Annotated in this window: 49 protein-coding genes and 1 tRNA gene (2 of these 50 running past the window's edge); 21 read left to right on the top strand and 29 right to left on the bottom strand. The window is 65.6% G+C overall.

What is annotated here, in order from left to right; genetic code table 11:
- From ACT4ML_RS09865 to ACT4ML_RS09850, 4 genes are all read left to right on the top strand, one after another.
- On the top strand, positions 1-323 hold the final stretch of the coding sequence (locus tag ACT4ML_RS09865) for a cation diffusion facilitator family transporter (protein WP_444720711.1). It extends 598 nt beyond the left edge of the window; only the last 323 of its 921 coding nucleotides appear in the window; the start codon falls outside the window, past its left edge; the stop codon is at positions 321-323.
- 85 nt (positions 324-408) lie between these two features.
- A complete protein-coding gene (locus tag ACT4ML_RS09860; protein ID WP_444720710.1) occupies positions 409-1,329 on the top strand; it encodes an MBL fold metallo-hydrolase in 921 nt (306 codons plus the stop codon).
- A 219-nt stretch (positions 1,330-1,548) separates the two neighbouring features.
- Positions 1,549-3,495, top strand: coding sequence for an AMP-dependent synthetase/ligase (locus tag ACT4ML_RS09855; RefSeq protein WP_444720709.1), 1,947 nt, complete (start codon positions 1,549-1,551; stop codon positions 3,493-3,495).
- Between the two features lie 189 nt (positions 3,496-3,684).
- Entirely contained in the window at positions 3,685-5,574 is a 1,890-nt protein-coding gene (locus ACT4ML_RS09850) for a cation:proton antiporter domain-containing protein (protein ID WP_444720708.1), read from the top strand.
- A gap of 27 nt (positions 5,575-5,601) precedes the next feature.
- Here the strand turns inward: ACT4ML_RS09850 and ACT4ML_RS09845 are convergent, their stop codons facing one another.
- Entirely contained in the window at positions 5,602-6,204 is a 603-nt protein-coding gene (locus tag ACT4ML_RS09845) for a magnesium transporter (RefSeq protein ID WP_444720707.1), read from the bottom strand.
- On the bottom strand, positions 6,201-6,773 hold the full coding sequence (locus tag ACT4ML_RS09840) for a magnesium transporter (protein WP_444720706.1): 573 nt from the start codon (positions 6,771-6,773) through the stop codon (positions 6,201-6,203). The genes ACT4ML_RS09845 and ACT4ML_RS09840 overlap by 4 nt, the downstream gene beginning before the upstream one ends.
- 96 nt (positions 6,774-6,869) lie before the next feature.
- Here ACT4ML_RS09840 and ACT4ML_RS09835 point away from each other — a divergent pair, with 96 nt between their 5' ends.
- Positions 6,870-8,069 (top strand): potassium channel family protein, encoded by a 1,200-nt coding sequence (locus ACT4ML_RS09835; RefSeq protein ID WP_444720705.1) that lies wholly within the window; start codon positions 6,870-6,872, stop codon positions 8,067-8,069.
- Positions 8,070-8,096: 27 nt separating this feature from the next.
- Here ACT4ML_RS09835 and ACT4ML_RS09830 read toward each other — a convergent pair whose 3' ends face one another.
- Positions 8,097-8,510, bottom strand: coding sequence for an EamA family transporter (locus ACT4ML_RS09830; RefSeq protein ID WP_444720704.1), 414 nt, complete (start codon positions 8,508-8,510; stop codon positions 8,097-8,099).
- 235 nt (positions 8,511-8,745) lie between these two features.
- Between ACT4ML_RS09830 and ACT4ML_RS09825 the strand changes: the two genes are divergently transcribed.
- Positions 8,746-10,431, top strand: coding sequence for an aldehyde ferredoxin oxidoreductase family protein (locus ACT4ML_RS09825; protein ID WP_444720703.1), 1,686 nt, complete (start codon positions 8,746-8,748; stop codon positions 10,429-10,431).
- Between the two features lie 69 nt (positions 10,432-10,500).
- Here ACT4ML_RS09825 and ACT4ML_RS09820 read toward each other — a convergent pair whose 3' ends face one another.
- Both ACT4ML_RS09820 and ACT4ML_RS09815 read right to left on the bottom strand, forming a co-directional pair.
- A complete protein-coding gene (locus ACT4ML_RS09820; protein WP_444720702.1) occupies positions 10,501-11,676 on the bottom strand; it encodes an MFS transporter in 1,176 nt (391 codons plus the stop codon).
- 187 nt (positions 11,677-11,863) lie between these two features.
- Positions 11,864-12,181, bottom strand: coding sequence for a hypothetical protein (locus ACT4ML_RS09815; protein WP_138246442.1), 318 nt, complete (start codon positions 12,179-12,181; stop codon positions 11,864-11,866).
- Between the two features lie 381 nt (positions 12,182-12,562).
- Between ACT4ML_RS09815 and ACT4ML_RS09810 the strand changes: the two genes are divergently transcribed.
- Complete coding sequence (locus ACT4ML_RS09810) at positions 12,563-12,979, top strand: hypothetical protein (RefSeq protein ID WP_444720701.1); 417 nt, start codon at positions 12,563-12,565, stop codon at positions 12,977-12,979.
- A 137-nt stretch (positions 12,980-13,116) separates the two neighbouring features.
- Here ACT4ML_RS09810 and ACT4ML_RS09805 read toward each other — a convergent pair whose 3' ends face one another.
- Positions 13,117-14,253, bottom strand: coding sequence for a thiolase family protein (locus ACT4ML_RS09805; RefSeq protein WP_444720700.1), 1,137 nt, complete (start codon positions 14,251-14,253; stop codon positions 13,117-13,119).
- Between the two features lie 172 nt (positions 14,254-14,425).
- Between ACT4ML_RS09805 and ACT4ML_RS09800 the strand changes: the two genes are divergently transcribed.
- Both ACT4ML_RS09800 and ACT4ML_RS09795 read left to right on the top strand, forming a co-directional pair.
- Positions 14,426-15,160: a DUF5806 family protein gene (locus ACT4ML_RS09800; protein ID WP_444720699.1), complete on the top strand. Its 735-nt coding sequence runs from the start codon at positions 14,426-14,428 to the stop codon at positions 15,158-15,160.
- 115 nt (positions 15,161-15,275) lie between these two features.
- Positions 15,276-15,710 (top strand): hypothetical protein, encoded by a 435-nt coding sequence (locus tag ACT4ML_RS09795; protein WP_444720698.1) that lies wholly within the window; start codon positions 15,276-15,278, stop codon positions 15,708-15,710.
- A gap of 22 nt (positions 15,711-15,732) precedes the next feature.
- On the opposite strand, the gene ACT4ML_RS09790 is transcribed toward ACT4ML_RS09795, so the two are convergent.
- From ACT4ML_RS09790 to ACT4ML_RS09760, 7 genes are all read right to left on the bottom strand, one after another.
- Positions 15,733-15,987, bottom strand: coding sequence for a hypothetical protein (locus tag ACT4ML_RS09790; RefSeq protein ID WP_444720697.1), 255 nt, complete (start codon positions 15,985-15,987; stop codon positions 15,733-15,735).
- 390 nt (positions 15,988-16,377) lie between these two features.
- Positions 16,378-16,461: transfer RNA gene (locus ACT4ML_RS09785), tRNA-Leu, on the bottom strand.
- Between the two features lie 303 nt (positions 16,462-16,764).
- Positions 16,765-17,106 carry a ferredoxin gene (locus ACT4ML_RS09780; RefSeq protein ID WP_444720696.1) on the bottom strand — a complete coding sequence of 114 codons (342 nt, stop codon included), beginning with the start codon at positions 17,104-17,106 and terminating at the stop codon, positions 16,765-16,767.
- Positions 17,107-17,180: 74 nt separating this feature from the next.
- Positions 17,181-18,131, bottom strand: a complete 951-nt coding sequence (locus ACT4ML_RS09775; RefSeq protein ID WP_444720695.1) for an oxidoreductase — start codon at positions 18,129-18,131, stop codon at positions 17,181-17,183.
- An 84-nt stretch (positions 18,132-18,215) separates the two neighbouring features.
- Positions 18,216-21,830 (bottom strand): PAS domain S-box protein, encoded by a 3,615-nt coding sequence (locus ACT4ML_RS09770; protein ID WP_444720694.1) that lies wholly within the window; start codon positions 21,828-21,830, stop codon positions 18,216-18,218.
- Between the two features lie 117 nt (positions 21,831-21,947).
- Positions 21,948-22,556: a peptidylprolyl isomerase gene (locus tag ACT4ML_RS09765; RefSeq protein ID WP_444720693.1), complete on the bottom strand. Its 609-nt coding sequence runs from the start codon at positions 22,554-22,556 to the stop codon at positions 21,948-21,950.
- 184 nt (positions 22,557-22,740) lie between these two features.
- Entirely contained in the window at positions 22,741-23,259 is a 519-nt protein-coding gene (locus tag ACT4ML_RS09760; RefSeq protein WP_444720692.1) for a peptidylprolyl isomerase, read from the bottom strand.
- Between the two features lie 124 nt (positions 23,260-23,383).
- Between ACT4ML_RS09760 and ACT4ML_RS09755 the strand changes: the two genes are divergently transcribed.
- Together ACT4ML_RS09755 and ACT4ML_RS09750 are read left to right on the top strand one after the other, a co-directional pair.
- Complete coding sequence (locus ACT4ML_RS09755) at positions 23,384-23,728, top strand: MarR family transcriptional regulator (RefSeq protein ID WP_444720691.1); 345 nt, start codon at positions 23,384-23,386, stop codon at positions 23,726-23,728.
- 431 nt (positions 23,729-24,159) lie between these two features.
- The gene (locus tag ACT4ML_RS09750; protein ID WP_444720690.1) at positions 24,160-25,131 is read left to right on the top strand and encodes a succinylglutamate desuccinylase/aspartoacylase family protein; all 972 of its coding nucleotides are present in this window, start codon (positions 24,160-24,162) and stop codon (positions 25,129-25,131) included.
- Positions 25,132-25,165: 34 nt separating this feature from the next.
- On the opposite strand, the gene ACT4ML_RS09745 is transcribed toward ACT4ML_RS09750, so the two are convergent.
- Positions 25,166-25,924 (bottom strand): SDR family NAD(P)-dependent oxidoreductase, encoded by a 759-nt coding sequence (locus tag ACT4ML_RS09745; protein ID WP_444720689.1) that lies wholly within the window; start codon positions 25,922-25,924, stop codon positions 25,166-25,168.
- Between the two features lie 227 nt (positions 25,925-26,151).
- Here ACT4ML_RS09745 and ACT4ML_RS09740 point away from each other — a divergent pair, with 227 nt between their 5' ends.
- The gene (locus ACT4ML_RS09740; protein ID WP_444720688.1) at positions 26,152-27,534 is read left to right on the top strand and encodes an MATE family efflux transporter; all 1,383 of its coding nucleotides are present in this window, start codon (positions 26,152-26,154) and stop codon (positions 27,532-27,534) included.
- A gap of 532 nt (positions 27,535-28,066) precedes the next feature.
- Here the strand turns inward: ACT4ML_RS09740 and ACT4ML_RS09735 are convergent.
- The 4 genes from ACT4ML_RS09735 to ACT4ML_RS09720 form a co-directional block, all read right to left on the bottom strand.
- Positions 28,067-29,080 carry an FAS1-like dehydratase domain-containing protein gene (locus ACT4ML_RS09735; RefSeq protein ID WP_444720687.1) on the bottom strand — a complete coding sequence of 338 codons (1,014 nt, stop codon included), beginning with the start codon at positions 29,078-29,080 and terminating at the stop codon, positions 28,067-28,069.
- Positions 29,070-29,243 carry a hypothetical protein gene (locus tag ACT4ML_RS09730; protein ID WP_444720686.1) on the bottom strand — a complete coding sequence of 58 codons (174 nt, stop codon included), beginning with the start codon at positions 29,241-29,243 and terminating at the stop codon, positions 29,070-29,072. Before ACT4ML_RS09730 ends, ACT4ML_RS09735 begins: the two co-directional genes overlap by 11 nt.
- Positions 29,236-30,486 (bottom strand): acyl-CoA dehydrogenase family protein, encoded by a 1,251-nt coding sequence (locus ACT4ML_RS09725; protein ID WP_444720685.1) that lies wholly within the window; start codon positions 30,484-30,486, stop codon positions 29,236-29,238. The genes ACT4ML_RS09730 and ACT4ML_RS09725 overlap by 8 nt, the downstream gene beginning before the upstream one ends.
- Before the next feature lie 99 nt (positions 30,487-30,585).
- A complete protein-coding gene (locus ACT4ML_RS09720) occupies positions 30,586-31,752 on the bottom strand; it encodes a CaiB/BaiF CoA transferase family protein (protein ID WP_444720684.1) in 1,167 nt (388 codons plus the stop codon).
- 147 nt (positions 31,753-31,899) lie between these two features.
- On the opposite strand from ACT4ML_RS09720, the gene ACT4ML_RS09715 reads away from it, so the two are divergent.
- Entirely contained in the window at positions 31,900-32,637 is a 738-nt protein-coding gene (locus ACT4ML_RS09715) for a 3-hydroxyacyl-CoA dehydrogenase family protein (protein WP_444720683.1), read from the top strand.
- A gap of 440 nt (positions 32,638-33,077) precedes the next feature.
- Here ACT4ML_RS09715 and ACT4ML_RS09710 read toward each other — a convergent pair whose 3' ends face one another.
- Both ACT4ML_RS09710 and ACT4ML_RS09705 read right to left on the bottom strand, forming a co-directional pair.
- Positions 33,078-33,875, bottom strand: coding sequence for an enoyl-CoA hydratase/isomerase family protein (locus ACT4ML_RS09710; protein ID WP_444720682.1), 798 nt, complete (start codon positions 33,873-33,875; stop codon positions 33,078-33,080).
- A 409-nt stretch (positions 33,876-34,284) separates the two neighbouring features.
- A complete protein-coding gene (locus ACT4ML_RS09705; protein ID WP_444720681.1) occupies positions 34,285-35,352 on the bottom strand; it encodes an anthranilate phosphoribosyltransferase in 1,068 nt (355 codons plus the stop codon).
- Between the two features lie 169 nt (positions 35,353-35,521).
- On the opposite strand from ACT4ML_RS09705, the gene ahbB reads away from it, so the two are divergent.
- Entirely contained in the window at positions 35,522-36,562 is a 1,041-nt protein-coding gene (gene ahbB, locus ACT4ML_RS09700; protein ID WP_444720680.1) for a siroheme decarboxylase subunit beta, read from the top strand.
- 36 nt (positions 36,563-36,598) lie between these two features.
- Here the strand turns inward: ahbB and ACT4ML_RS09695 are convergent, their stop codons facing one another.
- The 3 genes from ACT4ML_RS09695 to ACT4ML_RS09685 all read right to left on the bottom strand — a co-directional run bounded on the left by ACT4ML_RS09695 (position 36,599) and on the right by ACT4ML_RS09685 (position 40,755).
- The gene (locus tag ACT4ML_RS09695; RefSeq protein ID WP_138246419.1) at positions 36,599-36,799 is read right to left on the bottom strand and encodes a helix-turn-helix transcriptional regulator; all 201 of its coding nucleotides are present in this window, start codon (positions 36,797-36,799) and stop codon (positions 36,599-36,601) included.
- 27 nt (positions 36,800-36,826) lie between these two features.
- A complete protein-coding gene (locus ACT4ML_RS09690) occupies positions 36,827-37,480 on the bottom strand; it encodes a hypothetical protein (protein WP_444720679.1) in 654 nt (217 codons plus the stop codon).
- Between the two features lie 200 nt (positions 37,481-37,680).
- Entirely contained in the window at positions 37,681-40,755 is a 3,075-nt protein-coding gene (locus ACT4ML_RS09685; RefSeq protein ID WP_444720678.1) for an FAD-binding and (Fe-S)-binding domain-containing protein, read from the bottom strand.
- A 546-nt stretch (positions 40,756-41,301) separates the two neighbouring features.
- Between ACT4ML_RS09685 and ACT4ML_RS09680 the strand changes: the two genes are divergently transcribed.
- Positions 41,302-41,574, top strand: a complete 273-nt coding sequence (locus ACT4ML_RS09680; RefSeq protein WP_444720677.1) for a hypothetical protein — start codon at positions 41,302-41,304, stop codon at positions 41,572-41,574.
- A 103-nt stretch (positions 41,575-41,677) separates the two neighbouring features.
- Here ACT4ML_RS09680 and ACT4ML_RS09675 read toward each other — a convergent pair whose 3' ends face one another.
- Positions 41,678-42,568: a 3-hydroxyacyl-CoA dehydrogenase family protein gene (locus ACT4ML_RS09675; RefSeq protein ID WP_444720676.1), complete on the bottom strand. Its 891-nt coding sequence runs from the start codon at positions 42,566-42,568 to the stop codon at positions 41,678-41,680.
- A 605-nt stretch (positions 42,569-43,173) separates the two neighbouring features.
- Here ACT4ML_RS09675 and ACT4ML_RS09670 point away from each other — a divergent pair.
- A complete protein-coding gene (locus ACT4ML_RS09670; RefSeq protein ID WP_444720675.1) occupies positions 43,174-44,316 on the top strand; it encodes a thiolase family protein in 1,143 nt (380 codons plus the stop codon).
- Positions 44,317-44,495: 179 nt separating this feature from the next.
- On the opposite strand, the gene ACT4ML_RS09665 is transcribed toward ACT4ML_RS09670, so the two are convergent.
- The 4 genes from ACT4ML_RS09665 to ACT4ML_RS09650 all read right to left on the bottom strand — a co-directional run bounded on the left by ACT4ML_RS09665 (position 44,496) and on the right by ACT4ML_RS09650 (position 50,712).
- Positions 44,496-45,635 (bottom strand): acyl-CoA dehydrogenase family protein, encoded by a 1,140-nt coding sequence (locus ACT4ML_RS09665; RefSeq protein ID WP_444720674.1) that lies wholly within the window; start codon positions 45,633-45,635, stop codon positions 44,496-44,498.
- Between the two features lie 135 nt (positions 45,636-45,770).
- Entirely contained in the window at positions 45,771-47,345 is a 1,575-nt protein-coding gene (locus ACT4ML_RS09660) for a long-chain-fatty-acid--CoA ligase (protein WP_444720673.1), read from the bottom strand.
- 109 nt (positions 47,346-47,454) lie between these two features.
- Complete coding sequence (locus ACT4ML_RS09655) at positions 47,455-49,668, bottom strand: TRAP transporter permease (RefSeq protein WP_444720672.1); 2,214 nt, start codon at positions 49,666-49,668, stop codon at positions 47,455-47,457.
- 6 nt (positions 49,669-49,674) lie between these two features.
- Entirely contained in the window at positions 49,675-50,712 is a 1,038-nt protein-coding gene (locus tag ACT4ML_RS09650; RefSeq protein ID WP_444720671.1) for a TAXI family TRAP transporter solute-binding subunit, read from the bottom strand.
- Positions 50,713-50,917: 205 nt separating this feature from the next.
- Between ACT4ML_RS09650 and ACT4ML_RS09645 the strand changes: the two genes are divergently transcribed.
- The 5 genes from ACT4ML_RS09645 (at position 50,918) to ACT4ML_RS09625 (ending at position 55,403) form a co-directional block, all read left to right on the top strand.
- The gene (locus tag ACT4ML_RS09645) at positions 50,918-52,081 is read left to right on the top strand and encodes an acyl-CoA dehydrogenase family protein (RefSeq protein WP_138246411.1); all 1,164 of its coding nucleotides are present in this window, start codon (positions 50,918-50,920) and stop codon (positions 52,079-52,081) included.
- Between the two features lie 180 nt (positions 52,082-52,261).
- Positions 52,262-53,032: an IclR family transcriptional regulator gene (locus ACT4ML_RS09640; RefSeq protein WP_444720670.1), complete on the top strand. Its 771-nt coding sequence runs from the start codon at positions 52,262-52,264 to the stop codon at positions 53,030-53,032.
- Positions 53,033-53,852: 820 nt separating this feature from the next.
- Entirely contained in the window at positions 53,853-54,251 is a 399-nt protein-coding gene (locus ACT4ML_RS09635; RefSeq protein WP_444720669.1) for a hypothetical protein, read from the top strand.
- Positions 54,252-54,416: 165 nt separating this feature from the next.
- The gene (locus ACT4ML_RS09630; RefSeq protein WP_138246408.1) at positions 54,417-54,776 is read left to right on the top strand and encodes a hypothetical protein; all 360 of its coding nucleotides are present in this window, start codon (positions 54,417-54,419) and stop codon (positions 54,774-54,776) included.
- A 429-nt stretch (positions 54,777-55,205) separates the two neighbouring features.
- Positions 55,206-55,403: a hypothetical protein gene (locus ACT4ML_RS09625; RefSeq protein ID WP_444720668.1), complete on the top strand. Its 198-nt coding sequence runs from the start codon at positions 55,206-55,208 to the stop codon at positions 55,401-55,403.
- Between the two features lie 1,233 nt (positions 55,404-56,636).
- Here ACT4ML_RS09625 and ACT4ML_RS09620 read toward each other — a convergent pair.
- Positions 56,637-56,780: the 3' portion of an IclR family transcriptional regulator gene (locus ACT4ML_RS09620; protein ID WP_444720667.1), read on the bottom strand. The gene runs 663 nt beyond the window's last position; the window shows 144 of its 807 coding nt (coding positions 664-807); its start codon lies off the right edge, out of view; the stop codon is at positions 56,637-56,639.

Genomic DNA, 56,780 nt, shown 5'->3' with positions numbered 1-56,780 from the left:
AGGGCGTCGAGATCGGCAGGGAGAACGTCGATTACCTCATCGGTGCCGCGCCCGGCCCCGAGAAACGCGCCGAGATCACCGACCGCCTGCGGAGTCACGCGGCCGTCGAGGGCGTCCACGACCTGACCGTCTTCTACGACGGCACCGTCCTCGAGGTCGAAGTCCACGCCGAGGTCGACGGCGACATGCCGTTCCGGGAGGCCCACGACATCGAGTCGGAACTGGTCGATCGGCTGCGGGGCGTCGAGGACGTCGGCGACGCACACGTCCACCTCGATCCCTCCGGGATCGGCGAGTGGAAGGACTCGGCCGACGAGCACTGAGACGGGGCACCGGCCGATTCCCGCCATACTCGCCTCGAGTCGCCGCGACGCGAGCTTTTATCCCGTCCGACGACGGGCTACCGATATGGAAGTCGGAGACGTCCGCGAAGTCACTACCGGCGACTGTTCGGACCTCTACTACCTCGATACGGGAATGTACGACACGAACGGGTACGGCGCCGTCTACATCCTCGACGACGAACGCCCCGCCGTCGTCGACACCGGTATCGGCACCAACTACGACCTGCTCCGCGAGGCGCTGGCCGAGGTCGGCATCGAGGAGGACGACCTCGAGGCCATCGCGCTGACTCACATCCACCTCGATCACGCCGGCGGCGCGGGCTTTCTCGCCGCAGACTATCCGAACGCCGACGTCTACGTCCATCCCATCGGGGTCGATCATCTGGCCGATCCGTCGCGGCTGGTCGCGGGGACGAAAAACGCCGTCGGCGACCAGTGGGAGTACTACGTCGAACCCGAGCCGATTCCCGAGGACCGAATCGTCACGATCGAGGACGGCGACGCCATCGACCTCGGCACCCACGAACTGCGCGTCCACGCGGCACCCGGCCACGCGCCCCATCAGGTGGTCTTCGAGGACCCGGTCAACAACGCGGTCTTCGTCGCCGACGCCGCCGGCATCTGGGTCCCCGAAATCGAGGCGATCCGGGAGACCTCGCCGCCATCGAACTTCGACCTCGAGCAGTGTCTCGCGGACCTCGAGACGCTCGCAGCGATCGATCCGGACGTGTTCTGCTACCCGCACTTCGGCCCGCGGTACGTCGGCGACGACGTCGACCGGGTCCTCGAGGAGTACGCGGCCGTCCTCGAGGAGTGGGTCGAGGCGGTCGCGGACGAGCGGGCGGCGCTCGGAGACGACGAGGCGGTCGTCGAGCACTTCGCCGACGCGACCGAGATGACCGGCGTCTGGGGCGACGAGAAGGCGAGCGAGGAGGCCAAACTGAACACGCGGGGCGTGCTCGGCTATCTCGAGCACCGGGAGTGAGTCCTCGAGCGGCGAGTCGCGATTTGCGAGTTGGCGGGCGGCTGCCGGCAGTGCCGGACGACTCCAATCGAACTATCGATCAGTTGCTTCGGTTCCGTGCAACGGCCGGTAACCGGCCGCTCAGCCGTGTTTCGAGGCCTCGAGAGCATGTGAGAAACCCAGCCGGTGATGAAATCAGTTTCATCACGTTTTATCGCACGCGACCCATTCTCACAGGGTATGGACTGGCGGGACGCCGAACGAGAGTACGAAGACGAGGTAATCGGCGAGACGACCCTCGCGCGGCTGTTCGAGGACTCGGCCGAGCGGAACGCGAACCGGCCGGCACAGCAGTACAAGGGCGGCATTTACGAGCGATCGCTGACCGATTTGGTCCTCCCCGCCGCGACGCCCGGGGAGTTCCGAACGATCTCCTACGCCGAGATGCGCGACATCGTCCGCACGCTCTCGGCCGGCTTTCGCGATCTGGGCGTCGAAACGGGTGATCGAATCGGGCTCTTCTCGAACACCCGCATGGAGTGGGCCCAATCCGACTTCGCGTTGCTTTCGGCCGGCGCGGTCGTCACTACCGTCTACACGAGTTCCTCGCCCGATCAGGTCCGCTACCTGCTCGACGATCCCGACGCCGACGGTGTCGTCGTCGAAAACGAGGCCCTGCTCGAGGACGTCCTCGAAGTCGAAGCCGACCTCGACCTCGAGTTCATCGTCTCGATCGACGAGGTCGACGGCTACGACGACCGCGACGACATCCTGACCCTCGGCGAGGTCTACGCCCGCGGCGAGGAGACGTTCGACCTCGAGGCCTACGAGGAACGGATCGCGGAGACGGAGTTGGACGATCTGGCGAGCCTGATCTACACCAGCGGGACGACGGGTCAGCCGAAGGGAGTCCAGTTGAGCCACCGGAACTTCCGGTCGAACGTCAACGGCATTCGGAAGCGGTTCGCGCCGCGGCCGGACAAGGACGACGACGTGCCGGTGTTAGACGAGGAGTCGGTGGCGATGTCGTACCTGCCGCTGGCGCACGTCTTCGAGCGGACGGCCGGCCACTTCGTGCTCTTCGCGAGCGGTGCCTGCGTCGCCTACGCGGAGAGTCCGGACACGCTTCAGGAGGACTTCAGCATCGTCGAGCCGACGACGGCCACGAGCGTGCCTCGCGTCTACGAGAAGATTTACGACAGCATCCGCGAGGAGGCCAGCGGCTCGGCGGTCTCCGAACGGATCTTCGAGTGGGCCACCGACGTCGGCGTCGAGTATCAACTGGCCGACTCGCCGGGGCCGATCCTGTCGGCCAAACACGCGGTCGCGGACAAACTCGTCTTCTCGTCGGTCCGGGAGGCGCTGGGTGGCGAAATCGACCTGCTCATCAGCGGCGGCGGGAGCCTCTCGCCGGAGCTCTGTCGGCTCTATCACGCGATGGGGCTGCCCATCTTCGAGGGGTACGGCCTGACCGAGACCTCGCCGGTCGTCGCGACGAATCCCCAAGACGCCGTCGAGGTCGGGACGATCGGCGCACCCTTAGTCAACGTCGACGTGAAAGTCGACGAGACCGTCGCCGATCAGGAGGCCTTCGCCGACGACCCCGGCGAGGTCGGCGAACTCCTCGTCAAGGGGCCGAACGTCACCGAGGGCTACTGGAACAAGCCCGGCGCGACCGAGGGGGCGTTCACGCAGGAGGGCTGGTTCCGCACCGGCGACATCATCCACCTGCGGCCCGACGGCTACCTCGAGTTCCGCGACCGGCTCAAACAGATTATCGTCCTCTCGACGGGGAAAAACGTCGCGCCGGGCCCGCTCGAGGACGCCTTCGCGGCCAGCGAGATCGTCGAACAGGCGATGGTCGTCGGCGACGGCGAGAAGTTCATCGGGGCGTTGCTCGTCCCCAACACGACCCACCTCCGCAAGTGGGCCGACGAGGAAGGCATCGACCTCCCCGACGACCCCGAGGCGATGTGTGACGACGATCGGGTCCGCGAGCACATCCAGCAAGAGGTCGACCGGGTCAACGAGAACTTCGAGAAACACGAGACGATCAAGCGGTTCGAACTCGTCCCACAGGAGTTCACCGAGGAAAACGACATGCTGACCCCGACGATGAAGAAGAAGCGACGGGTCATCCTCGAGCAGTTCGAGGACCGCGTCGACCGGATCTACGCGGACGACTGACCGCTCCGTTCTCGCCGCGGTGACGCCGTCGCCCTCGCGAATCGCTCGCTGTGACGACTGGGGAACCCGTCTCGACCAAATTACGGCCGTTTCTCGCAGGAGTTAACCGATTGGACCGAGTGGATTTGCACGAATGGACGGACAAGCAGTAGCGATACGCCACCCGATCGCGGGGCGACGGCGACGACCATGACCGGGGCGGAAGGCGGTGCCGATCTGCTCCTCTTGGTCGCGTCGATCGTCGGTCTCGGTGTCTTCTCGCAACTCCTCTCGGCCAGATTCCGCGTGCCGAGTGTCCTCTTTCTCATCGCGTCCGGGGTCGCGATCGGCCCGGAAGGGCTCGGCGTGTTGACCATCGACTCCTTCGGCGAGAGCGGTCTCTCGACGATCGTCGGCCTCTCCGTCGCCGTCATCGTCTTCGAGGGGGCGTTCCACCTCAAGATCGAGAAGATCAAAGAAGCGCCGACGGCCGTGTTACGGCTGACTACGATCGGCGCGGTGATCGCGTTTCTCGGGACCGCCGGCGCGGTGCGATTCTTTCTCGGAGCCGACTGGGATATCGCGCTGTTGATCGGCGCGCTCCTGATCGCGACGGGGCCGACGGTCATCACGCCGATCCTGAAGGTCGTTCCCGTCCGCGACCGGGTCGCGGCGACCCTCGAGACGGAGGGGATCGTCAACGACGTGACGGCGGCGATCCTCGCGGTCGTGCTGTTCAAGGCGATGACCGTCGGGGAGGAGACGCTGACCACCGAACTCTACCTCCAGTTGTTCGCCGAACGGCTCGGCACGGGGCTCCTCGTCGGCGTCGTCGTCGCCGCGGTCGTCTGGTCGGTGCTCCAGTACGTCGACCTCTCGCCGGACAACGCGCCCCAAAACGCCCGGTTGCTCACGCTCGCGGGCGCGATCATCGCCTTCGGGATGGCCGATTACGTCTTCTCGGAGGCGGGCGTGGCGGCCGCGGCCACGGCCGGACTGATCCTCGGGAACGCCGGGCTCCCCTACGAAGAGGAGATCGAGGCGTTCAAGGGCGATATTACACTGATCGTCCTCTCTTTCGTCTTCATCACGCTCGCGGCGCTGCTCCAGTTCGACCAGCTGTTCGCGCTCGGGCTCGGCGGCGTGGCCGTCGTCTTCGTCGTGATGTTCGTCTTGCGACCGCTCCTGGTCTTCCTGACGACCCGCGGAGACCGGTTTACGTTCCGAGAGACGCTGTTCATGAGCTTCGTCGGCCCGCGGGGCATCATCCCCGCGTCGGTCGCGACCCTGTTCGCGATCCGACTGCAGACTGAGACCGCACCGCAGAACGCGGCCGGTGCGGACCTGCTCGTCGGCACGGTCTTCCTCGTCATCCTCATCACGGTCGTCCTCGAGGGCGGGCTCGCCCGACAGATCGCGGAGAAACTCGACGTGATTCCAATGCGTGTACTCATCATCGGCGGCGGCCGCGTCGGTCGCTCGCTGGCAGAACGGCTCGAAGCGCGCGGTGAAAACGTAGTGCTGATCGAGGAGGATCCGACGATCCTCGAGCAACTCCGCAACGACGGCTTCACCGCTCGGCGGGGCGACGGGGCCGACGTCGAGGTGTTACGCGAGTCGGGTGCCGAAAACGCCAAGACCGTCGTCGCGGCGACCGGCGACGACGACGCGAACCTCCTCGTGGCACAGCTCGCGAAGTCGAACTTCGACGTCGAGAACGTGATCGCTCGAGCGAACGAGCCGTCGAACGCGTCGGCGTTCGAGGACCTCGGCGTCCAGACCATCTCGGCGGCCGAGTCGACCGCGTGGGCGATCGACAACCAGATCGAACGGCCCGCGCTGTCGAACTGGATGTCCGAACTCGGCCGCTCCGGCGACGTCCAGGAGATCGAAGTCACCAGCGACGACCTCATCGGCAAGCCGATCGCCGACATCGGGAGCGAACTCCCCAACGGCGTCCTCATCGCGCTCGTGAGTCGCAACGGGACCAGCGAGGTGCCGACGCCCGATGTCGAACTCCAGCGGGGCGATCACATCACGCTCATCGGCCGGACCGAGGCGGTCCGCGAGACGATCGAGCAGTGCGGAACGCCGGTGTAGATTCGGTCTCGTCGCCGCGCGGCCGACTTACAGCACGAGTCCGACGACACCGAAGAGGATGAGCACGCCGGTGATGTCACAGACGTTCGTCACCACCGGGATCGTCGTGTCGTCGGGGTCGTAGCCGAGCCGGTAGGAGGCGTAGACGGAGACGGAGCTGACGACGACGACCCAGACCGCCAGCAGCATGCCGCTGATCATCGTGATCACCAGGAGCGTGCCGATCCCGAGCGTCCCGCCGAGGGCGCGGCCGATCCCCCACGACGCGAGTCCCAGCAGCACGAACACCGTCGCCGCCAGCCCGAGGACCGCCCCGACGTTGGCCCGAATATTCGGATTCGACGGCGAGAACTCGAGCGTGCCCAGATGCAATTGCGTCGACAGCCGGGCGCACATGATCGAGCCGAGGTTGCCGGCGGTGCCGATCATCACCGGGACCAAGACGAGCAGCGCCGGGTTCTCGAGCAACTGTTCCTCGTAGCTCTCGAGGACCGTCCCCGAGACCATCTGGAGGACCGAGAGGACGGCCAGCAGGGGGACGAGCGTCGTGACGATGGACCTGACCGACCACTCGTCGAGCAGGTCGTCCTCGAGGTCCTCGCCGGACAGGAGGTCGCCGCCGACGCTCACAGTACCGCCCCCGCCGCGGCGATACCGGTCAACAGGAAGACCACGCCGAAGACGTCGCCGACGGTGGTCACGACCGGACCGATGACGTTGTCGGGATCGAGCCCCCGCCGGTAGCCCTTGAAGATCACGGTCAGCAACACGCCGAGCATCGCGACCGCGCTCAGCAGGGCGGCGACGAACAGGACGATGACCAGTTCGAGCAGGCTCGCCGGGCGACCGAGCGCGAGCATGACACCCCACGCGAGGACGGCGATGAAGACGGAGACGATCATCCCGTTCAGAAAGGAGGCGACGATCGCGTTTCGCAGTCGACCGGTCCACTCGAAGCGGGGCGCGATCACGCCCTGATGGAGGCCGCTCGAGAGCCGCGCGCCGAGCGAGCCGTAGACGCCGCCGCGGGTGGCGAGAAAGGCGGGGAGCAACAGGAGGATTCCGGGGACGCTCTCGATCCCGTCGCGCATCGTTTCGGTTCCCAGCAGCGTCCCGGCGAACAGGCCCGCGACGAGACTGACGAGAACGACCGGCAGCGCCTGCCGATACACGTCGAGGGCGGAATCGTGACCCAACATCTGTCACAAGGTGTGTCGCCGATGCATTAAGCGTTGGTTCGCTGCCCCGTTCCCTGCGACCCAATCTTGATTAGCTATCCGGCCGACCGGAGTGTAATGCGCGAAATCACCTACGAGCCCCGGAACGTCCGGGAGATCCTCGTGGAACTCAAAGACTCCTCGGAGCTCGCGGTCGATCTCGCCTACTCCGCCGTTCGGTACGACGACCGGTCGCTCGCCGACGAGGTGCTCGAACTCGAGTCGCGGGTCAACTACCTGCAGTACCACGCCCGGATCGCGCTGATGCTCGCGGCAAAGCGCGCCGAGGAGGCCGAGCGACTGGTCGGCCTCTTTCAGGTCGCCGCGAGCGCCGTCCGCATCACCGAGGCCGCGGCCGATATCGCCCGGATCGTCCGCTCCGGCGACGGCGTCCCCGACGCCTTCGAGCGGGCTTTCCCCGACGCGGACGAGCGACTCGTCCGGGCGACCGTCGCCGCCGACTCCGACCTCGCGGGAGCCCGCCTGCGCGACCTCGAACTCGACCGCGAGACCGGCGTGGTCCTCATCGCGATCCGTCCCGACGGCGAGTGGTCGTTCGCGCCCGAGGGCGACGACCGACTCTCCGCCGGCGACGTGATCGTCGGCCGCGGCCCGCGCGAGGGCATCGAGACGGTCTACCGGCGGGCGACCGGCGAGTCCTTTCCGACCCCCCAACCGTCGACAGCAGCGGCGGAGAGCGAGGCCATCGCTCGAGCGGCCGACACCGTCGTCGAACTCAAGGACATGGCCGAACTCGCGGCCGGGCTGGCCTACGGCGCGGCCCGGTTCGACAGCGACGCCCTCGCCCGGGAAGTGCTCACGCTCGAGGAGGCCTCCGACGCGCACGAAACGCGCCTCGAGACGTGGGTCATCGAGGCCGACGACGACGTCGGGAGCCCCGAGCAGCTCCGCGGGCTGCTCCACCTCGCCGCGGCCTCGGAGGTCATCTGTGACGCCGCGGTCGACATCGCCGAGGTCGTCCTCCGCGAGGTCGAACTGCCGCCGGTCTTCGGCGCGGCACTCGCGGACAGCGAGGAGGCAATCGCGGCCGTTTCGGTCGGCGCGGGCAGCGACCTCGACGGGACGACGGTCGCCGCCCTCGAGTTCGAGGAGGGGACCGGCGTCGTCGTCCTCGCGATCCGCGCCGACGACGGCTGGACGTTCGATCCGGACGCCGACCGCCCGTGTTCGGCCGGCGAGACGCTGCTCGTCCGCGGCCCGCCGCTGGGCATCGATCACCTGAGCGAGGTCGCGGGCGACGGCGACGAGGGGCTCTGAGATCGGGCGCTCGAGCGGGTCCCGAAATCAGGCCGCGACGAGGCCGACGGCGACGACCGCGAGCGCCAGCCCGGCGACGTTCGTCGGGGAGAGCTGTGCCTCGAAGTAGAAGACGCCGACGATCGCCGGGATCACGAAGTAGAGGGCAGAAATAGCCGAGACGATCGCCATGTTCCCGCGGGCGAGACCGGCGTAGAAGCTGATGGAGGCGGCCGCGAGGAACGCCCCGGAGACGAGCGCGAAGGCGATGTCCACGCGGGTCCCGGAGATGGGACGGCGCAGCGAGAGCACGTAGCCGCCGGCGATGACGATACTCGCGACGTAGGAGAGAAACACCGCGTTTACGGGCGAGAGCGACCGCGTCGCGACGCCGCCGGCAACCGCCCAGCCGCCGTACAGGAGCAATGCACCGAGCGCAAAGAGGATCGCCGTGTTGGCCATGCGGGCGGCTTCTTCGGTACTCGGATAAACGTTCCGCTCGAGCGAGAGTGAACGTGGGAGTGAGAGGCGGCGATGGGGGCGTTCAGTGTCACCGATCCGCGGCCGAACCGGCGGGTCGGATGTCGTTCCAACGCCGTCGACAACCGCCTGTGACACGCTACGACGGCGGGTCGAACCGCGGCCCCGATCTCGAAAACCGATACCGTTTTGCGGCCGTGACCACCACTGTGTGACTATGAAACACGTACGGGGACCGCTGTATTCGATCGATGTCGGCGAGCGCACGGCCGAGACCGAGGACATCGACGACCTCCTCGAGTCGTCCATCGGCGGGCGGGCGCTCGGCACGAAACTCGCCCACGACCGGATCCCGTTCGACGCCGACCCGCTGGGGCCTGAAAACCGGCTGTTCTTCGCGACGGGGCCGCTCCAGCACTCGATGATGAGCTTTACGGGCCGGATGTCGGCGACCGGCGTCTCGCCGCTGACCGACGGGCTACTCTCCTCGAACGCCGGCGGCTTCCTCTCGCGAAACTTCACCGGCACGGGCTACAGCGCCGTCGAGATCACCGGCGCGAGCGACGAACTCGTCATCGTCCACGTCACCGACGAGGGCGTCGAGTTCGAGCCCGTTCCGGAACTCGAGGAGGCGACCGTCCCCGAGACCTGCGAGTACATCGAGGACGAACACGGCCTCGGCTCGGAACACACCACCGTTATCGGCCCGGCCGGCGAGAATCAGGTCCGGTTCGCCTCGATCATGACCTCCGAGGAGCGGGCCTTCGGCCGCGGCGGGCTCGGTGCCGTGCTGGGATCGAAGAACGTCAAGGCGATCACCTTCGACGGCGACTCGACCCGCGAGGTCGAGATCCCGTCGCTCCAGATGGAGGTCCACGGCGAGGCCGCGAACTCCGACAGCCCGATGCGGGATCAGGGGACCACCTCCGTCGCGGAGTACGCGAACATGGTCGAGGCCCTGCCGAGCTACTACTTCTCGGAGCTCTCCTTCGAGGGTATCGAGGGCGTCAACGGCGACCGCGTCGAGGAGAAGAAGTACAAGAAAGGCACCTGCTCGTCGTGTGCCTTCGCCTGCAAACTGCCGACGCGAGACGAGGAGTCCGGCCTCGAGACCGAGGGCCCCGAGTACGAGACGCTCATGGCCTTCGGCCCGAACTCCGGCGTCGACGACATCGTCGACGTGATGCAGTCGAACAAGCTCTGCGACGAGTACGGAGTGGACACGATCTCGGCGGGCGACACCATCGCGGCCTACCTCGCGAGCGAAGACGAGTTCGGCAACGTCGACCTGATCCACGACCTCGTCGAGAAGATCGCCTACCGCGAGGGCGTCGGCGATCAGCTCGCGGAGGGCATCGACCGCATCCACGACGACCTCGGCGTCGAGAACTGGTCGGTCAAGGGCATGGAGTTCGCCGCCCACGACGGCCGCACCTTGAACGGACAGGGCCTCGCCTTCGCCACCTCGAACCGCGGTGCCGACCACATGTACGCCGAGTTCTATCCCTACGAGTACCCGCTCGTCGACGCCGACGACGCCTTCGACAAGTCCGGTCTCGAGGGGAAACCGCCGAAGGTGGTCGAACTCGAGAACATCAACGTCATCAAGGACAGCGCTGTCCTCTGTAAGTTCTCGCGGGACTTCATCACCGAGGAGCGCTTCGAAGGACTGCTCGACGCCGACTACGAGGACCTGCTCGCACTCGGCGGCGAGGTCGTCTCCCTCGAGCGCCACTTCAACAATCAGCGCGGCTTCGACCGGGCCGACGATCGGCTCCCCTACGAGATTCCGGACTTCGAGCAGGGACTCGCGGAGTACTACGACGAACGCGGCTGGAACGACGACGGAACGGTCCCCGACGCGCAGTTCCAGAGCGGTCACGGCACGCCGGCAGACGACTGATCGGCCGAACTGACGCTATTTCAGTGCGACTCGAGGACTCTTTTCCGTCGCGAGGTGCCGATTCGACGCTCAGTCCGACGCCGTCGCGACCGTCGGCGCGGCCGCCGTGCCGGTCCACAGCCACGTCGCTCCGATCGTGACGAGGAGCGCGCCCGCGATGGCGACGGCGAGCCACAGCGCGCGCCCGATGCCGTACAGTTCCGCGAGCGCGCCGACTGCGGCGGGTGCGATCGCGATTCCCGCGTAGGTCGCGCCGGTCGTCAGCGCGTTGAGCGGCCCGGTGTACGACGGTGCGGCCTCGACAGCGTAGGCCGCCAGTATCGGGAAGCCGCTCGAGAGGCCCGCGCCGGCGACGAAGACGGCGAGGAACAGCACGGGGCCGGCCTGTCCGGAGAACGCGACCGCGAGCGCCGGGATCGCGGGCAGGACGGCGACGAACAACAGCGCGAGAGACGGCACGCGGTCGACGGCGAGCGTGTACCCGAACCGAGCGGGGATGTACGCGAGCAGGTACGTCGACAGCAGGAGGTTCGCCGTCGCCGTGGCGTAGAACTCGCCCGCGTAGTACGCGAGCCACGTGAACATGATCCCCTCGACGGCTCCGACGAGCAGCATGCCAACGCACGCGCCGACGACCGACGGTCGCCGGAGCAGGTCCGCCAGTGCGGACCGCGAGAGCGACCGCTCGGCGGACATCGAGGGGAGCTCGAGGCGGCCGGCGGCGACCGCGGTCGGCACGAAACAGAGTGCGATGACGACGAAGACGGCCCGCCAGTCGGCGACCGAGAGCACGGCGCTGACGAGTTGCGGGCCGGCGACCGCGCCGACGGCCCAGACGAGCGCGTATGCCGTGTACACCCGGCCGCGCCGGGCGGCGTGGAGGTGGCTCAATACGACGCGGTCGACGCCGCGAAACGCGCCCGCAGCGGCCCCCTGTGCGAGCAGCGCGAGCAGGAAGACCGCGTATAGGGGCGCGGCCGCCATCGCGACGAGCGCGCAGGCGACGCCGACGACCCCGACCACCAGCGTCCGTCGCATGCGGAGTCGGCCCGCGAGCAGCCCCGTCGCGACCACGGCGACCACGAAGCCGGCGGTTCCGGCGGGCGCGACCAGCCCCAGTGCACCCTCGGAGACGCCGAATCCGGCCTCGAGTTCCGAGAGGATCGGCCCCCGGGCCTGCATCGCCACTGCGTCGCCGAACACGAACAGAAAGATCGCAATCGTCCAGCCGCGGGCCCGGTCCATACTCGGGCTCCGCGTTCCCGGATAAAAAAGGTCGCCGCTCCGGTACAACGCGTCGACGGACTCCGTCTCCTCCGACCATGTCTGTTGTTCACAACTACCGAGGAATATATGACCGATCACACATTTCCGGTCGGCAGCCGCCCCATGACAGTGGCTCGCCGTCCGCCTCCCGCTCGACGGCGTTCGGCTACTCCTCCTCGTCTCGGTCGTCTTCCAGTGACAGTCGGTCGTCACCGCGTGACGGCAGCGAACTGTCGTCGGCCCGCGAGGGATGGATGTTGACGTTGTGCCCCCGATAGGGATCGGTCTCCGGATCGTATGACAGCTCGCTGCGCTCGAACAGGTAGATGAAAAAGCCGATCAGCGGGATGCAGAAGGTGATCGCCGCCCACTTCTTCGGCGGCTCGAGCCCGACCCGTCCGGCGTCGTAGTAGGCCAGGGCGGTCAGCCCGAGATGCCACGCGAGCGGGATCCCGACGATGATCGCGAGGAGGCCGGTTTGCATGCGCGAGCGTACGGCTCGAGAGTATAAAACGGTCAGCCGACGGCGGCGATCCGGACCGGGATTCGGTGTTCGTTCGCCGCCGCGGCGCGGCTCGACGGGGTCGTCCGGTAGGGACGGAATACGGGAACCGGCTCCCGCGGCAATACCGTCCGCTTTCGGTTCGTCGACCACTGGTAACTCGAGACTATTCCGTGCCGTGTCGCTGCCGTCCCCGTCTCCCCCACCGGTTCCTCGCCGCACCGCCGGCGTCGCCCGTCGCTCGCGTACGGTGTCCCGAACCCGATTTCACCGGCGAAACTCGCTGTTCGATCGGCGAACGGTTCTGTTGGTTTATCGTCACTAACCCCGATCGGACGGCCTGCCCATGAGGGCAGTACAACCATGACACGGAGGAGAAATCGGTTCGGAGCCGTACTCGTCGTCGCGATCACGATCGGTCTGCTCGCAACCGTCGCCGGGACGGGGGCGGTGGCGGCCGCCGAAGAACAGTCCGTCGAGGAAAACGTCTCACAGATCAGCGAACGAGAGTCGATCAACGAGGTCACCCAGGAGTCACTCGAGACCGAAGCGCAGAACGTCGTGGACGACTCCCAGAGTGACCCGCTCGACGACATCGATCTCTCCGTTGACGTCCCGACCGACATCGGAGACGTGTCGGAGGACCCCGAAGAAGCGCCCGACGATGAAGCGCCGACGGACGCCCCCGAGGACTCCGTCGAAACTCCCGAGGAACCCACGGACGCACCTGACGACCCGTTCGCCGGGATGCCGGAGTGGATCTCCGACGGTCTGTTCTAGGCCGCTTTCCCAGCCCGTTTTTTCGCCCCGAAAACACCTCGAGCAGTTCAGTCTCGGTCACACTCGAGTGTCGTCTCTCGCCGCTCACCTCTTCTCGGCCGGTTCGTGAAAAGACCAAAAAATCTAGCCTACTCGTCTCAGTTGACGTCGAACTCGATCGCCGCGCCCTGCCCGAAGCCGACACAGAGCGTCGCCAGCCCGAGGCCGCCGCCGCGCTTCTGGAGTTCGTGGATCAGCGTCACGGGGAGGCGAGCGCCGGAGGCCCCCAGCGGGTGACCGATGGCGATCGCACCGCCGTTGACGTTGAAGATTTCGGGGTCGATCCCGAGTTCGTCCCGGGAATACAGCGACTGGCTCGCGAAGGCCTCGTTGAGCTCCACGAGGTCGTACTCGTCGATGTCGCGCCCGTTGCGCTCGAGCAGCCCCTTCGTCGCCGGGACCGGGCCGATGCCCATGACGGTGGGGTCGACGCCGGCGACGTTGTTCTTGCCGACCTCGGCCATGATCTCGAGGTCGTGTTCCTCGGCGAAGGCCTCGCTCGTGACCAGCAGGGCCGAGGCGCCGTCGGAGATCTGGGAGGCGTTGCCGGGCGTGACGGAGCCGTCGTCCTTGAAGACGGTCGGCAGTTCGGCGAGCTTTTCGGGGGTCGTGCCGGGGCGGAGGCCCTCGTCTTCCTCGACGGTGCCGTCCTCGGTCTCGATCGTGACGATCTCGTCGTCGAAGCGACCCTCTTCGGTGGCCTCGACGGCGTTTTGCTGGCTCCGTGCGGCGTACTCGTCCTGTTCCTCGCGGCTGATGCCGTGCTCTTCGGCGACCTTCTCGGCGGTCATCCCCATCTGGAGATCGCCGAGGTCGTACATCTCGGCCAGTCGCGGGTGGATGTGTCCGTACCCCTCGCCCATCGGGACGCGGCTCATGCTCTCGACGCCGCCGGCGATGATGGCGTCCCGGTTGCCGGCCGCGATGGCGTCGGACGCGGAGATGACCGACTGCATCGAGGAGGCACACCAGCGGTTGATCGTCGTCGCCGGAACCGACTCGCCGAGCTCCGAGAGCAGGGCGATGACGCGGGCGAGGTTGTTGTCCTGCTCGCCGCGCTGCTGGGCACAGCCCCACATCAGGTCGTCGACCTCCTCGCCGGAGAGGCCGGTCTCGGCCAGAATCTCGTCGATCAGCGGCACCGAGAGGTCCTCACTGCGAACGTCGGCGAACACGCCGTCTTCTTTCCCCTGTGGCGTCCGGACTGCCTCGACCACGACTGGCGTCTGTGACATATACTACCGAAGGTCCCTCACGACCTTAAATCCGGTCGAACTCTCGAGGACGGGAAACGTGTTTATGGCCGCCCGGCTAGCGTCTGAGCGCCCGTTGCCGGCGATCCGGCCCCGTCGCGGACCGCCACGGGGGAGGGGAATCCTTTTGCCTGCCGTTTGGTAATGGCCCTCCATGGACGGCAACGAGACGGTCGATCGGTCCGATTCCGACCGCCCGGAACGATCCGACGAGTCGGCCGGACCGGACGAGGACTCGAGCGGCGCGGACGCTGCGACGGGGACGGACGAGCCACCGGCGGGCGATGAATCGCCCGCGACGGGTAGCGACGAGCGGGCGGCGTCCGAGGGCGACGGCGAGGGATCGATGCCGGGCGTTCCGGACCCCGAGCCCGAAGCAAGCGACGTCCCCGAAGACATCCAGAAATACGCCCGCTTTACCAAGATGGACGGCGCGCAGTACGACCGGGTCAACGAGTTCCTGCGGGATCGGACCTACATCACCGCCCGCGAGTGGGCCATCGCCCGGCTCTGTTCGGACTTCCGGACCGAAACCGGCGTCGAGATGACCAAGATCGGCGAGAACCTGCCCGATCTGGTCCCCTTCATGACCGACACCTACACGCCGCAGGCGGTCAATCAGGCTCGCTCCTCCTTCGAGGATAAGGTCCGCACCGCCGGCGCGACCTTCCTCTACGGCGCGATGTGTGACTTCTTCACCGCCGAGGAACTCGACGACGTGATGTACGAGGCCACCGAGGTCGCCAAGTTCCTCCTCGAGGTCGAGGGCGTCGACCTCTCCGTCGAGGACGAACTCGAGGCCGAGGAACGCATCTCGAGTGTCATGCGGGAGGTCCGGGAGGCCAGCGAGGAACTCCGCGCCGAGGACGTGGTCGACGGCGAGGAGTAAGCCGTCAGCAGTTCGCCGCGCTCCCGACGAGCGCCGCCGGATCACCGAGCGAGGTTTTCGCTTGAGCCGCGTGACAGCAACGTCATATGGCTGGGGTGAGTCGGTCGACGTACGAATGAGCGGGTCAGGTCGTCAGCAGTCGGAGTCAACCGCGGAGGGACAGCTCTCGCCCACGCTGATCGGGCTCGTCGCCGGAGCGCTGGACGTACCGGTGTTCGCGTACGTCGGTCTCGAACTCTTCGGCGATCTGGCGTTCGGCGCGTTCGTCGGGCTCGTCGTCGGCCTCGGGATGTACCTCTCCGCGCCCGCCTTCATGGCGGACGACGATGACGAGCACAGCGAGCCGGCGCTGACGTCGGTGGAAGCGGGGAAGCGGCTCCGCCAGTTTCACCGGACGGCGGCCGGCCTCGCGCTCCCGCCCGCGGGAATTCTGCTGCTCTCGTGGCGGCTCGTCTCCGAGAACCTCCGTCTCGGCGTCCTCATAACGCTCGTCATCACGGCGGCGATCTACGCCCCGCTCGCGGTCTTGCTCCCCCGCCGCTACGCGTGAGGGCGGCCGCTATCGACGCGTCTCACTGGAGGAGCGACATCAGCCGCCCCCAACTCCAGATCACGAGCCAGACCACCAGAGCCACGAACAGCAGATACATCGGCAGCGCGTCCACGGTGATCCCGCGAGCGACGAGGAACTCGAGCAGGCCGCGCCGGGCGAGCAGGGCGATCGCGCCCGCGACCAGCAGCGATCCGACAGCGATAGCGGCCGCCGCTCGATTGGTCGCGATCCGTGACCCCTCGTCGTCTCGATTCGCGGTGTTCCGATCGCTCATCGAACGCCGTCGACTACCACCCGATCGGGTGAAACGGTTGTACCTGCGCGCTCCTGCACGGCAGCGCTAGCAGTTCTGACCCCGCTCGACCGCGCTGTATCTGCTAGCTATGCCGCCCTCGAGTTGCGTGCTCTTGCCGACCTCGCTTGCAGGGTTGGGATTTGAACCACGCTCGAGAACCTGCTCGCGTTGCTCGCAGAACCTCGGTCTGGTTCAAGTCACGCGTTGCACACCCGTCACTCGCGGTGTGTTCGCGGCGACATGCGAGGGTTGGGATTTGAACAACGCGAAGACGTTCCGGGACGTTCGCCTTCGCTCACGTCCGGGCTGCGACTTCTCTCGTTCAAATCCCGCGTCTCACACTCGTCACTCGCGGGTGCTCGTGACGAGTGCGAGGGTTGGGATTTGAACCCAAGGACCCCTACGGGAGCGGGTCTTAAGCCCACCGCCGTTGGCCTGCTTGGCTACCCTCGCACAGAAGGCAGTCGATCGTTGTTCCGGGGTGGGGATGTGCGTTTCGGTGTGTACCGCGAGTGACCGACGGGAGCGAGCGGGCCGAGGAACCCCCAGCGGGGGTGACGACGGCTTTTGGTGGAGATTTTGCAAGTGGAGCGAGCGCTCGCGAGCGAAACGCAGCAAAAGGTCCCGGCGTGATAAGCCCACCGCCGTTGGCCTGCTTGGCTACCCTCGCACAGAAGGCAGTCGACCGTTGTTCCGGGGTGGGGATGGCGTTTCGGTGTGTCCTCGAGGCGGTCAGAACCGGTCCCCGCTCGAGCCCTACCAGTCGACGCTCAGCGTGCCGTCGCCGTGGGGGTCCGGTGCGATCTCCTCGTCGGTCCGGCGGTCGACCACGTGGATACAGCCCTCGTCTTTCTTCGCGGGACAGATCTCCGCGGCGCGGACGTTGTGCTCGAGGTCGTCTTCGCCGAAGAAGTACTCGTTGGGTTGGGCCATGCCCGAGGCGATGGACATCTCCCAGTTGGCGCTGACCTCAGCGCACTTGCCCGCGCCGAAGCACTTGTTGGCCTCGAAGATGATCTTGTACGGTTTCTCCTCGACCGGCGGCGCGTCGCTGGAACCGACATCGCTGGCGCGTTGAATACCGTCGTCGTCGCTCATTACGTAGGGGTTCGACTGTATCGTCTTTCGCGTTACGGTTGCCGCAGGTGACGACGAGCGCGGGGCCCCCAGCCCTACGCTGCGACCTCGGCTTTCGGCTCCGGCAGGTCGTACGTGACGCCGGTCAGTTCTTCCGAGACCGCCCACAGCCGACGGGCCGTCTCCTCGTCGTACGATCGATCCGAGGAGGCCTGTCGCTCGGGGGCCCCGCGCATGTTCTGGAAGCCGCCGGGGCCGTAGTATGCGCCGCCCTCGGCCTCGGGCGCAGTCGCGGCGTAGAGCGTCGGCAGCGCGCCCATCTCGGCCGATTGGGCGGCCACTGCGTTCATCAGTTTCATCGCCGCTTTCCGGAGCCGACTCCCGCTCTGCTCGGGCCCGCGGACCTGTAGCTGCGTGTTGGCGTAGCCCGGATGTACCGCCATACTCTGTGCGTTCATATCCGCGGTGAGGAACCGCCGCTCGAGTTCGTACGCGAAGAGCACGTTCGCCAGTTTCGACTGGGCGTAGGCGTCCCACTTGTCGTAGGACGCCTCGCCCTGGAGGTCGTCGAAGTCGATCTCGCCGTTCTCGTGGACGCCGCTCGAGACCGTGACGACCCGTGCCGGCTCCCCCTCGTCGGTCGCCAGATTCTCGAGCAGTAGTCCGGTCAGCGCGAAGTGGCCGAGGTGGTTGACGCCGAACTGGGTCTCGAAGCCGTCTTCGGTCTCCGAGCGCGGGATCGCCATGACCCCCGCGTTGTTGATCAGCACGTCGATCATCTCGTCCGCGAGTCGGTCCGCGAAGTCCCGAACCGACTCGAGGTCGGCGAGGTCGCACTCCTCGACGCGGAGGTCGGCGTCGGGGACATCCTCGCGGATCTCGTCGGCCGCGTCCTCCCCGCGCTCGGTGCTCCGGGTGGCCATGATCACCGTCGCGCCGTTGCGCGCGAGTTCGCGGGTGGCCTCGAGACCGATGCCGCTGTTCGCGCCCGTGACGACGATCGTGCGTCCGCTCTGGTCGGGGATCTCGTCTGCTGTCCAGCCCATACCCGCAATATGACCGCGCGTGAGTAAAGTCCCGGGGCGTTGTCGTTTCGTCGTCGCGACGGGGGCCGGCGACTCGAGACCGTACTACTCCGCCTGCGAGGCGGGAAGGGCGACGAAGAATGTCGATCCCTCGCCGGGCTCGGATTCGACCCAGATGTCGCCGCCGTGGCGTTCGACGATGCGTTCACAGAGCGCGAGGCCGATACCGGTCCCCGAGTACTCCTCGCGGCTGTGGAGGCGATCGAAGATGGTGAACACTCGATCTTGATCCTCGTCGTCGATGCCGATTCCCTCGTCCGCGACCGAGATCACCCACTCGTCGCCGGCGTTCTCCGCGGCGTCGCCGTCCTCTCGCGGTGATTCGGAAGTCGATTCGGGACTTCCGTCATCAGGAGACGGCTTCGCTGTCTCGAACGAGTTCGCCGCTCGCTCGTCCGCGGAACCCCGTTCCGTGCGCCGCCGGTCCGAGGCGCGTGGCGCCTCGCGGCGCTCGGCGCCGACGTGGATCCGCGGGGGCTCGTCCCCGCTGTAGGTGAGCGCGTTCGACAAGAGGTTCTGGAACACCTGCCGTAACTGGCTCGCGTCGCCCTCGAGGCGGGGTAACGCTTCGACGGTGATCTCGGCGTCGGTCTCCTCGATCCGGAACTGGAGGTCCGCCAGCACGTCGTCGACGACCGCCTCGAGGTCCATCGGCTCGAACGGGTCGCCGCGGGTCTCGACGCGCGAATATTCGAGGAGGCCGTCGATCATCTCTCGCATCCGGTCGGCCCCGTCGACGGCGTACGCGAGGAACTCCTGCCCGTCCTCGTCGAAGGCGTCCGCGTAGCGGTTCTCGAGCAGCGTGAGGTAACTCGTGACCATCCGCAGCGGTTCCTGCAGGTCGTGGCTGGCCGCGTAGGCGAACTGTTCGAGGCGCTCGTTGGAGTCCTCGATTTTCCGTTCGTACTCGCGGCGCTCCGTGACGTCCTGTGCCAGCACCATGCCCGCGAAAATCTCGTCGTCCTCGTTTCGGACGGGGAGCGTGTGGGCCAAAATGTCTCGGCCGTAGGCCCGGAACTCGAACGTGTTCGCCTCCCCGTCGAACACGGCCCGAAAGTACGGCTCGACTTCCTCGAGGAGGTCGTCCGGGTACCGCTCGGCGATCGTCGCGCCGGCGACCTCGTCCTCCGAGATCCCCAGATCGTCGAACGCCTCGCCGCCGACGACGATGTACTCGAGGTCCTCGTCGTAGAGCCCCACCGCGCCGTCGGGGAAGTTCTCGACGAGCGTCCGGTACCGACGTTCGGACTCCTCGAGCCGGCGCTCCCGTTCCGTGCGCTCGCTGATGTCTCGGGCGATCCCGACCCGGTGCCAGTCGCTGTCGTCTTCGGGCAGCGTCGCGAAGTTCGCTTCGGCGGGGACCGTCTCGCCGTCGGCCGTCCGGAGGTCGGCTTCCATCGTCGGCCACTCGTCGCCGCTCTCCGCGGTCGCCTCGAGCGTTTCGATTCGGTCGTGGATCTCGTCGTCGACGACCAACGAGACGTGCGCGCCGACGAGGTCCGCTGGCTCGTAGCCGAGCATCTCCGCGTAGGTCTCGTTGACCATCGTGAAGTAGCCGTCCTCGTCGACGACGTAGACGCCGTCGTCGACCACCTCGACGATCGTCTCGTAGCGCTCGAGGTGTCGCTCGCGGGCGAGCCGGTCGGTGATGTCGCGACCGATGCCCGCGAGGACGGTGTTCCCCCACGGGTCCTCGAGTCGCGACGCGTTGAACTCGAAGGGAACGGTGTCGCCGTCTTTCGTCCGAACCGCCAGCTCCGCGCTGACCGATCCCGTCTCGAACCCGCGGCGAATGGCGTCGACGGCCGCTGCTCGGTCGTCCGTCGCGATGAGGTCCGTCGGCTCCATCGCGGCGAGTTCGGCCTCGGTGTAGCCGGTCACCTCGGCCACACTCCGGTTCCACCGCTGTAGCGAGCCGTCCTCACCGACGACGTAGAAGACGTCGTCGATGGCGTCGTGGATCTCGTCGGTGTACTCCTTGTACCGCTCGAGGCGGCGCTCGCGCTCGCGCAGCTTCCGCTCGCGTTCCTTGCGCTCGGTGGTTTCTTGGCTCATGACCATCCCGCCGACGCTCTCTCCGTCGTCGTCCGTGACGGGGACCGTGTAGGCCATCCAGTCCCGGTCGTGAAGCGACATCTCGAAGGAATTGGGCTCGCCCTCGAGGGCGGCCTCGAACGACGCTGCCATTCGCTCGGCCAAGTCGGGCGGATACCGATCCCAAACGGTCTTCCCGACGATCGTCTCCGACGAGTCCTCGAGTTCCTCGAAGGCGGTCCCGCCGACGATCTGGTACCGCAGGTCCTCGTCGAACAGCGCCACCGCGCCGTTCGGGAAGTTGTCGATCAGCGTCCGGTAGCGTCGCTCGGACTCCTCGAGTTGGCGCTGGGACTCGTGGCGCTCGGTAACGTCCTGGGACATGCCGAGCGCGGCGAACACCTCGCCGTCGTCGTCGCGGACGGGGACGACCTGAAAGTCGAAGACCCGGCCGTCGATGGTCGCCTCGAACGCGCTCGACTCGCCCTCGAGGGCGGCCTCGTAGCGCGGCACGAGGTCGTCGGCCAGCGACGACGGGACGACCGCCGAGACCGGTCGCCCCTCGACCTCATCGACCGTGGCACCGGCCGTGTCCGTGGGGCTCCCACCGACGGTCCGGTAGGTGAGGTCCTCGTCGACCAGTGCGACGGCGCCGTTGGGGAAGTGCTCGACCAGCGTCCGGTAGCGCTGCTCGGACTCCTCGAGTTCGCGTTCGCGTTCCGTGCGCTCGGTGACGTCGCGATCCGAGACGATCACCGAGGTGACGGTCCCCTCGTCGTCCGTGACCGGGCGGAACGCGCCCTCGAGCGTGTACCGTTCGCCGTCGGGTCCCGTGAGATCGGCCTCGAAGGGCACGTACTCGCCGCCGGCGGCCCGTTCGGTCCACTCCCGTACGTCCTCGCTCACGTCGTCGTCCCCGCTCCACCACGGCGTCTCCCAGAACGGCTCGCCGGTCACGTCCTCGAGATCGGCGTCGATGTACTCCATCGCCGTCCCGTTGATGTCGAGGACCGTTCCGTCGGGTTCGAGCAGTCCCACGAGGATGTTCGGATCCTCGAAGATCGCCTCGAACCGCCGTTCCGTCCGCTCGAGGTCGCGTCGCGTGCGGGCGTTTTCGATCGCCGATCCGAGGACGTCCGCGACGCGCTCGAGGAACGCGCCGTCGGCGTCGGAGAACGTCCGACCGTCGGTCGTGTACGCGCCCACGACGCCCCACGGATCGTCGCTCGACCCGATCCGGACGGTGACGCCGCCGGTAACGTCGGCGGCGGCGAGGGGCCCCGGCCCGGAGAACGGCGATTCGTCGCCGTCGAGTTCGGCGACGACCGGCTCGTCGGCCCGAAGAGCGCGTCCCGCGGAGGACGACCGCTCCGCGGGTACGGTCGTCGATCCGATGCACGCCGTCGGCAGGTCGCTCCCCGCGCGCAGAACGGCCGCCGTGCCGTCGGTCCGTAGTTCGAAGATCGGACAGTACTCCACGGCGAGGGTCTCCGCGACGGCCGTCGCCGCGTCGCCCAACAACCCCTCGAGATCCCCCGTCTCGAGGGCCTGCTGACTGAGGTCCGCGATGACCTCCTGTCGGCGAATACGCGTCTCTTGGTCCGCGTCAGTGGACGACGATCCCATTCACCGAAATACAGCAGCGCATACGGTAAAACGTCTTGGTCCGTTCCGGTCGAACGGAACGGTCCGGCCCGTAGGCCGGCGATTCCGAGGTCCGTCGCCGCCTCCGCGGCGGTCACCCTACTCGCCGTCGACCGAGACCGACTCGAGCACGACGGCGTCCGTCGGCCGGTCGTTGCCGTCGGTTTCGACGCTGCCGATTTCGCGGACGACATCCATTCCGTCGACGACTCGCCCGAAGACGGCGTGGCGGCCGTCGAGGTGGGGTTGGGGAGCGAGCGTGATGAAAAACTGCGAGCCGTTGGTGTCTGGGCCGGAGTTGGCCATGCTCAGAACCCCCGCGTCGTCGTGGCGCAGGTCCTCGTGGAACTCGTCGTCGAACCGGTAGCCGGGGCCGCCGCGACCGGTGCCGGTCGGGTCGCCGGTCTGGATCATGAAGTCCTCGATGACGCGGTGGAAGGCGACATCGTCGTACAGCGGTTCGCCCTCGGCTTTTTCGCCCGTTTCGGGGTCGGTCCACGCGCGCTCACCCGTCGCGAGCCCGACGAAGTTCTCGACGGTTCGGGGGACGCGGTCGCCGTAGAGTTCGACCTCGATATCGCCCTCGCTCGTGTGCAGCGTCGCCGTGCGGTCGCCGCTTACTGCTGCGGTCGTCGCGGACTCGTCCGCGTCGGGAGTCGTCTCTTCGTCCGTCTCGTCTCCGCCGTCGCTCGCACAGCCCGCGAGCACGAGTCCGAGACTCGAGGCGATGCCGGCCAGTAGCGGTCGTCGATAGCGAGTGATACCGCTCGTGGGCGCGGGGTCGACCTAACGCTATCGGATTCGGGTCGCAAGCGGTGGGGGGTCGCGCTCGAGTCGACTCGAGCGCGCGACCCACCGTAAAATCGATCGAAAAAGTCGGTTCGGACGGCGATTACTCGTAGTCGACGGAGACCGACTCGAGGACGACCGCTTCTTTCGGCTGGTCGTTCGCGTTCGTGTCGACGGTGCCGATTTCGCGGACGACGTCCATCCCGTCGGTGACCTTGCCGAACACGGAGTGGCGGTCGTCGAGGTGGGGCTGGGCGTCGAGCGTGATGAAGAACTGAGAGCCGTTCGTGTCGGGTCCGGAGTTGGCCATCGAGAGGATGCCCGCGTCGTCGTGGCGCAGCTCGTCGTGGAACTCGTCGTCGAACTGGTAGCCGGGGCCGCCGCGACCGGTCTCGGTCGGGTCGCCGCCCTGAATCATGAAGCCCTCGATGACGCGGTGGAAGGCGACGTCGTCGTACAGCGGCTCGCCATCGACCTCCTCGCCCGTCTCGGGGTCTTCCCAGGTCTTGCCGCCGGTCGCGAGCCCGACGAAGTTATCGACGGTCCGCGGCGCGCGCTCGTCGTAGAGTTCGACATCGATATCGCCCTTGTTGGTGTGCAGCGTCGCAGTAACGTCTCCCATAGGTTCCGGGACGGCGGGACGAGTGAAAACGCTAGTGGTCTCGCTCGGATGAGGCTGCCCTCGTGTAATCGCTTACTCCACTTACAGGAAAACACCTATGACTCTCTGTACGCTATTGACATCCATGCCGATCGACATCGAGACGTTCGATGAGAGTTCCAGTGACGAACTGAATACACTCACGAACGGTGAGATGGTCGTTCGATTCCTCGCGACGAACGACGATAAGGCGTACACCCCCTCCGAGATCGCTGAACGGATCGATATCAAGAAAAATTCGATCGGGACGGTTCTCAGCCGCCTCGAGGACCGGAACCTCGTTCGACACAAGGGAGACTACTGGGCGATCGGTGAACGAGAGACCGTTCGCGATGCATACCGCACACACCGGATCATGGAGGCGCTGGACGAGCGATACGGGGAAGAAGACCTCGAGGAGTGGCGGGAACACGCTGCCGAGGACGAATAGCGATGAGTTACGAGCGCGGCGACGTCGTCGTCGCTCTCGATCCGTTCAGAGATGGCTCGAGCGGTCGTCCGTTTCTACTCATCGATTACGAGAAGACGCCGTTTCACGGGGAGCAATATATCATGCTCTCGTCACGAATCGGACGTGGTACGAGGACCGAATCCCGCTGGACGAGGCGGACTGGGAAGAGGGAGGTGCGCCTCGATCGAGTTCGATCATGCCGTGGTCGGTCAATTCGATCGATTCGGACCTGATCGAGAGCTACCAGGGCAGACTGCGGAACGATATCGTCGACGAGGCGACAGCGCAGCTCTCCGAATACGTTCACTGGTAAGCCACTGCTCTTCCTCCGCTATTTTCAGCTGCGAATCCGGGCGATGGTGGCGAGGGGCGGCCGCAGGTACATACCGCGGGACGTGAAATGTCCGGACATGAGCGCAGGCACGCACACGGCCGAGCCGATCACGCTCGCCCGGTTGCCGTCGGGCGTGGAACTGACGACGACGGTCCACACCTATCGCGGCGACGAGCCGGGCCCGACGCTGTACGTGCAGGCGGCCCAGCACGGCCGCGAGATAAACGGAACGGAGGTGCTCCGGCGGTTCCACGAGCGCCTGCCCCTCGAGTCGCTGTCCGGGACCGTGATCGCCGTCCCCGTCGCGAACCCGCTGACGTTCGATCGCGTCTCCTACACCACTCCGGAGCAACTCGATAGCGTCAACCCCAACATGAACCGGATCTGGCCGGGCGACGACGAGGGCAGCCTCCACCAGCGCATGGCCGCTCGCCTCTGGGAGTACGTCACGGCCGCCGACGCCCTCGTCGACCTCCACACGGGGAGCCCGAACATGCTTCCCCACGTCGTCTACCGCGAGGACGACGAGCGCTCGCGCAGCCTCGCCGACGCCTTCGGAACCGACCTCCTGCTGTCCGAGCAGGCCGACGAGGAGGCCCCCGACGAGTGGCACCGCCGCGGCTTCGCGGGAAAGCTTCGAGTCGCTGCCGCCGAGGAGGGTATCCCGTCGATCACGCCCGAACTCGCCCACAACAAACAGATCCTCGAGGAGGTCGTCGCGGAGGGGGTCGAGGGACTGCTCGACGTCTGTCGGTACCTCGGTCTCCTCCCGGGCGACGTTCCCGACCGCGATCCGATCGTCGCGCGGAACCACCTCGGACAGGTCACCGCCGACGACTCCGGACTCTTCCGGCCCGAGCCGGAACTCGAGGTCGGAGCGTCGATCACGGAGGGGACGCCGATCGGGACGGTCTATCACCCGACGACCTACGAGCCGCTCCACGAGGCCCGCGCGGACCGGGACGGCGTGCTCTACGCGCTCACCCGCGAGGCGACCGTGACCGCGGGCGACCAGCTCGCGAGCGTGGCGCTGGTCCGCGAGGAGTGAGGAGTGAGCGAAACGGCGGTCGCGGCCGCTCAGTTCACGCCGAGAAGCCGCCGTCGACGACCAGCCCGTGGCCGTTGACGAACGAGGACTCCTCGCTCGCCAGAAACAGGATCGCGTCCGCGATTTCCTCCGGCTCGGCCAGCCGCTTGAGCGGGTACTGTTCGATCATCTGCTCGCGGGCCGTCTCGGGGTCCTCCTGCTCCTCGAGGTACTGATCGAGCAGCGAGGTCTCGGTGAAGCCGGGACAGACCGTGTTCGCGCGGACGCCGTGGGGGCCGGCCTCGGCGGCGACGGCCTTCGTCATGTTCAGGACCGCGCCCTTGCTCATCGAGTAGGCGGACTGCTTGGGGAGCCCGAGGATACTCGCCAGCGAGCCGACGTTGACGATCGCACCGTGGCCCTGTTCTTTCAGGTGCGGAAGCGCCGCGTGACAGCCGTTCCAGACGCCCTTGATGTTGATGTCGATGACGAAGTCCCGGATGTCGTCCTCGAGCGTCTCGAGGCTGCCGCCCGGATGCCCGGTGCCGGCGTTGTTGATCATCACGTCGAGACCGTGGGTCTCGGCGATTTCATCGACGACCGCGTGGAACTGGTCGCTGTCGGTGACGTCCAGTTCGTAGAACGCCGCGTCGCCGCCGTCCTCCTCGATGGCCTGTGCGACCGCCTCGCCGCCGTCGGTGTCGACGTCCGTGACGATGACGCGTGCGCCCTCCTCGGCGCAGCGCTCGGCCGTCGCCTGCCCGATGCCCGACGCTGCACCCGTAATGACTACCGTCTGATCTTCGAGTCGCATGAGCACAGCATCGGTCGGCTGCCACATAAATTCGTTCATGGTTATCCGACACAACATCCCGACTGTTCCACAAAACGGCATCAGTATTTAACAATGATAAAATAGGGGTGCGGCATCGACTCATCGCACGGCTCTCGAACTACCCGCCCACGTCGGCCGCCGAGCGCGGCGTCGACCCCTATCGGAACCAACACGTTGATCCGCCGGTTGTCCGTCCTAGCCGCTGTATGGCCGAACACGGGAACTGGTTCCAGCGCGTCCGGCGCGTCTGGCGGCGGACGATCGCCCTCTCGTGGCCGATCGCGATCCAGCAGACGCTCAACACGCTGATGCGCACAGTCGACATCATCGTCACCGGCCTGTTCTCGCCCACCGCCGTCGCCGCCGTCGGGCTCGCGGATCTCTACGCCCAGCTCCCGCTGCGGATCGGACTCGGCCTCGGAACCGGCGCGATTACCCTCTCGAGTCAGGACACCGGCCGGGGTGCGGCGGCGACTCGAGACCGGGCGATCACGCAGGCGCTTCTCATCGGCTTTCTGCTGGGACTGCCGCTGGTGCTCGTCGGGCTCTTCCTGTCCCGGCCGCTGATCGCCCTGCTGGGTGCCGACCCCGACGTGGCCGAGACCGGCGGGCGCTACCTCGCGCTGGTCTTCGCCGCTGCGCCGATGCGCATCGTCGGTCTCGTCGGCGCGCGCTCGCTGCAGGGCACCGGCGATACGCGGACGCCGATGGTGGTCAACGGTACCGCGAACGTGATCAACATCGGTGCGACGGCCGGGTTAGGGCTCGGTCTCGGCGGCCTCCCGGCGCTCGGAATCGTCGGCGTCGGGCTGGCGACGGCGATCGGCCGCACGGTCGAGGCCGTCGCGATCACGGCCGCGATCGCGGTCGATCGGACCGACCTCTCGTTCGCTCGCCCGCGGAGTCTCACGATCACGCGCCAACTCGTCGCGGTGAGCCTGCCGAACTTCGCCGAAGGAATGAGCACCTCGCTCGCGAACTTCCCCTTCAACGCGCTCTTGCTCACCTTCGGCACCGAAGTGACGGCGGCCTACCACATCGGGCGACGGATCTACCAGCAGTTCAGCGGCCCGCTGTACCGCTCCTACAGCGTCGCCGCGAGCATCGTCGTCGGACAGACCCTCGGCGAGGGCCGGCCCGACGACGCGCGGTTCGCGGGACTGGCGATCACGGCGCTGAGCGTCCTCACGCTCGGACTCGCCGGAATCGTCCTGCTCGTCGGCGCGACCCCGATCGCCCGGCTGTTCACCTCCGACCCGGCCACCCTCGAGTACGCCGCGACCTTCGCTCGCGTCTTCGGCGTCTCGATGTTCTTCTTCGGCCTGTTCTTCCCGCTGTCGGGGAGTCTCCGCGGTGCGGGCGATACGCGCACCCCCTTCTACGCCCGATTCACCGGGACCGCCGGGTTCCTGCTCGGCTTTTCGTATCTCGCCGGTATCTCGTTCGATTACGGACTCACCGGTGTTTACGTCGGGATCGTGCTCAGCTACGCGTGGTGGGCGCTCGTCGTCGCGATCGGGTTCGTCTGGGGCGATTGGGCGGCCACGGCCGCGTCGATGATGGCCGAGCGAGCGGACGAGGCCGGCTGACGGAGATGAAGCGAACCACTTCGAACGAATCTGCCAACTCTCCCGTCCTATCGAATATCTCTTGGGTGGAGAACTGGCCCCGCAAAACGTCGCCCGTCCCCGAGTGACGTCTCGAGTCCGCGACGGAACCCGGACCGAAGGCGTGTCCGAGCCGATCGACGATAGCGACGAAACTGGCGAGGTGGCCCGGTTTACGTCTCGATCCCGAACGAACGGTTCACCTCGAATCTGCGGTTGCGTTTCGTTCGGTGTATCCGTGAGATCGGACCACGAGCCAATCCGCACTGTCAACTGCAGGATATAGTGTCATATCTGTCAATAACTCGCGTTCAACCGGGTAGTCGGCGACCCGACCACCGCGAGTTCGACTTCGAACGCGCGAAGACGAGTTGGCGCTATCTCTCCCTCGAATCCGTCTCTCGAGGAATTACACAGCTAGGTGTGTAATCAACAAACGGCCGAACATCGGCCGTTCCGCGGCCGATACGCCGGATCTTTCACCACTCGCCGGTCGGCATCCGGCCCGCGCGCGCTACTCGAGGGCGGCCGTCGCGGTTCCGGTCAGCAGCGTCTCGCCGTCGGCCGTGGACGCCTCGAGTTCGGTTTCGACGGTTCCCGACTCCCGGTCGACATCGACGACTTCGCCGGTCGCGACGACGGTGTCGCCGGGGAACACGCGGGACTGGAACCGGACGCCGAAACTCGTCACGTCCCGCAGGTCGAACCAGTCGGTGACGACTCTGGAGGCGACGCCGGCGGTGAACATCCCCTGCCCGAAGACGCTCTCGTTGCCCGCGGCCGTGGCGTAGGGCTCGTCGTAGTGGATCGGGTTGAAGTCGCCGCTGGCGCCCGCGTACTTGACGAACTGCTTGCGCTCGAGGTCCTCGACGACGACCGTCGGCCCGGCGTCGCCGACCGCGAGATCGGCGGCGGTACGGACGCGGTCGAATTCGTCCGCCGCGGTCGCGGGCACCGCCGACTCCGAGCCGGCGGTACCGCCGTCGGGCTCGGTCGCGTCGGGGGCGTCGCTCGCGGAATCGTCGGGGTCGCTTTCGTCGTCGACCGCGCCCTCCGTTTCGATCGCGGTCGACCGGTCGGTGAGCACGAGTTCGCCGTCCCGGGTCCGGTACTCCGTCTCGAGGACGGCGAAGGTCATCGTCCCCGCGCGGCCGCCCTCGCGCTGGAAGATGTCGGCGAGGGTGGTCGTCCCCTCGAGCACGTCGCCGACGGCGACCGGGCGCTCGTACTCGTAGGCCTGCTCGCCGTGGAGGACGTACTCCGGTCGGAAGCCGAGGTCGAAGCCCTTCCCGTCGACGTCGTCGGGCGTGTACCGCGGGAACCGGCCGACCTGCGTGTACGTAAGCGGTGCGGGCACGCGGTCGTAGCCCCGGTCGGCGGCCGCCGCCTCGTCGCGGAAAACGGGGTCCTCGGCCGTGATGGCCCGCGCGAACTCCTCGACCTTGCCGGGTTCGATCCGGAACTCCTCGACGGTGACCCGCGAGTCGCCGACCATCGCCTCGAGGTCCGCGAGGGGCTTAGTCGGCACGGCGACCCCCCGCGGCGGCGTCGGTCGCCGCGTCGGATTGTCGTTTCGCGTCGCTCGAGCCCCGGCCGGGACCGCGCTGTCCGCGTCTCATCGCGGCCGCGATTCGGACACGGTCGACGTACCGGAACCGCTTACGGGCCCCGGACTCCGTTCGGTCAGTCATCGAGGGCGTCGATACGCAGGTCCTCGTCGAACTGGAGCGCGTTCTCGATCTCGGTCTCGTCGACGTCGTCGAAGGCCCAGCGGGCGATCGAGCGGCGGTGGACCTCGTCGGCCCCGTCGACGATGCGGAACGCGCGGACGTTCTCGTAGAAGTGCGCGATCGGGAGGTCCTTGCCGATCCCGTTGCCGCCACAACACTGCAGAGCGAGGTCGATCGTCTCGTTGGTGACGTTCGCGGTGAACATCTTCGACATCGCGACCTCGATGCGGGCGTCGCTTTCGTCGAGTTCGCGCGCGGCGTGGCGAACCATACAGCGGGCGGCGTGCAGCCGCGTTTCGGCGTCGGCGATGCGGTGGCGCAGCGCCTGTTTCTCCTCGAGTTTCGTGCCGAAGGCCTCCCGTTCCTGCAGGTAGGCCTTGGCGATGTCGAGCGAGCGCTCGGCCATGCCGGAGTAGCGCATGCAGTGGGTCAGCCGGCCGCCCCCGAGTCGCATCTGGGCGATCCGGAACCCCTCGTTTTCCTCGCCGATCGTGTTCTCGACGGGAACCCGGACGTCGTCGAACTTCACTTCGGCGTGGCCGCCCTCGCGTTCGGTGATGCCGTGACCGCCGAGATGGGGGATGTTCCGCACGACCTCGACGCCGTCAGCGTCCCGCGGAACGAGGATGATCGAAGTGCCCTCGTAGGGGTGGGCGTCCAGATCGGTCCGGGCCATCACCAGATAGAAGTCCGCGTTCAACCCGTCGGAGGTCCACCACTTGTGGGCGTTGATGACCCACTCGTCACCGTCCTTGACGGCGGTGCTCTGGAGCATCTTCGGGTCCGAGCCGCCGCCCTGTTTGGGCTCGGTCATCGCGAACGCAGAGGAGAGCTCGCCCTGGACGAGCGGGCGGAGGTACTCCGCTTTCTGTTCTTCGGTTCCCACCATCTCCAAGGTGTGCATGTTCCCCTCTTGGGGCGCGTTCGCGCGGAGGGACAGCGCGCCGATGAGCGAGCGCCCGACCTGCTCGAACGACGGCAGCATGTCGCTGAAGTCCAAGCCCTGCCCGCCGTACTCCTCGGGAACCTGCGGGGCGAACAGATCGCGCTCTTTGGCCAGCTCCCACATCTCCTCGATCTCGTCCATCGTGATCTCCTCGCCCGTGGCCAGCGCCTCTCGTTCGCGCGGAATGACGACTTCGTCCATGAAGTCTTCTACCCGCCCCGCAACGTCCGTCGCTTTCTCCGAGTCGTGGTATTCCATATCATCCATGATCGCATACAGCATTGTAAAGCTATAGGTCCGCGAACCCATAGATTGGCAATCGAGGTGTAACTGCTGTCGTGCTGCACCGACGACCCCTCAGCGAATCGCTCCAGTCCCGCGGAGGTCGGCCCGCTCGTCCTCGTCGTAGCCGACCGCGGCGAGCAGTTCGTCGGTGTGCTCGCCGTGGGCCGGCACGGACTCGTCGCAGTCTTCGGGCGCGGCCGATCCCGCGGCGGGGAACCCGACCCGCGGCGGTGCGTCGGCCGGCCGCTCGATCAGCCCGCGGGCCTCGAGTTGGGGGTGCTCGAGGGCTTCGGCCGGCGTACACACCGGTCCGACCGTCGCCTCGTCGGACAGCGCCTCGAGCCACGCGTCCCGCGAGCGCTCCGCGAACAGCGCCGTCAGTTCCTCGCGCACGGCTTCGAGTTCGGCCGGGTCCTCGCTCCCGTGGGCGTCGACGAGGTCCTCGCGGCCGACTTCCTCGCAGAATGCGTTCCAGAACTTCGGCTCGAGTGCGGCGAGAGTCACGTACCGTCCGTCCGCGGTCTCGTAGACATCGTACCACGGGAGCCGGCCGGTGAGCGCGGTCTCGCCGGGCCGTGGGTCGTCGCCGGTGAGCGCCTCGTAGGCGACCGCCTGCGAGAAGGAGGCGACGACATCGGTCATGGCCACGTCGATGTACTCGCCGCCACCGCGGCCGAGTTCCCGCGAGAGGAGGCCGCCGACGATAGAAAAGGCCGCGAACAGCCCGCCGCCGAGGTCGCCGATCTGGTAGCCCGGCAGTTGCGGTGCCATCGACTCGTCCTCGCGGGTCATATCGAGCAAGCCGGCGACCCCGACGTAGTTGAGGTCGTGGCCCGCGCGCTCGGCATCGGGCCCCGTCTGCCCGTAGCCCGACAGCGAGCAGTAGATCAGGTCCGCGTTGTACTCGCGTAGCGTCTCGTACCCGATCTCGAGTCGCTCGGCAACGCCGGGTCGGAACTGCTCGAAGACGACGTCGGCCGTCTCGACCAGCCGGTAGAACGCCCGCCGTCCGGCCCCCGATTTCAGGTCGAGCGCGACGCTGCGCTTGCCGCGATTGACGCCGTCGAACAGTGCGCCGACGCCGCGATCGGTCATCGGCGGCATCCGCCGCGCGCCGTCGCCCGAATCGACGGCCTCGACTTTCACCACGTCGGCACCCGCGTCGGCGAGCAGTTGCGTCGCGTACGGTCCCGGGAGCAGGTGCGACAGATCGAGCACTCGCACGGAATCGAGTTGCATGGTACCACGTCCCTGCCGCGTTCCAAAAGCCTGCTGTCGGGGCTCACTCGGCGGACACCGGTCTCGTCCCCCGTCCGAGACCGATTTCGATTCCGTCAGTCGTCACCCTCGAGAAGAACTAAGTCCGTCCCCGTGAAGCGTGGTGGCATGGCACGACAGCGCGCTGCCGTCGTCGGCGGCGGTATCATGGGTGCCGGTATCGCACAGGTGCTCGCACGGAACGGCTACGAGGTCGCCATCCGCGAGATCAACGAGGAACTGGCCGACAAGGCCCGCGAGCGACTCGTCTCGGGCAACTACGGCCTCGAGGACGCCGTCGAGGGCGGCCACCTCTCCGAAGCGGAGCGAGACGAGGTACTCGAGCGATTGACGTTTACGACCGACCTCGACGCGGCGACCGACGGAACCGAGTTCGTCATCGAGGCGGTCACGGAGGACCTCGCGATCAAGGGACAGGTCTTCCGGGACTTGGACGATGTCACGGACGACCAGCCGCTGTACTCGAACACGAGCGGCTTTTCAGTGACCGCCATCGCGAACGGCGTCTCCGATCCCTCGCGGGTCGCGGTCACGCACTTCTTCAACCCGGTGCCGATCATGTCGATGGTCGAAATCGTGCGGTCGCCGCTGACCGACGACAGCGTCGTCGAACGCGCCGAATCACTCGTCGGCGAACTCGGGAAAACCAGCGTCACCATCGACGACGACCCCGGCTCCTACGGCTTCATCGCCAACCGCTGTCACGCCGCGATGCGCGAGGAAGCCCAGAAAATCGTCGACGAAGGCATCGCGACGGAGGAGCAGGTCGACAAAGCCCTCGAGGAGGGGTACAACCTCCCCGTCGGCCCGTTCTCGCTTCGCGGCATCGGCGAGGAGTGGGACTAGCGGGCAACTCCTTCAGTGTCGCTTCGGACTGCCGATCCGGTATTCGGACTGCCGATCCGGCAAGTGGTGGCGCGCGCTGTCGCCCGTCCGAGTGGGGACGAGGACGGGCGACGACATTGCGCGAGGGATGAGCGACCGATAGAAAAGAGGGAGCGAATCGGCTGGGGAGGGCGTGGAGTCCCTAGTTGCCACGATAGCAGCGCGCTCTCCCTCTCGGATGAAATAATACGCTGACGGATCGTTAGACCCGACAACAGAGAGCGTCCTGCTATCGTGGCTGCACGGAATAGCCACATCCACCCCAACCGATTCGCTCGTTGCACTCGCTCACCCCTCGCCAGGTCATCGATCGGCCGTCGCTACTGCTCTGGCCGATCGACAGCGCACGCCACCGCAAGTCGACAATCGGTCCGGGGACAGCGGTCGGCCGCCTCGTCCGGTTACTTCCCGTCGAACTCGGGCTCTCGGTCCTCGGAGAACGCCGCCGCGCCCTCCGCGTGGTCCTCGGTCTCGAGGAGCCCCTCGAAGAGCTGGCGGTCGTATTCCAGCCCCTCCTCGAGGCCGGTCTGAACCGCCATAGTCGCGGACTTCTTGATCGCCTGAATCGCCAGCGGGGCTTGGCCAGCGAGGTCGGTGACGAACGCCTCGACCTCGTCCTCGAACTCGTCGTCGGCGTAGACGTGGTTGACGATCCCCTCGTCGGCCGCGCGCTCGGCCGAGATGTGCTCGCCGGTCATCGCGAGCTCCTTCGCGACCGCGGGGCCGGCGAGTTTCTCGACGTACTGGATGCCGCCGGCACCGGGGAGGATGCCGAGGGTGACCTCCGGGAAGCCGAACGTCGACCCCTCGCTGGCCAGTCGGAAGTCACACGCCAGCGCGGTCTCGAGGCCGCCGCCCAGACAGTAGCCGTCGATCTTCGCGATAACCGGTGCCGGGAAGTCCCGGATGACGTCGTAGTGTGATCGCGCCAAGGAATCGCCCGCCGACTCGTCGGAGAAACCGCCGACGTCCGCGCCCGCACAGAACGCCTTCTCGCCGGCTCCCTCGAGCACCACCGCTCGGAGGGCCACGCCGTCGGCGTCCTCGTTTCGCTCCTCGAGCAGTTCGAGCCCCGCGATGATGTCGTCTCTGAGCTGCCCGTTCAGCGCGTTCAGCGCGTCCGGCCGGTTCATCGTGAGCGTGCCGACGCCGCGCTCGTCGTCGAACTCGACCGTAGCCGCGTCCAGTGTGTCGTCCATGGCCGATGGTCACGGGCAACGATCAAAAAGGACACTGTTCGTCGCCTCGCGTCCAGAATGCCGTCCTCGAGCGGTGCGTTCGGTCGCCGACTCAAAGCGACCATCTACAATCGTTCGCAAGATGATGGGTTGGTGGAATCGTCACCCAATTCATATACTTCTCATAGGTCACCAAGAGACGATATCGGCCCCGCTACTGGGATTTCCGTTTCTCTCCCGACACGTTCGAATCGATCCACATCGAATTGCCTGACTATCCGCTCTCGCTCAAAATAGCCCGCTGCAGCGCACAACTGTGCGGAGAACACTCTATTCAACCAGACGACCTCTCACGATCACCGCATAGTCCGGGTGTTGAAATATCGACCTCGAGTGCCGATCACCGAACCGGGGACGAGTACTCGAGGACTCAGAACGCTCGGAGGTCCTCGAGCACCGCCTGCGCGCTGCCGTCTGCGATGACGTTGCGAGCCTTCTCGAGGCCGTCCTCGAGGCTCTCGACGTCTTGGCGGGCGTACATTCGGAACGCGCCGTTGAGCGCGATGGCGTCGGCGAAGTGGTCCTCGCGGTCGCCGGCGAGGACTTCCTCGGTGATCGCGGCCGAATCGGCGGTCACGTCCTCGACCTCGAGGTCCTCGGCTTCCACCGCCATGCCGTACTCGGCGGTCTCTATCTCGTAGTCCTCGAGGTCCTCACCCTCGTCCCATTCGGCCACCTTCGTATACCCGGGGCGGATGTCGTCGTAGCCCTCCATCCCCTGGAAGAAGATGGCGCGGGAGTAGTCGAGTTGGTCGCTCGCTTTGAGCGTGTCCGTCAGCTTCTTCGCGAACGCGAGGTGGTAGAACGAGCCGAGGTGGACGTCGGCGTTCGCGGGGTTGGCGATCGTCTCGATCGTGTTGACGAACGTCCGGACGCCCATCCGATCGCGTCGGTCGTAGAGGTCCTGAATCCCGGGATTGAACGCCGGCTGGTAGTAGAAGCCGAAGCCGGTCTCGTCGACCATGTCCGCGCTCTCGCTCGGCTCGAGTTCGGTCCGGACGCCGAGGTCGTCGAGGACGTGCTTGTAGGCCGTGGCCTTCTGGGTCGGGACCCGGTCGCCGGAGTGGACGACGACGGGGGTGCCCGCGGCGGCGGCGACGACGCCGGCACCGACGCCGAGGACGGCGGAGGTGTGCTTGCCGTCGTAGTTCGCCCCGCAGTCGACCGGATCGGCCTCGGGCTCGGCGGTGACGACCGACTCCTCGCGCATGACGTCGGTGTAGGCCGCCAGCTCCTCGGGGTTGTTGCGCTTCCAGCGGTTGGCTAGCCAGAACGCGCCGAGCGTGGTCGCGTCGGGTTCGTCCGCCAGAATCCGCTGGAAGGCCTCGCGAGCCTGCTCGCGGCTCATGTCGTCGGCCGATTTGGGACCGGAACCGACTACTTCCGTCATCAGCCGTTTCAGCGGCCAGTCGCCGAACTCCTGTGTTGCCTGCGCCATGTGCACTCGTTCGGACGGACGGCGCAAAAACCCCCCGTTTCCGGTAGTTCCTCCCCCGCCGAATAACGGGTTTTCCATCGCAGCGGGCCCCGAGTACCGGAAACCCAACCCGTCCCGTCGTTCGGGACGACCCGAAAACGATACGGCCCCCTTCTCCCTAGGGCAACCAATGAGTACCCTGTCGGGGAACTGGCGCGAAGCCATCGACGACGTGGACGCGGCCCTGATCGACGGCTATCAGAGCGGCTTCCCGATCGCCGAGCGCCCGTTCCGCAGCGTCGCCGCCGATCTCGGGATCGACGAATCGGCGGCGGTCGACCGCGTTCGCGCCCTCCGGGAATCGGGGATCGTCCGCCGGTTCGGTGCCGTCCTCAACCCGCCGGTCATCGGTTCGTCGACCCTCGCCGCGGTCCGTGCGCCCGCGGACCGCTTCGACGAGATCGCGGCCGTCATCAACGACTACCGGCAGGTCAACCACAACTACGCCCGCGATCACGAGTGGAACATGTGGTTCGTCGTCACCGCGGGGTCGCAGGACGCTCGAGACGACATCCTCGCCGAAATCGAGGACCGCACCGGCTGTGCGGTGCTCGACCTGCCGATGCTGACCGACTACTACATCGACCTCGAGTTTCCCGTCGTCAACGGCGATCGCTTTGCACGCGAATCGCTCGAGGACCGCACCGACGCCTCGGCGACCCGGATCAGCGAGGCGGCGACGGGCGACCTCTCCGCGCTCGAGGCCGAGTTGCTGCTCGAGATCCAGAACGGGTTCCCGCTGTCGGCGACGCCCTACCGCGACATCGCCGAAAACGTCGGCTACGCGGTCGAAGACGTCCTCGAGGCCATCGAGCGGCTCCGGGAAACGGGGTGTATCAAGCGGATCGGCTGCGTGGTCAACCACGTCGTAACGGGCTTCGACGCCAACTGCATGGTCGTCTGGGACGTGCCGGACGACTCCCTCGACGAGTGGGGCGAGCGCGCCGGCGGGCTGCCCTACGTCACGCTCTGTTATCACCGCCCCCGCAGACCCGAGCAGGAGTGGCCGTACAACCTGTTCACGATGCTCCACGGCCGCGACCCCGAGGCCGTCGACGCGAAGATCGACGAACTCGCCGCCGACTACCTCCCCGTCGAGCACGAACGGCTCTACTCGACCGAGACGCTGAAACAGACCGGCGCGCGATACGAGGACCTGGTCGGACGGTGACCGGACGAAGACGGTTTTCGTGATGCCGAAGAACCGTCAATCGTCTCCCTTCGGATGGAAGAGTTCCTCGACGGCACAGTCGAAACACCGGGCGAGTTTGAACGCCAGCGTCAGCGACGGATCGTACTTCGAGTGTTCGATCGCGTAAATCGTCTGGCGGCTCACGCCGACCTCGTCGGCCAGTTCCTGCTGGGTGAGGCCGTGTTCCTCGCGCCGTTCCCGGAGTTCGTTGTCCATCGCTCGGTCGAATATCGGGTTCGAACATCAAATACGCTGGCGAATCTCGGTCGCACCGAGGACGAGCAAGACCGTGACGACGCCGACGGCGGCGAGACCGTCGACCTCCCGTGGAACGGTGGCGTCACTCACCGCATACCAGCCGTAGAGTCCCACCATCGACACGAGGAGGACGACACCGACGACGGCCAGCGCGAGATCGAGGTTCCGGACGTCGCGCTCGTCGACGATGCCGCCCGAACCACGGCGCGTCCGCCCGTAGTACCCGACGTTGAAGAGGACGACCAATATCGTCGGAGACACGAGGAGGTCCCCGAGCGACGGGTCGGCGGGCGCGGTCCCAGTAGCGACTTCGAACGCCGGGATAATCAGCGCCGGCACGAGAAACAGGAGCACGTTGTACTGCAGGGGGAGCAGCGACCCAGTCGACCCGTCGGCCGGCGTGGGTTCCGGCCGGTCGGCACCGAAGAATTCCTCCTCGAGGGTTCCTCTGAGATCGATGGCCAAACCGACGAACGCACAGACGACCATCACGCCGACGGCCCCGAGGTAGCCCCAGACCGTGATCGTGTCGAGAACGACATCGATCGCGACGAATCCGGACGCGATGACGAGACCACTGGTGATCGCTGCAACGAGGACCAGGAGGGAACCGTACGCCCTAAGCGGGTTTTCAGGCATGTGCGACACTTGTGGCTTGGACTACATAAATGTAAAGGTATCTTTGCATCCAGTCGGCCATCGGTCATGGAGCGGCGACTCGAGCCACCTCGTCAGTCGAGGGAAGCGTCGGATGACGGATGAAACGTCTCGGCGGCAACAAAGACGGACCGGCGCCAAAACCGACCGTCTCCGTCAGACGGTGCTACCGCGGGCCGCGATCACTCGAGCGCCTCGGCCACGACTTCGATCGGCGTCGGCGGCTCCTCGGGCGCACCCGGCCGATTCTCGAGTTGGGTGCGACAGGAGGCTCCGGGTGCGACGACGCGGTCGCCCGCGCTCTCGTCGACCTGCTCGTACAGGATCGAGGCGATGGCGTCGCTCATCGAGGCGTGTTCGGACTCGTAGCCGAAACTGCCGGCCATGCCACAGCAGCCCGAATCGAGCGGGTCGACGGCGTAGCCGGCCCGGCGGAGCACGCCGACGGCGTGGTGGTCTTTCGCGACCGACTTCTGGTGGCAGTGGCCGTGATAGACGAGATCCTGCGCCGCCGAGCCGGCGTCGAACGCGATCGTCTCGTCCAGCCGGAAGGTGTCGATGTACTCGCAGACGCCGTAGGTCGCGCCGGCGAGCGTCTCGGCCGCCTCCGAGGAGAGCAGATCGAGGTAGTCCCCCTGAAACATGACCGCGTCGGAGGGCTCGATGACGACCACGTCCCAGCCCTCGGCGACCCGCGGCGCGAGCGCGGTGACGTTCTTGCGGGCGGCGTCTTCCGCCTTGTCGAGGAACCCCTTCGAGAACGCCGGCCGGCCGGTATCGCCGAGGTCGTCGGGCACCGCGACGTGGACGCCGGCGGCCTCGAGCACGCGGACCGCCGCCTTCCCGGCCTCGGGGTGGCTGTAGTTCGTGTAGGTATCGGGGTAGAGGACGGCCTTGCGGTCGGCCTCGGCCTCGCTGACGCGAGCGCCGCCCCGCTGGTGGAACCAATCCCGGAACGTCGTCGCGTGGAACGTCGGCAGCGGCCGGTCCGAATCGATTCCGACGACCACCTCGAGGGCCTTGCGCGCGCCCGGGAGCTTCGGCAGGGCGTTCGACAGCGGGGCGAGTTGGCTCCCCACCTTCGAGAGCGTCGCGACGTTGGCGAAGAGCCGGTCCCGCAGGCTCGCGCCGTTGCGCTGGTGGTACTCGTGGGTGACTTCGGCCTTGAGCTTCGCCATGTCGACCTCGCTCGGGCAGTCGATGGCACAGCCCTTGCAGCCGATACAGAGCCCCATCACCTCCTCGACGAACTCGTCGGAGACGGCCTCATCGGGATCTAAATCGCCGCTCATGGCCTGCCGGAGCGCGTTCGCCCGGCCGCGGGTCGCCGTGATCTCTTCCTGGCTCGCCCGGTAGGTCGGACACATCACGCCGCCGGTGGTCTCCTGTTCGCCGCGACAGCCGCCACAGCCGTGGCAGAGTTCGACCATGCCCTGCATGCCGTTGTCGTTCTCCCACTCGAGGGCGGGCTCGAAGCCGGCATCGAACTCGTAGTCGGGGTCGAACCGCAGGTGCTCGCGCAGATCGGTGGGGTCGTCCTCCCGAAACACGACCTGTCCCGGGTTCAGGAGCCAGTCGGGGTCGAACGCCGTCTTGAGGTCCTGAAAGGTCTCCCAGAGGTCGTCGCCGTAGAGCTTGTGATTCCACTGGGTGCGGGCGCGGCCGTCGCCGTGCTCGCCCGAAACCGACCCACCGAGTTCGACCACGAGGTCCGTCACGTCGTCCGCGATTCCATGCAGTTGCTCGAGGCCGATCTCGGTCTTCGTGTTCACGAGCGGGCGGACGTGGAGCACGCCGGGGCCGGCGTGGGCGTAGAAACTGGCGTAGGTGTCGTGGCTCTCGAGGATCCCTTCGAATCGCTCGACGAACTCGGGGAGCCGCGCCGGCGGGATCGCGGTGTCTTCGATGAAGGAGATGTGCTTCTCGTCGGTCGTCCGCGAGAGCAGGATCGGCAGCCCGGACTTGCGGAGCTTCCAGAGCTTCGCGCGCTCGGCGTCGTCGTAGGCCTCGAGGGCTTCGATGGCGAGCGGTTCGCTATCGCTGCGTGGCGCGTCCTCGGCCGGCGCAGCCGTCGGCGACGCCGACGGCACGCGGTCGGCTAGCAAGCCGGCGACCTGTTCTTTCCCGTGCTCGTCGTCCTCGGCGTAGAACTCCACGAGGAGGACGGCGTTCGTTCCCGCGGGCAGCATCTCGGTGACGGGGCCGAACTCCGCGGTGTCGCGAGCGAGGTCGATCAGCACGTCGTCTAACACCTCGACGGCGGCGGGGTCGTGTGCGAGGATCGGCTCGACGTCTTCCATCGCCTCGTGGAGGTCGGGGTAACAGAGCAGCGAGACGGCCTTCGTTTCGGGGATCGGCTCGAGCGAGACGGTCGCCTCGGTGACGATCGCCAGCGTGCCCTCGCTGCCGGCCAGCAGGCGCGCGAGGTTGACGGTGCCGGGATCACCCGTCTCTTCGCCGCCCGGAAGGCTCGATCCGCGAGCCTCCGCGACGAGCCGGTCGAGGTTGTATCCCGACACGTTGCGCTTGAGATCGGGATACGTTTCCTCGATCAGGTCGGCCTCCTCGTCCAGAATCCGCTTGACTTCGGCGTAGATCCGTCCCTCGAGGTCGCCGTCGGCATCGGCCCGCTCACCGATCTCCTTGAGGGTGACCTCGCCGAAGGTCGTCACAGTGCCGTCGGCGAGGACCGCCTCCACTTCCTCGACGTAGGCGTCCGTTTTCCCGTACTTCAGCGAGTGCGAGCCGGTCGAGTTGTTGCCGATCGCGCCGCCGATGGCGCTCTTGTCGCCCCACGCGGGGTCGGGGGCGAACTTGAGGCCGTGGGACTCGAGTGCCTCGTTGAGCGTCCCGAGAATGGTCCCAGGCTGGACCGTCGCCGTGCGGCCCTCGGGATCGATCTCGAGGATCTCGTTCATGTGCCGCGTAAAGTCCAGCACGACGGCCCGGTTGACCGTCTGCCCGGCGAGACTCGTACCGCCGCCCCGCGGGAGCACGGGGATCTCCCGTTCGGCGCAGTACTCGAGGATCCCCCTCACGTCGGCCGTCGACTGGGGAAAGGCGACGGCGATCGGCGTCACCTCGTAGGGGCTCGCGTCGGTCGCGTACAATTCGCGGGAGTAGGAGTCCGCGCGGACCTCGCAGTCGACGAGTGCCTCGAGGTCCGCGACCAGCGCCGGACGATCGACGTCGTCGCTCCGGTAGTCGTAGTTCGCTCGCCGGTCGGCGGCTGGGTCAGCGCTCGGCTCGAGGGACATGCGCTATCCTTGCGCAGGCGCGGCCAAAAGCATCCGCATTGGCGAACTCCGTGGCTCGACGCGTCGGCTGACCGTCGGTCGGGAGCCGACGGGAAGCGACCGGACGGCCGCTCTCGAGTCGTCCGGCCCGCACGTGGGGCGAGGTGCTGGGAGTGGTGACCGAGTCGAAAAGTGGCCCCGTCGTTTTCCCACGTGTGCCCCCGGGGCCGCCGTCCGATTCGCTCGGACGGGAGGTGTACGTTGTGGGGCTCCCATCACAAATAGCATGCCTAACTAGTCAGGTCAATCGACGCCGCTCGTGAACGCTCTGAGCCGTCGCGCGGCCTCCTAAGGAGCCCGGAATTCGCTCACAGAAATATCATTCTCCTTTCAGTGAATAGTCTGGTGACCAATTAGACAGGTTCACACCGGAGTGATACTTATGAGTTATATTGCGATGGAAAATGTGTATTAGATCCCTATTTCTTGACTGGGATTTTCTATATATACTGTGTTTAGATGGTTGGTATTACTATCAAATATCCATTATCTGGACGAGTTAATAATATGAAATTCATGTTGGTGGAACGGTTTTATCCGACAAATGACGGAGAATCAGTAAAATACCCGATTCAGAGATATCCAGTGATAGAAGCGTATCTCCGTGCCTTCTTCTTTGTATTATTCGCCTTTGAACTCTCAATTCTTTCGATTATCGCAATCCTATCTAATCCCGCCGAACCAGAGCTCGGATGGCTCATCGGTACTGTTTCCGCTCTCGTTCTTTGGTATTCTGCCCTCACTGTACGGCGAACGAAAGTAAAACTTCAGCAGCAGTAATGAGGAGGATGAGGGCTATCGAAGAACCGCTTCATGAGACCGGCACCAGTTGCCAACTGGCACATGGAAATATGCTTCGTTCACGTTGGGGACACCGTGACGATTATTCGCCCTCGTCGCCCCAGTCGCCGCTCATCCCGACGCGTTCGCCGTCCTCCCAGACGTAGTAGCCCTCGCCGGTCTTCTTGCCGAGGTTACCCGCCCGGACCTTCCGGCGCAGGGACTGGGGCGGCTTGAACCGCTCGCCCAACTCCTCGCGGAGGTGTTCGGCGATGTGCAGGCGCACGTCCAGTCCGACGTGGTCGGTCAACTCGAGCGGTCCCATCGGGTGCCCGTAGCCGATCTCCATCCCCTCGTCGATGTCGGCCGGGCTGGCGACGTCCTGTTCGACCATCCGGATCGCCTCGAGGCCGAGCGCGAGACCGAGTCTCGAGGTGGCGAAGCCGGCCGTATCGCGCACGACCACGTCCTCCTTCTCGATGCCCCGGACGTAGTCGACGGCGAACTCCTCCGTGCGGTCGTCGGTCTGCTCGGCGATGACGATCTCGACGAGGTCCATGATGTGGGGCGGGTTGAAGAAGTGCAGTCCCACCGCCCGCTCGGGGTGCTCGAGGACGCTCGCCATCTCGGTCACGGACAGCGAGGAGGTGTTCGAGGCGATCACGGTGTCCTCGCTCGCGGCGGCTTCGATGTCTGCGAACACGTCCTGCTTGAGGTCCATGTCCTCCGGCACGGCCTCGACGACGAGGGCCGCGTTGTCGACCGCCGCCTCGAGGTCCGTCGTCCCCTCGATGCGCTCGAGCGTGTCCGTCATCTCGGCTTCGCTGAGTTTGTCTCGATCGACGCCCCCTTGGAGGTTCTCTCGGATGCCCTCGAGACCGTCCTCGACGAAGTCCTCCTCGATGTCCCGCAGGACGACGTCGTGGCCCGCCATCGCGGAGACCTGTGCGATTCCGTGGCCCATACTGCCGGCTCCGAGGACTGCGATTTGCATGTGCGAACCCACAGACGAAGCGATCAAAAGCGTTCCCTTTCGAACAAACAGCACTACTGCGACCGAGACGAAGTCCCCGTCTGTACCGTTTCCGAACCAACTCACGGCGCGCGCTGTCGATCGTGCCCGAGTATTTCGAGGGCCGATCGACGCCACTGTGCGAGGGACGAGGACCGCAGCGACCGAAAGCGCGGCGCGAAGCGGCGCGGAAAGGCGAGCGGCAACGCCGCGAGCCGGGGAGCGAGGACCGCAGTCGGGTGGGGAGGCCGTGGTGCTGTGCCGGGCGGGACTGAAAGGGGCGAGAGGGCTCGAGGAAGGCGGACGACGGAAGCACCGCAGGCCGACGGCCGAGGAGCGAAGCGAGTCCCCCGAGTCGAGCTCTCTCGGGGCTTTCTGGGCACCGATAGTAGCCACTGAAAGTCATTGCACATCTGATCGCACGACCGCGTTGCGATCAGTATGTAAATCGTTTCAGTGACTACTATATTTTCTACCCGTGTGGCACCTGTCTATTCACGACGGCGAAATGCCTACTTCTGTAACCCGACGACCGAACCCGAAGAACGGAGCGCCTTTGGTTCCCGAGCGCGAGCCACTCAGTACCAATGAGCGATCGGCAGCCAGTTATCGTGCAGGCAGTCCGGACTCCGCAGGGGAAACACGGCGGCGTCTTCGCCGAGACCGGCAGCGAGGAACTTTCGGTCCCGCTCGTCGACGCGATGCTCGAGCGAACCGGTCTCTCGGGCGAGGACGTCGACGACATCCGGTGGGGCTGTGCCAAGCAGGTCAACGAGCAGAGCAACAACATCGCGCGGGTGATCGCCCTCCTGTCGGAGCTGGGCGAAAGCGTGCCCGGCACCACCATCGATCGGCTCTGTGCCTCCTCGGCCGAGGCGATCATGAGCGCCAGCGACGCCGTTCGAGCGGGCCAGCGCGAGGTCATCGTCGCCGGCGGCGTCGAGAACATGTCCCGCAACGAGCGCCGAAAGGGGATCGACTCCTACGCGGGCATCGCCGAGCAGTACGACGCGGCCGGGCTCGCGATGGGCCAGACCGCCGAGAAGGTCGCCCGCGAGTACGACATCTCCCGCGAGGCCCAAGACGAGTACGGGGCCCGGAGCCAGCAACGCGCCTGCGAGGCCACCGAGGCGGGCAAGTTCGACGACGAGATCGTCCCCATCGAGACCGAGGACGGCACGATCACCGAGGACGAGGGGCTCCGCCCCGGGACGACCGCGGAGAAGATCGCCGGCCTCCCGCCCGCGTTTCAGGAGGACGGCACCGTCACCGCCGCCAACGCCTCGCAGGTCTCCGACGGCGCTGCGGGCGTCCTGATCACGAGCCGAGAATTCGCTGACGAGCGGGACCTCGAGGTCATGGCCGAAATCGAGGATCACAACGTCGCCGGCGTCGATCCCACCGTCATGGGAATCGGCCCGGTGCCGGCGGTGCGGGGCATCTGGGAGCGAAACGGCCGCGACGCCGACGACTACGACCTCGTGGAACTCAACGAGGCCTTCGCCAGCCAGACGATCTACTGCCGGGACGAACTCGGCTTCGACGACGAGACGTTCAACGTCAACGGCGGCGCGATCGCCATCGGCCACCCGCTGGGGGCCTCCGGCGCTCGCCTCCCCGTGACGCTGATCCACGAACTCCAGAAGCGCGGCGGCGGCCTCGGCCTCTCGACGATGTGCGTCGGGTACGGCCAAGGCGCCGCCGTCGAACTCCGCGTGCCAGAACAGTAGTCGAGCGGCGCGCTGCTCGCGTCTCGAGCGATCTTGATTTTGGGTTCGCGACTGCTCGAGGACGGACTCGAGTGGATTTCGCACCTCGAACACTCGGCCTACGAGACGAGTCTGAAACGGACCGAAAAGAGCCGCGAAAACGGCAGACAGAAGATCGATCTACGCCGCGACGTTCCCAATCAGAGGATCTGGTCGGCGATGATGTTCTTCTGGATCTCGCTCGTGCCCTCGTAGATCTTCGTGATGCGGGCGTCGCGGTAGTAGCGCTCGGCGGGGTAGTCCGTCACGTAGCCCGAGCCGCCGTGGACCTGAATGCCCTCGTCGGCGACTTCGACCGAGATCTCGCTCGCGAAGTACTTCGCCATGCTCGAGTACTGCGCGGCGACGTCTTGGTTGTCCTGTTCGACTTGGGTCGCGGCGCGGTAGGTCAGCGAGCGGGCGGCCTCGACCTTGGTGGCCATCTCGGCGATCTTGTGCTGGATGGCCTGGAACTCGGAGATCTTCTGGTCGAACTGCTCGCGCTGGTTGGCGTACTCGATAGCGGCGTCGAGCGCGCCCTGTGCGGCGCCGACGGCCTGTGCGGCGACGCTGGTGCGGCCGGAGGCGAAGAACTCCATCAGCTGGTAGAAGCCCTTGTCGACTTCGCCGATGACGTTCTCCTCGGGGACGCGGACGTCGTCGATGACGACTTCGGCGAGGTCGGAGGCTCGGATGCCGAGTTTGTTCGTGATCTTGTCGGTCGAGACGCCGTCGCGGTCCATCTCGACGAGGAAGGCGGTGATGCCCCGGTGGCCCTCGTCGGGGCTGGTCTTGGCCATCAGTACGCCGACGTCGGCGACGGTGCCGTTGGTGATCCACATCTTGTTGCCGTTGAGGACGTACTCGTCGCCGTCCTTCTCGGCGACCGTCTCGATGCCGGCGACGTTCGAGCCGTGTGCGGGCTCGGAGATCATCGAACAGGAGGCGGTCTCGCCGTTGGCGATCTTGGGCAGCCACTCCTCTTTCATCCACTCGTCGCCGAACTCGATGATCATGTCCGTCCCGAAGCCGGCGGAGCCGACGGCCGAACCGATCCCGGGGTCGGCGCGCCAGAGTTCCTCGGTGACGATCGTCGAGGAGATCTTGTCCATCCCGGCTCCGTCGTACTCGAGCGGGATGTTCGGCGCGACGAAGTCGTACTCGGCGGCCTTTCTGCGCAGGTCTTCGGGATACTTGTGTTCCCGGTCGTGTTCCTCGGCGACCGGCACCATCTCGTTTTCACCGAACTCGCGGACGGCCTCGCGGATCGCCTCGTGCTCAGCTGACAGCTGGAATGCCATATCGTTTGCTTGGTGTCGTCTTACAAAGTAGCTTCGGATATGCCCGAAATTTGTTTTTGTTAATATTCCGTCGAACGGCCCGCAAGCACGGAAACGAACGGATCGCGAGAGACCGAGCGGCGAGTGGGCTCGCGATTACTCGCCGATGTCGTCGGCGTCGTCGCCGCGAAGCTCGAACTTCTGGACCTTGCCGGTGGTCGTCCGCGGGAGTTCCCGAACGAACTCGACCTCGCGGGGGTGTTTGTACTCCGCGAGGTTGGTCAGGCAGTACTGTTTGATGTCTTCCGGCGTCGCCTCGGCGTCGGGCGTGGTCACGATGAACGCCTTGACGGTCTCGCCGCGGCGCTCGTCCGGAATCCCGACGACGGCGGCGTCGGCGACGTCCTCGTGTTCGAAGAGCAGTTCTTCGACCTCGCGCGGGTAGACGTTGTAGCCGCCCGTGACGATCATGTGCTTCTCCCGGTCGACGACGTAGAAGAAGTTATCCTCGTCCCAGTAGCCGATGTCGCCGGTGTGGAACCAGCGCTTGCCGTCCTCGTACGTGAAGGCCTCCTCGTTGGCCTCGGGTAGCCCGTAGTACTCCTTCATCACGTTCGGCCCGTGGATGACGAGTTCGCCCGTGATCTCGTGGATCGCCGCCTCCTCCTCGTCGATCGGCCCCTCCTCGACGCGTGGCACCTCGTTGAACTCCTCGTCGACGATCTTCGCCTCGACGCCCTCGAGGGGCTGACCGATGCTGCCCTTCCGGCGGGCGTCGTTCGTGTTGGCGTGGGTGACCGGACTCGTCTCGGTCAGGCCGTACCCCTCGTTGAGCTGGACGCCCCAGAGCGATTCGAACCGCTCTAAGACCTCGAGCGGCAGGCTCGAGCCCCCGGAGTTCGCAAAGCGCAGGGCCTCGAACTCGTAGCTCTCGGCGTCGGGCTGGTTGATCATGTCGTTGAACATCGCGGGGACGGCGAACATGATCGTGATATCGTCGTCCTCGAGTTGGTCCATCACCGTCGGGGCGTCCCACTCGGGGACGGGGTAGTAGGTCCCGCCGCTGTACATCGCGCCGTTCATCACGACGGACATGCCGTAGATGTGGAACAGCGGGAGCGTGCCGATGAGACGGTCGGAGGCCTGAAACCCGCCCGGCGGCACGCTCGCGTTGGCCCGCGTCGTAAAGGCGAGGTTGTGGTGGGTCAACAGCACGCCCTTCGGCGTGCCGGTCGTCCCCGACGTGTAGGGCTGGACCGCGACGTCGTCGTCCGCGCGATCGACGGTCGCCTTGGTCTCCTCGGCGAGGAACTCGTCGAACGCCGTCGCGCCGTCGACGTCCGCGCCGACACTGACGACCTGCTCGACGTCGGTGTCGTCCTGTACCTCGAGGACGTTGGGAACGAGATCGGCCAGCGCGACGACGGCCTTCGCCCCGCTGTCGCCGAGCATGTGGCGGATCTCGCGGGCCTTGTACTGGGGATTCATCGGGACGATGATCCCGCCGGCACGCAGGGTGCCGTAGAACGCCGTCACGAACTGTGGCAGGTTCGGCAGGTAGATCCCGACGCGGTCACCCTCGCCGATCCCGCGGTCCTCGAGTGCCTGTGCGAACTGTCCGGCTCGCGTCCAGAACTCCTCGTAGCTCAGTTCCGCGCCGTCGTAGGCGATCGCAGCCGAATCCGGGTTCGCATCGACCGTCGCCCCGACCTCCCGAACGAGATTTGTCATACTTTGTGTACGGTCGTCTGAGGGCCACAAAAGGGTTGTTACTCATCGATCCAATTTATTTCGGTTGTTCGAGAAACCGGGGGCGAGTGGCCCGGCCGGCGGGCCGCAGTCAGTCGCTGGTCGACGACGTGTCGATACCGGAGTCGGAGCCGCTCTCGGCCGGCATCTCGTAGCCGACGACGAAGCGGGCGTGGAGCAACACGCCGACGATGGCGGCCGCGGGGACGATCTGGACCGCGACGTGGACGATCGATCCGAACATCGCACAGAGCGCGGCGATGACGTAGAGCCCGCGGATCGGAATCGAGAGGTCTCGAGCCCCGTCGAAACCGACGGTCGCGACGATCAGGCCGACGGTGCCCGCCAGTACGACGGGGAACGCGATCAGCGTCTCACTCGACCAGTAGATGAGGCTGTTGTTCGTGATGAAGGCGTAGGGGATGACGAACCCGGGCGCGCCGAGTTTGAGCGCCTGCAGACACGACTGCAGGAAACTCGAGTCGGCGATCCGGGACCCGATCGCGACCGAAATCGCGACCGGCGGCGTGATCGCCGACAGCATCGCGAAGTAGAACACGAACATGTGTGCCGTGATCTGGGGCACGCCCATGCCGATGATCCCGGGCGTGACCAAGACGACGACGAGGACGTACGCCGCCGGCGTGGGCATTCCGAGTCCGAACATGATGCTCGCGATCATCGCGAGGAAGAGGACGATGAAGAGTCCGCTTCCCAGCCCGAACAGCGAGACGCCATCGCCCAGTCCGATAATCGTCGTGGCGATCCCCTGCGTGAGGCCGGTCCCCTCGAGCAGTTCGATGATGAGCCCCATCGCGGCGAGGACGCCGATCAGCGGCGCCATTTCGATGCCGCCCTGTTTGAGCCCGTCGAACGTCTGTTTGGTCGTCGCGAGCAGGTTCCGGCCGATCGTGTCGGCCGCGACGCTCGTCTCGCCGACCTCGAGCGTGATGTCTTCCTCGCCTACGCCAAAGACGCCGACGAGAACGTTTCGGATGTACATCACACCGATGAGCGTAATGATGGTGTACAGGCCGGCGGAAAGCGGCGTGTACTGCAGGTAGACGAGCGTCAGCAGGAGCACGCCGATCGGGATCGTAAAGTGCAGCCCGCTGACCAGCGCCCGCCAGTCGAACGTCGACAGGTCCTTCGATACCCACCCGAACTTGAGGATGGTGAAGTGGACGGCGATGCAGACGCTGAGGTAGAACAGCGCTGCGGGGACGACGCCCGCCTGAACGATTTCGACGTAGCTGACGCCGGTGAAGTCGGCCATGAGGAACGCCGCGACCCCCATCACCGGCGGCAGCATCTGTCCGCCGGCGGAGGCGACCGCCTCGATCGAGGCGGCGAAGTCGTCGCGGACGCCCTGATCTTTCATCATCGGGATCGTGAAGCTCCCGGTCGTCGCCGTGTTCGCCGCGGCGCTACCGGTGATCGATCCCATGACCATACTCGAGATGACGGCGATCTGGACGACGCCGGTCCGCAGACTCGTCCCGAGTTCACGGCCCACGTCGAGGACGAAATCCATCAGTCCGTAGGCCTTGGCGATCCCGGCGAACATGATGAAGATCGCGACCCACGTCGAGCCGATCCGCATGAGGGTCTCGTCGTAGACGCCACTGACGCTGATCGCGCCGTTTTCCGCGATCGTTTGCCAGTTCATCCCGGTGTGGTAGAAGAGGCCGGGCAGGTTTGGTCCGACCGCCGTATGCGCGTAGGCGATCGAGAGGACGGCGACGGCCGCGATGATGTTCCCGAACGCCCGCCGCGTCGCGTCGATCGCCAGCGTGATGAGGAGCACCCCGACCAGATGGTCGGTCGTATTGTATCCGAGGAGGTGTGCGGACTCGGTCAGCCGAACGTAATTGGTGTGGACGTACAGCACTGCGCCGATCGCCGCGACACCGAGAGCGAGGGCGATGATCGGGTCGACCCGCGCGTACGCTGCTTTGAGTGCCTGAAGGCCTCGTCCCGTTTCGCCGGACTCGGCCGTCCCGGTCGCATCAGTCGCGGACGGTTCGGTTGCGGCGTCGCTGCTCGCGTCGCGATCGGCGTACTGCGAGCGAGCGTAATCGAAGTAGTACAACGCCAACCCCAATCCGAGGAAGACGTTGACGTACTCGTCGGTCTCCGCGAACAGGTCGATCTGGACCGCGAACGCGATTTTCATCGCGTATCCGATGGTCAACAGCGTCAGCGCTACGCCCAGCACGTAGACGATCCCGGAGAGGACGTCCAGCGGACCGGCTCGGCCGAGCGACTGGCGGGCACGGCGGGAAAGGCGGCTAATGGAAGCCATCGCGAGTTACGGCTCTTCGGCTCGTTCGAACTCGTCTTGCCAGACGCCGATCTCCTCGTAGAAGTCCGCCGCGGCGGCGTGGAACGGAACGTCGTCGTACATGTTCTCGACCCAGAACTCCTCGTCGTCGAGTCGGGCGAGGACGGCGCTGTAGTCCTCGAGCGCGCTGCGGTTTTCGTGCATCGTCTCGAGGAAGTTGTAGACGGTGTCGTAATCGAGGTCGGCTCGAGAGACGAAGTTGTACGCGAAGGTCGGACAGTGAACCTCGTCGGGAGCGTTCTGGGTGCCGTCGATCTCGTCGCCGCTGAACGACTGAATGAGCAGGCGGTCGTCGCCCTCCCACTCCTCGAGGGTCGAATCGTCCACGTCGAGGATGTTCAGATCGGCGGAGTTCAGCATTTCCTGCACCCAACCGGGCACGATGCTGAAGTTCATGTACGTGCCGACCCCGACGTCGAGGCTGCCCTCGTTGAGCGACCCGCTCTGGTCACCGTACCCGACGCTCGTCCGGTTGTAGTCGTCCGTCGCGTAGTCGAGTGCCCGCTCGAGTGCGGGGGCCGTGCCCGACCCTCGGGGCGTCGGCGAGACCGTCGTTCCCGACTCGATCTCCGACAGCGACTCGAGGCTCTGCGAGAGGAAGAACCACGGCAGGTCATAGAAGTGGAACACCTGCGCCATCTCGAACTCGAGTTGGTCGAAGTCGCCCGCCCCTTCTTGGACCTCCTGGGCCGACCAGTTCTGGATGTAGACCATTTCCGCCTCCTGGCTGTTGAGCGCACCGAGGTTCGCTTCGGTGCCCTCGCTCGTGCGCGCTTCGACGTTGAGGTCGTCGCTGTTGTCATTGATGACCTGTGCGATGCCCTCGTTGGCAGAGTAGGCCGTCGTCGACGCCTGCGACGTTCGCATCCGAACGGTGCCCTCTTCGACATCGCCGCCTTCGCCGCCGAGACACCCGGCCAGTGCCGTGGCCGTGCCGATTCCGGTTGCCGCGAGCAGCGATCGTCGAGTTGTCCCCGTGTTCGTGGAAATAGGTCGATCCACCATGCCAAGTCGTTACATAACTCCCTCGTATAATCCTTCCGCTATTATCCGAACATACATATCTCACACGGTATAAAACAATTGATTGTAAAATAATATCAAGTGTATAGCGTGCAATCCGCCGCGAAACACCCCTGACGTGTCACTCAGGTATCGACCTGATAACAGGTATCGCAACGCCTATTGCGCCCTTGGCGAAGTATGACGTATGCTGGATTTCGTTCAGCTCGAGGCGGACCTCGACCAGGAAGAGCGGATGATCCGGGACACCGCCCGGGAGTTCGTCGACGAACACGTCAAACCCGATATCGGCGAGCACTTCGAGAACGGGACGTTCCCGAAGGAGCTCATCCCGAAGATGGGCGAACTTGGTTTCTACGCGCCGAACCTCGAGGGCTACGGGTCGCCGAACGTCTCGGAGACGGCCTACGGGCTCTTGATGCAGGAACTCGAGGCGGGCGACTCGGGGCTGCGCTCGATGGCGTCGGTCCAGGGCGCGCTCGTCATGTATCCGATTCACGCCTACGGGAGCGAGGAACAGAAAGAGGAGTGGCTGCCGGCGATGGGTCGGGGCGAGGCGATCGGTTGTTTCGGCCTGACCGAGCCCGAACACGGCTCGAACCCGTCGGCGATGGAGACCTCCGCCGAACGCGACGACGACGGCTACGTCCTGAACGGCTCGAAGACGTGGATCACGAACTCGCCGATCGCCGACGTCGCGATCGTCTGGGCGCGGGACCGCTCGGCCGAAGACGATCCGGTTCGCGGCTTCCTCGTCGAGACCGACCGCGACGGCGTCAGCACGAACAAGATCACCGAGAAGCTCTCCCTGCGCGCCTCGATCACGGGCGAAATCGGGCTGAACGACGTCTACGTGCCGGAGGAGAACGTCCTGCCCGGCGTCTCCGGGATGAAGGGACCGCTGTCCTGTCTCACGCAGGCCCGCTACGGGATCGCGTGGGGTGCCATCGGCGCTGCCCGGGACTGCTTCGAGGAGGCCCGCCAGTACGCGACGGATCGCGACCAGTTCGGCGGTCCGATCGGTCAGTTCCAGCTTCAACAGCGCAAGCTCGCGGAGATGGGCACGCAGATCACGCTGGCCCAACTGCTGGCCTACCGCCTTGCCGAACTCAAGGAACGCGGCGACATGCGGCCCCAGCACGTCTCGATGGCGAAGCGAAACAACGTCCGGACGGCCCGCGATCAGGCCCGGATCGCTCGCGAGATGCTCGGCGGCAACGGCATCACCACCGATTACTCCCCGATGCGTCACATGTCCAACATGGAGACCGTCTACACCTACGAGGGTACTCACGACATCCACACCCTCGTTCTCGGCGAGGAGTTCACCGGCATTCCCGCCTACCAGTAACGCCGCGATCCGGCAGTTCGGCTTCGCTTTTCGCTTTTTCTCACTTCGCGTTCTCCGATCGCGGACCGACTCGAGGACTCCTCGTCGACGCGAATCCGGAGACGGAAGGTTCGTCCCGTCAGGCGACACCTCCGTTTCAGTATCCGGAACATTGATTGCGGTCTGTGAATATCTACGGATATGGACACGGATCGGGACGAGACCGAGCCCGAGGGTGTGGGGGTCTCGACGACGCGGAAGACGTTCGCGCTCCTCGAGGCGCTCAAAGCCGAGGAGGGCGTCACGATCGCAGACCTCACGGAACGGACCGACCTCCCGAAGAGCACCGTCTACCGACACCTGCAAACGCTTACTGATCTGGGCTACGTGATCGAGCGCGACGGGAACTACTACGTCGGGTTCCGCTTCGTCGAACTCGGCGAACAGGCTCGATCCCGAAAAGTGGGATACACGGCCGCCAAGCGAGCGGTGTTCGAACTCGGACAGGAGACCGACGAACGAGCGGTGTTCATCGTCGAAGAGGACAACGAGGCCGTCTACGTCCACCGCTACGGAAGCCTCTCGAACACGATGATCGGCCAGCGGCGGCCGCTGCACTCGATGGCCTCCGGCAAGCTCATTCTCGCGGAGTGGGACGACGAGGCGGTCTCCGGCTACGTCGACGAGGTCGGACTCGAGCCGATTACGTCGAACACGATCACTGACCCCGACGCGCTGTTCGACGAACTCGAGACGATCCGCGAGCGCGGGTACGCGGTGAACAATCAGGAGCATATGGACGGACTCCGCGGCGTCGCCGTCCCCGTCTACACGCCCGACGACGAGTTCCTCGGCTCGCTGGCCGTCTTCGGGCCGACCAGCCGATTCACGGACGAGCGCGTCCACGACGAGCTCCCGACGCGACTCCGGGACAAGGCGGGCGAAATCAGGGTCACCCTCGCGTACGGCTGACGGACCCGAAATCGGACTGACGAACCCGGCAGTGTCTGATCGACCGCGTCGTTCTCGCAGACCGGTGAATCGGACCGCCGTCCGGGAACGACATTTTACTGGATGAAACACTGGTCGGACGACTCGACATCGTCGAGCGAACGGACCCGGATATTCACCACACTTTCCGCATGCTGGAACGCTCGCTTCGAAACACGTCGAACTCATCCCGCATAGTGAATTCCCTCATCTCCGCATCGAAACGCCTGTCTTCGGCTTCCGGGACGGACCCTTCGATGACTGAACTGCAGACGGGTCCGGGACTAGAGCCGACTGCAGGGCCTCTGTGCGGTCTGCGATCGACAGTACGACACTGCCTCGCTGCTCGAGACGGATGCGTGCGACTGCGATGGTTCGTCAGTCGACTAGCGTCGAACGATTCTCACTCTCAACAGCCATAACAATCGTACTACTGTTATGGGATGTCGGCCTCCTCGCGTATCTATCGCCAATACGTGATAACTAGTGAGCTGTCATCTACTGGCCACACGAGGAGACGGCGACAGGCTACTCGCCGTTCCTGTCTCCGAGGAGTATCTCCGGTCCCGGGCTATCAGCGTCAGTAGCTCGGCTTTAGTCGGCCCTATTGCGGACGGGTCGCTCGAGTGTCGATAGTCTCGAAATCCAATCCGGCATATCGACTTACAAGTTATTAAAGATAAATGAAAAGTATCGATAGTTGGGGTACGAGACGTCCAGTCAGTGGCGAGTCCAGTCAGCCGGCTGAGCGGTGGGGCAGACCGTCCGAGGGTTTATCAGGGAATCCGCGGCCAACGGGGGTATGTCGGAACACTCCCGACGACCGCGACGGACAGTCCTTCGAACGCTCGGTGCGCTCGGCACGGGCGGGCTCGCCGCAGTGACGACCGCCGGTGCGAGTACCGGTGACTCGTCTGAGCCAACGGATAACGCGACCGACGACGTCCTCGACGGCACCGATCTGTACATCGGGGTCGTCGATCGGATCGTCGACGGCGAACACGTCGTCCTCCTGCTCGAGGACGGGGAGGCAGTCGTCGACCAGCTCGTGCTTTCGGTCGATCGCTTCGACGAGATCGCGGCGGACGACATCCTGTTGACTGTCGCCGCGGACGACGAGTTGCGCGCGTACCGACACGTCCCGTCGAAACCGAACGGCTGTCCTGACCCAGACTTCGAACGCCTCTCGTCCGACGGCTGAATCGAACGCCGGAGAGCACCGGCCGAAACGGACCCCGTGGACGCCCCTCGAGCGGCCGTTTACGACAGTGTCATCTCCGCCGATATCGATAGTGTGAACCCCTCACAGTGCCCGGAAACAGCAAGTCAAAGGCGTAATGCTCGGAGGCCGCTCTATCCGAACATCATGGTGGAAACATCCTCAATCGGGATCGGGTTGGACAGACCGGGTACCACCAGCCTTCGCGCCGCGTTTTTCAGCGTCTGGTTCGTCGATCTCGTCGCGACGATCCTGTTCTTCGTCGTGCCCTACGCGTACGAACTGAATCCCGTGACGGTGTTTCTGTACGACCTCTTCGGACTCGCCGGCGTCGTACTCGCCGCCGTCATCTACGCCGGCTTCGTGATCGCGATCGGTTACGTCCTCTCGCGGCCGTTCGACATCGGCTTCGTGGCCACGGTCGTCGTCATGTACGCCATCTTCGCGAGCAACAACGTCGTCCTCTTGGTCTCCCGTGAACCGCTGCTCACGCCGTTGATGCCGTGAGTCCTATCCGACGCGAACCGTCGTCGCGTTCCAGCCGGGGTTCCGTTCCGGTCGTCTCGAACGTGACCCCCGTCCGGACGGTACTCTCTCCCTTACACACCTACGGCCGTATAATTCGACGCGAGTGATAGGACGACTTCGGCTCGGATCGGTCGTTTCAGGCGTGATCGATCGGCCCAACGGTTCGGTAATGACGAATGGACGTTCGACGGTGCGGCCGAGAGCCAGTGGGTTCCGTGGGTCAGCACCGTTTCTCGCCGATCGGAATCGCCAATTCGTTTCCGAAGAGTGAACACTATACGATTTCGGTCGGTCGGCCACAGTCGCATCAAAATGCGACGTACAAGCGATTCACGGGCTATATCGGCGGTTCGATAGGTCGACTGGCGCGTTCTAGGCTCCATCCACCGATAAAATTATTGAATATATATGCAACGAATTCGTATAGTTGACAACCACAACTATCTAGATATCGATAGACGAACCGTCCTGAAATCGATCGGCGTCGGCGCGTTCGTGACCGGAACGGCCGGATCAGTCACGGCGACGACGGACGACCCTGGTAATCCGCGAGCGTCGCCCTCGAGGGCCCCCTCGAAGCTTGCCGCCCTCACTCGAGAGCCGTGACCGCGACACTGGCGGCGTTCACGAATCAGTTCGTTGGTACCGGCCGGTCGTGTTTCGGTTGTCGTACCGGGCAGAATGACGACGGCTTAGAGCTCCGATTCGGGAGTGATGGTTGTCCGTAACTGAACAGTTTGCGATCGAAGAGGTCCGTTGCGTTATATCTCTGAAGACATGTTCGGTGGCGTTCCGATGCCCCTGATTCTCGTCTCGAAATGGTGCCCGCGTCGGCAGAGTGCCCGACTGGAAACGCCGTGCTTTATCGACGAGAAACACGACCTCGACGACGCCACGTTTCTCGACCGACGCTGGAAGAGTGAGATCAGTTACTGCCACCGTAGTCGCCGGAAACAGCTGTATTCGATGGATTCTGTTCGTTTTGAATCGACCGCAGCGTACAGCCAGTACTGCCGATAGTCGATCCGAATCACGGTTTCCTCGAGTACGACGTGATTCGGCTCGCATCAATGGTGGGCTGTCGGTCGGCCTTCTCTCCTCACTCGCGAACGGCCTCTCGCGAGCGCTCGAGACACTACTTCTAGATGTATTGAACTATACTCCAAAGTTATACTTCTGCTAAATAGTGTGGAAAATTCACTTGCATCAGTTCCCACGGTATCGCCTCTCGCTTCGCGAAACCCAATCGGACCGGTGCGTGAGAATCGTTGAGGCGGTCGATTTCTGGAATGAACCACGACAAATCGCACCGACTCACCTGTCGTCCGACGCCGAACGGCATCCTCGGCTCGGGCCAAGATTGAAACACCCCCATGACAATGCACCGGTCGGTTCAAATAGGGCGTTGCTACGCAGATTTTTTCGTTGAGGATGACAACAGCATCGTCTCGACGATGGGACTGCTCGAGGATATCGAGAGTGATGTCGCTCGCGGGATGAGTCGACTGTCCCGTTCTTCATATCCACAGATGCAAGCATCGAGTCATTGTCGACTGTGTGATCTCAGTAGCATAGCGTACTGCTATCGGACGAAAACGGAACTCGATGGTTGCGCTGCTACCGACTGGAAATTCGCTACTTCCAGTGCGATTCTCCTCTCCGATGAATTACAAACACATACCTGTAATCACATATGTCCTAATTCTGGACGCGAAGGCGAGCAGAGTAGGATGCTCGCATTGGATGGATAACGGCCATATGGTTGTAAACTTGGCTGTGGATCAAGAGAACGGTGTCGATCGGACGCACGAAACGGGAAGTAACAGTCTCTGTTCGCTCTCAAAACTGCGTCGACTGAGCGTGCATGTTGATGTTGACCTCGATGACATCGGCGGCGTTCATCACCATTTCCGGAAGTTCTTCCTCGAATCGTTCGCCCTGCATTCGGCTTTTCGGCCCCGAGAGGCTTACCGCGCCGAGAAT

The organism is Natrinema sp. LN54 (genome assembly GCF_052439245.1).
Classification (GTDB): domain Archaea; phylum Halobacteriota; class Halobacteria; order Halobacteriales; family Natrialbaceae; genus Natrinema; species Natrinema versiforme_A.
Note: the sequence above shows the minus strand (reverse complement) of the source record. Positions and strands in the feature narration are given on the sequence as shown.

Coding starts and splice junctions, on each gene's coding strand:
- ACT4ML_RS09635 (WP_444720669.1), top strand. CDS start 53,853: ATGTCGGAACACTCCCGACGACCGCGACGGACAGTCCTTCGAACGCTC.
- ACT4ML_RS09670 (WP_444720675.1), top strand. CDS start 43,174: ATGAGCGATCGGCAGCCAGTTATCGTGCAGGCAGTCCGGACTCCGCAG.
- ACT4ML_RS09790 (WP_444720697.1), bottom strand. CDS start 15,987: ATGAGCGATCGGAACACCGCGAATCGAGACGACGAGGGGTCACGGATC.
- ACT4ML_RS09830 (WP_444720704.1), bottom strand. CDS start 8,510: ATGGCCAACACGGCGATCCTCTTTGCGCTCGGTGCATTGCTCCTGTAC.
- ACT4ML_RS09675 (WP_444720676.1), bottom strand. CDS start 42,568: ATGCAAATCGCAGTCCTCGGAGCCGGCAGTATGGGCCACGGAATCGCA.
- ACT4ML_RS09770 (WP_444720694.1), bottom strand. CDS start 21,830: ATGGGATCGTCGTCCACTGACGCGGACCAAGAGACGCGTATTCGCCGA.
- ACT4ML_RS09710 (WP_444720682.1), bottom strand. CDS start 33,875: ATGGACGACACACTGGACGCGGCTACGGTCGAGTTCGACGACGAGCGC.
- ACT4ML_RS09680 (WP_444720677.1), top strand. CDS start 41,302: ATGAAATTCATGTTGGTGGAACGGTTTTATCCGACAAATGACGGAGAA.
- ACT4ML_RS09775 (WP_444720695.1), bottom strand. CDS start 18,131: ATGGGCTGGACAGCAGACGAGATCCCCGACCAGAGCGGACGCACGATC.
- ACT4ML_RS09820 (WP_444720702.1), bottom strand. CDS start 11,676: ATGGACCGGGCCCGCGGCTGGACGATTGCGATCTTTCTGTTCGTGTTC.
- ACT4ML_RS09725 (WP_444720685.1), bottom strand. CDS start 30,486: ATGGAATACCACGACTCGGAGAAAGCGACGGACGTTGCGGGGCGGGTA.
- ACT4ML_RS09850 (WP_444720708.1), top strand. CDS start 3,685: ATGACCGGGGCGGAAGGCGGTGCCGATCTGCTCCTCTTGGTCGCGTCG.
- ACT4ML_RS09815 (WP_138246442.1), bottom strand. CDS start 12,181: ATGCAAACCGGCCTCCTCGCGATCATCGTCGGGATCCCGCTCGCGTGG.
- ACT4ML_RS09695 (WP_138246419.1), bottom strand. CDS start 36,799: ATGGACAACGAACTCCGGGAACGGCGCGAGGAACACGGCCTCACCCAG.
- ACT4ML_RS09665 (WP_444720674.1), bottom strand. CDS start 45,635: ATGGCATTCCAGCTGTCAGCTGAGCACGAGGCGATCCGCGAGGCCGTC.
- ACT4ML_RS09745 (WP_444720689.1), bottom strand. CDS start 25,924: ATGCGACTCGAAGATCAGACGGTAGTCATTACGGGTGCAGCGTCGGGC.
- ACT4ML_RS09810 (WP_444720701.1), top strand. CDS start 12,563: ATGACACGGAGGAGAAATCGGTTCGGAGCCGTACTCGTCGTCGCGATC.
- ACT4ML_RS09855 (WP_444720709.1), top strand. CDS start 1,549: ATGGACTGGCGGGACGCCGAACGAGAGTACGAAGACGAGGTAATCGGC.
- ACT4ML_RS09825 (WP_444720703.1), top strand. CDS start 8,746: ATGAAACACGTACGGGGACCGCTGTATTCGATCGATGTCGGCGAGCGC.
- ACT4ML_RS09730 (WP_444720686.1), bottom strand. CDS start 29,243: ATGACTGACCGAACGGAGTCCGGGGCCCGTAAGCGGTTCCGGTACGTC.
- ACT4ML_RS09760 (WP_444720692.1), bottom strand. CDS start 23,259: ATGGGAGACGTTACTGCGACGCTGCACACCAACAAGGGCGATATCGAT.
- ACT4ML_RS09840 (WP_444720706.1), bottom strand. CDS start 6,773: ATGTTGGGTCACGATTCCGCCCTCGACGTGTATCGGCAGGCGCTGCCG.
- ahbB (WP_444720680.1), top strand. CDS start 35,522: ATGAGTACCCTGTCGGGGAACTGGCGCGAAGCCATCGACGACGTGGAC.
- ACT4ML_RS09685 (WP_444720678.1), bottom strand. CDS start 40,755: ATGTCCCTCGAGCCGAGCGCTGACCCAGCCGCCGACCGGCGAGCGAAC.
- ACT4ML_RS09835 (WP_444720705.1), top strand. CDS start 6,870: ATGCGCGAAATCACCTACGAGCCCCGGAACGTCCGGGAGATCCTCGTG.
- ACT4ML_RS09715 (WP_444720683.1), top strand. CDS start 31,900: ATGGCACGACAGCGCGCTGCCGTCGTCGGCGGCGGTATCATGGGTGCC.
- ACT4ML_RS09655 (WP_444720672.1), bottom strand. CDS start 49,668: ATGGCTTCCATTAGCCGCCTTTCCCGCCGTGCCCGCCAGTCGCTCGGC.
- ACT4ML_RS09800 (WP_444720699.1), top strand. CDS start 14,426: ATGGACGGCAACGAGACGGTCGATCGGTCCGATTCCGACCGCCCGGAA.
- ACT4ML_RS09645 (WP_138246411.1), top strand. CDS start 50,918: ATGCTGGATTTCGTTCAGCTCGAGGCGGACCTCGACCAGGAAGAGCGG.
- ACT4ML_RS09740 (WP_444720688.1), top strand. CDS start 26,152: ATGGCCGAACACGGGAACTGGTTCCAGCGCGTCCGGCGCGTCTGGCGG.
- ACT4ML_RS09795 (WP_444720698.1), top strand. CDS start 15,276: ATGAGCGGGTCAGGTCGTCAGCAGTCGGAGTCAACCGCGGAGGGACAG.
- ACT4ML_RS09780 (WP_444720696.1), bottom strand. CDS start 17,106: ATGAGCGACGACGACGGTATTCAACGCGCCAGCGATGTCGGTTCCAGC.
- ACT4ML_RS09625 (WP_444720668.1), top strand. CDS start 55,206: ATGCAACGAATTCGTATAGTTGACAACCACAACTATCTAGATATCGAT.
- ACT4ML_RS09755 (WP_444720691.1), top strand. CDS start 23,384: ATGCCGATCGACATCGAGACGTTCGATGAGAGTTCCAGTGACGAACTG.
- ACT4ML_RS09640 (WP_444720670.1), top strand. CDS start 52,262: ATGGACACGGATCGGGACGAGACCGAGCCCGAGGGTGTGGGGGTCTCG.
- ACT4ML_RS09660 (WP_444720673.1), bottom strand. CDS start 47,345: ATGACAAATCTCGTTCGGGAGGTCGGGGCGACGGTCGATGCGAACCCG.
- ACT4ML_RS09860 (WP_444720710.1), top strand. CDS start 409: ATGGAAGTCGGAGACGTCCGCGAAGTCACTACCGGCGACTGTTCGGAC.
- ACT4ML_RS09650 (WP_444720671.1), bottom strand. CDS start 50,712: ATGGTGGATCGACCTATTTCCACGAACACGGGGACAACTCGACGATCG.
- ACT4ML_RS09720 (WP_444720684.1), bottom strand. CDS start 31,752: ATGCAACTCGATTCCGTGCGAGTGCTCGATCTGTCGCACCTGCTCCCG.
- ACT4ML_RS09750 (WP_444720690.1), top strand. CDS start 24,160: ATGAGCGCAGGCACGCACACGGCCGAGCCGATCACGCTCGCCCGGTTG.
- ACT4ML_RS09630 (WP_138246408.1), top strand. CDS start 54,417: ATGGTGGAAACATCCTCAATCGGGATCGGGTTGGACAGACCGGGTACC.
- ACT4ML_RS09705 (WP_444720681.1), bottom strand. CDS start 35,352: ATGGCGCAGGCAACACAGGAGTTCGGCGACTGGCCGCTGAAACGGCTG.
- ACT4ML_RS09690 (WP_444720679.1), bottom strand. CDS start 37,480: ATGCCTGAAAACCCGCTTAGGGCGTACGGTTCCCTCCTGGTCCTCGTT.
- ACT4ML_RS09805 (WP_444720700.1), bottom strand. CDS start 14,253: ATGTCACAGACGCCAGTCGTGGTCGAGGCAGTCCGGACGCCACAGGGG.